The organism is Leisingera sp. McT4-56 (genome assembly GCF_020514995.1).
GTDB lineage: Bacteria > Pseudomonadota > Alphaproteobacteria > Rhodobacterales > Rhodobacteraceae > Leisingera > Leisingera aquaemixtae_A.
The window spans coordinates 1-41,556 of record NZ_JAJALF010000031.1; the positions used below are offsets into that span (position 1 = coordinate 1).

The window sequence follows — 41,556 nt, forward strand, 5'->3', positions numbered from 1 at the left end:
GGCCCGATATTGCGCATCGCTGGCGTTATGGAGCATGAAACCCTGATCCGCCTTGCGATCTTTCTGGCCCTGTTTGCGCTGCTCGCCGCGGCAGAGGCCGGGCTGGCCGTCCAGGGTGCGCTGCACCCCGCCCGCCAGCCGGTCCAGGCGCTGGAGGGCGGCACCCTGCTGCTCCTGGGCACGGACAGCAGCTTCTGGCCGCTGCTGAAGGCTGCCCCGGAATACCGCGACGGCGCCCCGGACCCGGTCGACCGCTGGTCAGCGCGGGTGGTCGGGGCGCTGGCAGAAACCCTGGGCGGCAGCGCGTATTTTCCGTTCGGCGGGCCGCCCTACACGCCCTTCATCAACTGGGCGCTGGCGTCGGGCCGGTTTTTCACATCGCCGTCACAGATGATGGTGCATGATCAGGCCGGCATGATGATTTCCTTGCGGGGGGCCATTCATTTTGAACAGGAATTTGACATCCCCCCTCCGCCTTTGGCAAAGTCGCCCTGCCTTAGCTGCCCTTCCCGTCCCTGCCTTGCCGCCTGCCCGGTTTCGGCGCTGTCGGACGGAGCCCCCTACGACCTGGCGGCTTGCCACGGCTATCTCGACACACGCGCAGGTGCCGGCTGCATGACCGGCGGCTGCCTTTCCCGGCTGGCCTGCCCGCTGAGCCGCACCGCCCGCCGGAACCCGGAACAAACCGCACACCATATGAGGCATTTTCACCCGCAATGACTTGTACCCTGATCCTGACCCGCCACGCCAAATCCGCTTGGGACACCAATGTGCCCAGCGACCACGCCCGCCCGCTGAACAAGCGCGGCCGCCGCTCCGCCCCGGCCATTGCCGCCTGGCTGCGCGACAACGGCTACCTGCCGGATCAGGTGATCTCCTCCTCCTCGCAGCGCACCCGCGAAACCTGCGAGCTGATGGAGCTGGGGGTGCCCGCGCGGATCACCGAGCGGCTGTACCATGCCAACTCCGAGATCATCTTCAAGGTGCTGAGCGAGGCGGAGCAGAAGCGGGTCCTGCTGATCGGCCACAACCCCGGCATCGCCGCCTTTGCCCACACCATCGTGTCCAGCCCGCCGGACCATTCGCGTTTCGACGACTACCCGACCGGTGCCACGCTGGTGGTGGAGTTCGACATCGGCAGCTGGAAGGACCTCACCTGGAGCAGCGGCAGGGTGATCGATTTCGCGGTCCCGCGGGAGCTTCTGGGCGAGTAGTGCCTGCGGCAAGGCAGCGCATCCCGCGCAGGAGGCCTCTGGCGCCCGCGCACATGCGTGACTAGATAATCAGCCGGACAGACATTTGCCGGACTGGAGACCGTCATGCACCGCCGTTCCCTGCTGCTGGCCGCAGCCGCCCTCCCCTTCGCCGCCCTGCCGGGGTTCGCCGCGGCAGCGGAGACCATCCGCATCATGAAGTCGCCCACCTGCGGCTGCTGCACCGCCTGGGCCGATCATCTGGCCGCCGCCGGTTTCCAGACCGAGGTGCGCAATGTGGCGGATGCCGACCTGTGGGCGATGAAGGAGCGGCTGGGCGTCAGCGGCGATCTGGCCTCCTGCCACACCGCGATGGCCGGGCCTTACGTGATCGAGGGCCATGTGCCCGCGGCAGACATCCAGCGGCTGCTGGCGGAACAGCCCGCGGCGCTGGGGCTGACGGTGCCGGGAATGCCGATCGGCTCGCCGGGGATGGAGATGGGCGGCGAGCGCGAGGCGTTCGACACCCTGCTGATCCTGGCCGATGGCACGACCGAAGTGTTTGCCAGCCATTCCTGACCCAATCCGGCCTGATCTGGGCTTTTGAAACGAAGAAGGCCGGGCGCATTGCCCGGCCTTTCCGTTTGGTGATGCCGCGTAGGGTGGGCAATTCTGCCCACCGCCATGCGTTGCCTCAGTGGCCCAGGATCTGGCTGAGGAACAGCTTGGTGCGGTCGCTCTTCGGGTTGTTGAAGAACTCTTCCGGCTCGTTCTGTTCCACGATCTGGCCCGCATCCATGAAGATCACCCGGTTCGCCACCTGGCGGGCAAAGCCCATCTCGTGGGTCACGCAGAGCATGGTCATGCCTTCCTCGGCCAGTTCGATCATGGTGTCGAGCACCTCCTTGATCATCTCCGGGTCGAGCGCCGATGTCGGTTCATCGAACAGCATGATGCGCGGCATCATGCAGAGCGAGCGCGCGATCGCCACACGCTGCTGCTGGCCGCCCGACAGCATGCCCGGGTACTTGTGGGCCTGCTCCGGGATCTTCACCTTCTCCAGGAAGTGCATCGCCCGCTCTTCGGCTTCCTTCTTGGGCGTCTTGCGGACCCAGATCGGCGCCAGGGTGCAGTTCTCCAGGATCGTCAGATGCGGGAACAGGTTGAAGTGCTGGAACACCATCCCGACCTCGGAACGGATCTTGTCGATGTTCTTGAGGTCGTTGGACAGCTCGGTGCCATCCACCACGATCTTGCCCTGCTGGTGCTCTTCCAGCGCATTGAGGCAGCGGATCAGGGTGGATTTGCCGGAACCCGACGGGCCCGCGATCACGATCCGCTCGCCCTGGTTGACGGTCAGATTGATGTCGCGCAGCACATGGAAGGACCCGTACCACTTGTTCATGTTGGTGATTTCGATGGCAACCTCGTCGCTCACCTGCATTTTGGAGCGGTCGATTGCGCGGTCAGACATAAGTTCAGACATATGTTGAACTCCTTAACGGTGGTCCGTCTTGAGCTTGCGCTCAAGGTACATGGAATAGCGGGACATGGAGAAGCAGACGACGAAGAACAGCACCGCGATGAACGCGAACAGTTCCCAGTAGATGCCGTTCCATGCGGTGTCTGCGCGGATCGCGCTGGCAAGGCCGATCACATCGAACAGGCCGATGATCGATACCAGGGTCGTATCCTTGAAGATCCCGATGAAGGTGCTCACGATGCCCGGAATGGAGATTTTCAGGGCTTGGGGCATGATGATCAGGCGCTGTGCCTGCCAGTAGTTGAGGCCGAGCGAGTCGGCGCCCTCATACTGGCCTCTGGGCAAGGCAGCCAGACCGCCCCGGATCACTTCAGCCATGTAGGCGGCGGAGAACAGGGTCATCATGATCATCACCCGCAGGATGATGTCAAAGTTGGTTCCCGGCGGCAGGAAGATGTTCAAGAGCAGCGACGCCACGAACAGCAGAGTGATCAGCGGCACGCCGCGGATGAACTCGATGAAGCCGACACAGATGTACTTGACGATGATCAGGTCGGACTGGCGGCCGAGCGCCAGCACGATGCCGATCGGCAGCGAGACACCAATGGCCACGACCCCCAGCATGATCGCCAGCATGAAGCCGCCGAACTGGCGGCTCTGGACCGCTTCGATGCCGATGGGCAGCACCGAGGACAGCGCCCCGGCAACCGGGCCCGCCAGGATAAACCACCAGATCAGCGCGGCTGCAACACCGGCAATCATCGCCCAAAGCTCACCAATCGCCGCGGCGGCGTGTTTGATGATCAGGAAACCGATGACAAAACCCAGCGCGGCGCAGACCGGCCCCCAGATGGTGCCGCCCCACATCAGGAACGGCATGATGAAGGGGTAGGCCGCGGTCAGGATCAGCATCTTGGACGAGACCTTGTCCGAGAACAGGATCGGGCTGAGGGCTGCCAGCAGCAGCACCAGGGCCAGGATCGGGCGCCAGTACAGGTGGTTCGGGTAGAAGCCGAACAGCAGCTGCAGCCAGCGCTCCCGGATCACGCCCCAGCAGGCGTGGCCGTGGGTCGACTCCCAGGTGCCCTTCATGATCTCACGGCACTCGCTCAGCGAATCCGCGTTCCAGACAGACTGGAAGATCCAGGGCAGGACGCCGGACAGCACATAGTAGATGGCGCCGATCGACAGAACCGTCAGGATGGCGTTAAGCCAGCTGGAGAACAGGTTGTGCCGGACCCAGCCGATGACCCCGACCTCGGAGGCCGGCGGGTCCTTCTCAGGAAGCATTTCGGTGCGGACAAATCCAATATCAGACATCTCAGCGCTCCTTCAGCTTCACGGCTTCGTTATACCAGTTCATGATCGCCGAAATGGTCAGCGAGATGCCCAGGTACACCAGCATCAGCATCAGCACGCATTCCAGCTCGCGGCCGGTCTGGTTCATGGTGATGCCGCCAAGGGTGCCGGTGATGTCCATGTAGCCCACGGCAATCGCCAGCGACGAGTTCTTGGTCAGGTTCAGATAGTTGGAGATCAGCGGCGGGATGATCACCCGCAGCGCCTGCGGCAGGATCACCAGCGACATGGTCCGGTTCGGGCGCAGGCCCAGGGCGGATGCCGCCTCGGTCTGGCCCTTGGAGATTGCCAGGATGCCGGCCCGCACGATTTCCGCGATGAAGGCCGCAGTGTACAGCGACAGCGCCAGCCACAGGGCGATCAGCGAGTTGCGCAGATGGGTGCCGCCCTGGAAGTTGAAGCCCTTCAGCTCCGGGTACCCCAGGTGGAAGCCCAGCGCGATCAGCAGAACAAGGATCGGCAGCACGATCACCGCGGTGCGCATATGCCAGGTCTTGGGCCGGTCGCCGGTGGTCTCCTGGATGTGGTCAGCGCGCTGGCGCATCTTGATGGAGGCGAAAATGCTCAGGCCAAGCACCACCAGGATTGCGATCAGATCCAGGGAAACATCGAACCGCAAAGGGGAGCTGCCGAACAGGTGAATGTCACCCAGCGAACGGGAGAACAGGGGTTCCGGAATATAGGTGCCGCGGTTGGTCACCACCATGGCGCCGGTCTCGACACCTCTGTAGACCTTGGGGTGCGGCGTCGCTTCGGTGACGATGGCGAAAATCAGCACGATCCACAACAGCACCGGCACGTTGCGGAACATCTCGACGTAGATCGTCATCAGGCGGGCAACCAGCCAGTTGGACGACAGCCGCAGGACGCCGACCAGCACACCGATGACGGTGGCCGCGATGCAGCCGAGGAAGGCAATCACCAGCGTGTTCAAGAGGCCCAGGAAGGCGGCACGCAGGTGGCTGTCCTGGTTGTTGTAGTCAAGCAGGCGCTGGTTGATGTCGTACCCGGCGGTTTCGCCCAGGAACTTGAAGGCGACCGGTTTGCCCAGCGTGTTGAGGTTGATGATCGTGTTGTTGATCAGCCAGGCTGCCAGAAGCATGAACCCGAACATGGCGATGACCTGGATGGTCGCCGACCGGTAGCGGGTGTCGTAAAGGAGCATGGACAGCCGGAACTGCTCCTTTGGCGGGTCAGTAAGCGTTGACATATATTGTGATCCCCTGACTCCGGTTTCCTGATCCTGGCGGGGTTGTCCCCGCTCCGCAGCTGGCCGGAGCTTTTTTCAGATAGGAAAAGGGCGCAGGAAACTCCTGCGCCCCTCCCGGTGGTGTGTTTAGCGGAACGGCGGAGCGTACAGCAGGCCGCCTTCGGTCCACTGTGCGTTCAGGCCGCGGGCCAGGCCGACCGGAGTGTCTTCGCCGATGTTCTTGGCAAAGATCTCGCCGTAGTTGCCCTGAGCGGCAATCGCGTTCTTGGCCCAGTCAGCCGACAGGCCCAGCATTTCGCCCAGGGTGCCTTCGGTGCCCAGCAGGCGGTTGATTTCCGGGTTCTCGGTGCCGGCTGCCATTTCGCCCAGGTTGGCCGAGGTGATGCCCAGCTCTTCTGCCGCGACCAGCGCGTTCAGGCTCCAGCGGACAACGTCGCCCCACTCGTGGTCGCCATGGCGGACCAGCGGGCCCAGCGGCTCCTTGGAGATGATTTCCGGCAGGATCACGTGGCCCGACGGATCGTCGAAGGTGGCGCGGGTTGCGGCCAAGCCGGAAGCGTCGGTGGTGTAGACGTCACAGGCGCCTGCCAGGTACTGCTGCTGGGCTTCGGCGTTGGTTTCGATCGGAACCGGCTCGTAGCTGATGTTGTTGGAGCGGAAGAAGTCCGCCAGGTTCAGCTCGGTGGTGGTGCCGGTCTGGATGCAGACGGTGGCGCCGTCCAGTTCCTTGGCCGAGGACACGCCCAGCTCTTTCGGGACCATGAAGCCCTGGCCGTCATAGTAGTTGACGCCCACGAATTCGAACTTCAGGTCGACGTCGCGGCTGAAGGTCCAGGTGGTGTTGCGGGCCAGCATGTCGATCTCGCCGGACGCCAGCGCGGTAAAGCGGGTCTTGCCGGTGGTCGGCACGAATTCAACGGCGTTCGAGTCGCCCAGCACGGCTGCAGCCACAGCACGGCACACGGCAACGTCAAAACCTTCCCATTCCCCGTTTGCATTCGGGGCCGCAAAACCGACCAGGCCGGTGGTGACGCCGCAGTTCAGCTTGCCGCGGGCCTTCACGTCGTCCAGCGTGCCGGCAGATGCTGCGCCAGCCGCAAGACCGGCAAAGGTCATTGCGCCCAAAATAACGGATTTTTTCATATTTACCTCTTCCTGATAGCCCGCCATTCGGCGGTTCTTATTTTCCGGCGATCCCCCGCCGGATATGAGACTGAAGAAGGGTTTGCCCCTAATTCGTCGCTGAGTTTGGGCGCATTCATCAGCAAACGTCAAGTGCGCTATCAGGAATTTCGATGTACGAATTCCGCACGCAGGGCCAGCGCACGGAATTTTGTTTCGGGTTCCCCCTGTGGAAAAGTAATTTCTTGTCCTCTCAGGAAAAATCGTAGAATCGCTTGGCGTGCAGGAATTCCAGCCGTTTCACTTCGGCTGCGGCCTGCGCTTCCTCGTCCACGCCCCACAGTTCTTCCTGCCAGCGCTCGTCCAGGCGCGACAGCTGCCAGATCTCCTCGGCGCTGCGGCAGCCCGCAGCAGCCGCAAATCCAAGGATCAAAGAGCCTGAAATGCCTACCAGATCGTGAAATGCGGCCAGTTGGAAGGCGGTCATGGCGCGGACCTTCTCCGCCAGCGCGGCCAGCGCCGCCGCCTCCTGCGGCTGGTGCAGCACCCCGGCGCGCAGCTGCAGGCGCACCCCCAGTTCCGCCTCTGCCCAGTCCAGCAGCGGGTCCCATTCGGCGGCCTGCCGGGCCGCCAGTTCAGCCGGGGAGTCCGCCCGGTAGCACAGCAGATCGGTGTCGCCGTATTCAGCCAGCATCGCCGCAACTTCACTGTGCTGATGTGTCACCTTGTCAATCGCAGCGTTGGCCGACCGGGTGCAGGGCATGGTTTTCGGGTCAACTGATTCGCTTTGGGCGTCCCATTCGGCGGCAATTGCCTCGGCCATGCCCCGGGTCGGCACCATCAGCGGCGCCTTGGCGGGCGTCCGGACCCGGCGGCCGTCCAGCTCCACCGCAAAGCCGTCTTCGGTCTCCGCCACGGTGACCTCTTTCCAAAACCGTTTCTGTGCCCAGCCGCTCATCTCTTAGCCCTTCCAGATTTCTGCCAGCAGCGGGCGCAGTTCCGCGAAATCGCGGATCAGGTAATCGGCGCCCAATGTCTCTGCCGGGTGATAGCCCCAGGGCACGGCGATGGTGGTGACCCCCGCTGCGCGCCCCATTTCGATGTCAAACCGCGTGTCGCCGATCATCACGGTGCTTGCCCGCTCTACCCCGGTCTCCGCCATTGCGGTCAGGATCATCGACGGATGCGGTTTTGACGGGTGGTGATCCGCCACCTGACGGGTCACGAAACAGCTCAGCCCATGCGCCGCGATCAGCGCGTCAACGCCGCGCTGGGATTTGCCGGTGGCAACGCCCAGCAGGTATTCCGGCACCTCGTTCAGCTCTGCCAGCATCTCCCGCGTACCGGGGTAAAGCGGCGAATGCGCCGCGCCCGCCGCCTCGCGCGCCAGCATGTAGGAGGACTTGTAGCCCTCCACCAGCGCGTCCAGCGTTTCCGCGTCCTGCTCCGGTGCCAGCTCCGCCATTGCCAGCGGCAGCGACAGGCCGACGATGGACAGGATCCTCTCGCGCGGCGGCGTTTTCAGCCCGGCGCCCTCGAACGCCTCCGCCATGGCGCCGGTGATCGCGCCCTGGCTGTCGACCAGGGTGCCATCGACGTCGAACAGGATCAGCCGCAGCTCTGCGCTCACTTCAGGTCCTCGAACGGGTCGTCCGCTGCCAGGTCCTCACTCCAGCCGAAAGTGTCCCAGCTTTCCTTCATATGCTCCGGCAGCGGCGCCACCACGGCGATTTCCTTCTTGGTCACCGGGTGCTCGAACACCATCCGGCGCGCGTGCAGGTGCAGCTTCTTGGAGATCACGCCGCCGATCGAGGCCCCCCAGCCGTCGCCCAGGTTCTCCTGCCCGGAACCGCCGTATTTGCCGTCGCCCGCAATCGGATGGCCCATGCCGGACATATGCGCCCGCAGCTGGTGGGTGCGTCCCGTAATGGGCTCCATCGCCACCCAGGCGGCGCGGCTGGCCACGCGGTAGAGCGTGGCATAAAGCGTATGCGCCCGCTTGGCGCCTGGCGTGTCGTCGATGTCGCGCGGATGCACGTTGATCATCTTCTCGCCTTCGCCGGACTTTCCGTGGCCCGGCGCCTTCACCAGCCCGTTCTTGATCTCGCCCAGGTAGGGCGTCGGCACGCCGGCCACCAGCGCCCAGTAGATCTTGCGGGTGTTCTTGTGGCGGAAGGCGGCGGTCAGCGCCTGCGCCGCCTTGCGGTTGCGCGCCAGCACCAAGACGCCGGAGGTGTCCTTGTCGATCCGGTGCACCAGCTTGGGTTTTTCCTCCAGCCCGAACTTCAGCGCCTCGGCCAGCCCGTCCACATGCTTGGTGGTTCCGGAGCCGCCCTGCACCGCCAGCCCCGCGGGCTTGTTCAGCACGATCACATCGTCGTCGCGGTAGATCACGCAGGACTGGATCATCTTGGCATCGGCATCCGAGATTTTCATCTCGCGCGGCGCGGCAGGTTTCAGGTCGCTGTCCGCCAGCGGCGGCACCCGCACCACCTGCCCCGCCTCGACGCGGGTATTGGCCTTCACGCGGGCGCCGTCCAGCCGCAGCTCGCCCTTGCGGCACATCTTCTCGATGCGGCCCTGGTTCACATGCGGAAACAGCCGCCGCAGCCAGCGGTCGATGCGCTGGCCGCTGTCGTCTTCGCTGACGGTAATCATCTGAACGCCGCTCATGCGAACACTCCTCTTGCGGCCATCAGGCCCAGAAACAATCCGCCGACCGACAGGCCCACGGACAAAGCTACATAGAGCGCCGCCTGCCCGAAGGCGCCGCGCTCGATCAGGTTGGCGGTCTCCAGCGAGAACGCCGAGAAGGTGGTGAACCCGCCCATCAGCCCGGTCATCACCAGCGGGCTGAGCCAGGTCAGGTCCCGCAGCGCTGCCGCCACCACGAACATCCCCATCAGGAAGGAACCGAGGATGTTTACTGTCAGGATCGCCACCGGGAAGTCGTGATGGCCCAGCAGCCGGATGATGCCCAGGCCGGACAGATAGCGGCACACCGCTCCGATTGCGCCGCCAAGGGCCACCATGGAAACCGAAGAAATCATCCCCGTCCTGTCGCCGGCGCAGGCAGGGATGTCAAGTTTTGCCCGTATTGCACGGCGTGCAGGGCTGACGCAGGCACACGCCCTTCCCTTTCAGCTTTCCCCAAATACTCCCGCCGGAGGCAGCGGCTTTCCCGCAGGAAAGCCGCTTCACTTGTTCCGCTTCAGCCTAAGGTTCGCGAAGTAATCCGTGCGCCGCTTCAGCTCGCGCTCGAATCCGCGCTCCACCGGCTGATAGAGCACCGGCCGCTTCACCCCGTCGGGGAAGTAGTTCTGGCCGGAGAACCCGTCCTCGGCGTCGTGGTCGTAGGCATAGCCCTCTCCGAAGCCCTGCTCCGCCATCAGCTTGGTCGGAGCGTTCAGGATGTGCTTGGGCGGCGGTGCGCTGCCGGTCTGCTTGGCCAGCCGCCGGGCGGCCTTGATGCCGACATAGACCGCGTTGGATTTCGGCGCCAGCGCCAGGTAGACCGCGGCATTCGCGAGCGCCAGCTCGCCCTCCGGGCTGCCAAGCCGCTCATAGGTCTGCCAGGCGTTGAGGCAGACGGTATTGGCCTGCGGGTCGGCCATGCCGATGTCCTCGGTCGACATCATCGTCAGGCGCCGGGCCAGGAACCGCGGGTCCTCGCCGCCCTCCAGCATCCGCGCCAGCCAATAGAGCGCCGCATCCGGGTCGGAGCCGCGGATCGATTTGTGCAGGGCGGAAATCAGGTTGTAGTGCTCGTCGCCGGACTTGTCGAACTTGGCCGCGCGCCGCATCAGCCGTGCCGACAGCGCCTCCCGCCCCAGCGGCGCCTCCACCTTCCAGGCGGCGACTTGTTCAATAAGGTTCAGGAGCGCCCGCCCGTCGCCATCGGCCATCTCGTGCAGCGCATCGCGGGCATCGCCCGACAGCGGCAGGGCGCGGCCCAGCTCCTTCTCGGCGCGCTGGGTCAGGCGTTCGAGGTCCGCCAGCGACAGCCGCTCCAGCACCAGCACCTGCGAACGGCTCAGCACAGCGGCGTTCAGCTCGAACGAGGGGTTCTCCGTCGTCGCCCCCACCAGGAGGATGGTGCCATCCTCCATATGCGGCAGGAAACCGTCCTGCTGGGCCTTGTTGAAACGGTGGATCTCATCCACGAACAACAGTGTGCCCTGGCCGTTCTGGCGGCGGATCTTGGCGGCCTCAAAGACCTTGCGCAGCTCCGGCACGCCGGTGAAAATCGCCGAGATCTGCACGAAATGAAGGTCGGTCTCCTGCGCCAAAAGCCGCGCGATGGTGGTTTTGCCCACGCCCGGCGGTCCCCAGAAGATCAGCGAGGACAAGGAGCCAGAGGCCAGCATCACCCCCAAGGGCGCCTCCGGCCCCAGCACCTGTTGCTGGCCGATCACCTCCGCCAGCGACTGCGGCCGCAGCCGGTCTGCCAGCGGCCGGTTCACGCCGGCCTGCTGCGCGCCGCCGTCCGCGGGCGCGGGGCTGCCGAACAGGTCCGCCATCAGGTGCGGAACCGCAGGGTGACATGCTGGCCGCGGCGGTTCAGGTCCAGCTGAATCCAGCGGCCGCCGTTTGCCAGGATGGCATAGACATCATCAGTGCTGGTCACCGGCTTGCCATTGACCGCCAGCAGCGCATCGCCCGGCTGCACCCCGCCGCGCCCGGCATAGGGGCCGGGATCGGTGACCACCACGCCCTCCGCCGACAAGGGCAGGCCGAGGCGGGCAATCACCTGGGGATTGATCTGCGCCACGGTCAGGCCGGGCAGCGCGGTCTTTTCATCCAGCTGCACCGGGTTGGCGGGCGGCTGGTCCGGCGCGGTGATCATCGGCACTGCGACCACGTCGCGCTCTGCCCCGCGCAGGCGGGTGATTTCAGCCGTGCCGCCAAAGCCCGAGACAGACATGCGGAACACCATCTCGGAGGGCGAATTCACCACCTCGCCGTCCACATGGGTGATCACGTCGCCCACCTTGAACCCCGCCTTGGCAAAGGGACTTTCCCGGTGCAGGTCGGAGACCACCATGCCCTCCGGCAGTTCCATCCCCATCGAGGCAGCCAGATCCGCATCCACCGGCTGCCCGGCCATGCCGGCCCAGGGGCGCTGGAACTCCTCAGCGCCGTTTTGCGCCTGCTCCACGAACTCCCGCACCAGGTTCGCCGGGATCGCAAAGCCGATGCCGTTGGAACCGCCGGAGCGCGACAGGATGCGGGTGTTGATGCCGATCAGATCGCCGTTGACGTCGATCAGCGCGCCGCCTGAGTTGCCCGGGTTGATCGGCGCGTCGGTTTGGATGTAGTAGCCAAAGCCGTCGCCCGCCCCCATGCCGGTGCGCGCCAAGCCGGAGATGATGCCGCTGCTGACGGTCTGCCCCACCCCGAACGGGTTGCCGATTGCCAGCGCCAGCTCGCCCACCTCAACCTCATCGCTGTCGCGCAGCTCCAGATACGGCAGGTCCGCAGCCTCTTCCAGCTGCAGGATCGCCAGATCGCTGGCCTTATCGCCCAGGATCACCCGCGCATTGTATTCGCGCCGGTCATTGGTCACCACGCGGATTTCGGTGGCGCTGCCGACGACGTGGTAGTTGGAGACCACGATGCCGTCCGCCGACAGGATCACCCCGGAGCCGAGCGAGTTTTCCACCCGCGGCTGCGGCTGGGAAAAACCGCGGAAGAAATCATCGAAGAACGGGTCGTTCATGAACGGCGAGCGGCGGCGCTGCTGCACCTGGCGCACCACCTTGGCATAGATGTTGACCACCGCCGGAGACGCTTCCTTGACCAGCGGCGCAAACCCCAGCGCGATCTCCGCCTGGCTCTGCGGCACCTTTGTTTCCGCGGCGGCGGGCAGGACCATCGCAGGCAGGGCAAGACACAGGGCAAGGGCGGTCAGGGTTGGGCGGATCATGCGGACTCCGTTGGTTGCTGCCCGAAGGATATGCGGAGCGCGCGCCCGGATTGCAAGGCTGGAGGCAAGCCTCATCCCTGCGGGGCGGAGGGGCGCTGCCCCTCTTGGCCTGACGGCCAATTCACCCCGGGATATTTTCAGCCAGATGAATAAAGGATCAGACCGCGCAATTCAGCGGCCTGTCCCCCTGGCAAACCTCAGGCCTCCGCCAGTTCTGCCTGCGGGGCCGCCGCGCGGCGCTTGGCAACCGCGGCGGCCAGATGCTCCAGCTCTGCCACGGTGTCCTCCCAGCCGAGGCAGCCGTCGGTGATCGACTGGCCGTAGGTCAGCTCCCCCTTGCCCAGGTCCTGGCGGCCCGCCACCAGATGGCTTTCGATCATCACGCCGGTGATGCGGCTGTCGCCGCCGGCGATCTGCGCCGCCACATCGCGCAGCACCGCGGGCTGCTGCATCGGATCCTTGCCGCTGTTGGCGTGGCTGGCGTCAATCATCACATGGCCGCGGATGCCGTCTTTTTCCGCCAGCTGGCAGGCCGCATCGACGGAAGCCGCATCATAGTTTGTGCCGCCGCCGCCGCGCAGGATCAGGTGGCAATCCGGGTTGCCGCTGGTGGCCGCAATTGCCGCACGGCCCGATTTGGCCAGCGCCATGAAATGATGCGGATGCGCGGCAGAGCGCACCGCATCCACCGCGATCTGCACATTGCCGCGGGTGCCGTTCTTGAAGCCCACCGGGCAGCTGAGACCCGACGCCATCTCGCGGTGGATCTGGCTTTCGGTGGTGCGGGCGCCGATGGCGGCCCAAGCGACCAGATCGGAGATGTATTGCGGCACCGCGGTATCCAGGAACTCTGTCCCGACCGGCAGGCCCAGGGCGTTGATGTCCAGGCACAGGCGGCGCGCCAGCCCCAGGCCCTCGTTGATGCGGAAGGAGTTGTCGAGGCCGGGATCGTTGATCAGCCCCTTCCAGCCCGAGATGGTGCGGGGTTTCTCGAAGTAGACCCGCATCACGATCTCCAGTTCGCCCGCCAGCCGCGCGCGCAGCGGCGCCAGGCGGCGGGCATAGTCCATCGCCGCCGCGGGATCGTGGATCGAACAGGGGCCGACCACCGCAATAACGCGGCCGTCGCGGTCGTGCAGCACGTCCTGAATGGCGGTGCGGCTGGCCAGCACGGTATCGGTGGCCGCCGCCGTCGAGGGCAGCTGCGACGCGAGGTCCTCGGGGGAGATCAGTTCCTGCATGCCGGTGATGCGGAGGTTTTCGGTCTGGGGTGTCATGTTTCAGCTTCCTTGGCGGGAGGCCCTTGGCGCTGCGGCGGATACAAAAAAACCGCCTGCGGGCTGCGGGCGGTTGGTGGTATCCTGGTGCGTTCCGGTCTCTTAACTCAGAATGCGCTGACCCCTCCGTCCGCCATGTGGCGCGGATAAAAGAAATACCAGAATGCGGCATAGGTACGGGTCATGGGCCGGACGCTAGCGGAGATTCGCGGGGCTGTCACCCCTGAATTTCCCCGGCAGAATGCAGAAGGCCCTCCGCGCGGGAGGGCCCTGTGCTTAACCTTTCAGGCGGGCCTCAGAAGTCCTGCCACAGATCGCGGGCGGCGTTGCCGTCTGCCGGGGCCATGGCCACCGGCGCCGGGCTGGCCTCGATCTCCCAGTCCTCGCCGCCATGGGCGGTGGGCAGGGCGTCTGCCGCCGCCGGAGCCATGGGGGCAGCCGGGGCCGCAGGCGCAGCCGCGCTGGCGTCCACCTGGAACCGCGCCACCAGGTCGGCAAGCTTCATCGCGTCGCTGTTCAGCAGATGGCCTGCGGCGGTGGCTTCCTCCACCATTGCGGCGTTCTGCTGGGTCACCTGATCGAGCTGGGTGACACCGGTGTTGATCTCATGCAGGCCGGTGGACTGCTCCGCCGCGCCTTCGGCGATTTCCGAGACCAGCTGCGAGATATGGCTGACGCGGCCGACGATCGACTGCAGCGCCTGCCCTGCCCGGCCGACCAGATCGACACCCTGGTCCACCTGGCGGGAACTGTCGGAGATCAGCGTCTTGATCTCCATCGCCGCGTCCGAGGAGCGCTGCGCCAGCGCCCGCACCTCAGAGGCGACCACCGCAAAGCCGCGGCCCGCCTCGCCTGCGCGGGCGGCCTCAACGCCGGCATTCAGTGCCAAGAGGTTGGTCTGGAAGGCGATGTCGTCGATCACGCTGATGATCTGGGAGATCTTGTTGGAGCTGTCCTCGATCCCGCTCATCGCGGCAACCGCTTCCTGCACCACCTCGCCGCTGCTTTCGGCCTCCTGGCGGGCTTCGCGCACGGTGGTTTCCACGTTGCGGGCGCCCTCCGCCGCGGACTTCACCGAGGCCGTCAGCTCATCAATCGCCGCGGCGGTTTCCTCCAGCGTCGCCGCCTGGCTTTCGGTGCGGTGCGACAGGTCGTCGGAGGCCTGGCTGATCTCGGCAGCGCCGCTGCGGATGCTGGCGGCGGCCGCGATCACCTGCTGCACGGTGGCGTTCAGATTGTCGACCGAGCCGTTGAAGTCGGCGCGCAGCTGTTCGTATTCCTCGGGGAACTCCTCAGCTATGCGAATGGTCAGATCGCCATGGGCCAGCCGTGACAGACGCTCGCTCAGCTCGCGCACAACGCCCGCCAGTTCGGCGTCCTTGCTCTCCGCCTTCTGCGCTTCCGCTTCCTGCATCCGCACCAGCTCATCGCGGAATTTCTCCAGCGCGCGGGCCATGTCGCCGACCTCGTCGCCGCGGTTCTGACCGCGGATCTCTACCGCGTTGTTGCCCTCGGCCAGGCCGCGCATCGACACCACGATGCGGCGGATGCCGGAGGCGATGCCGGAGGCGATCAGGAAGGCCATCACCGCACCGATCAGGATGGCGCCGCCGATGGCGGCGGGGATCATGGTCCGGGTCTGGGCGCCAAGCGCCTCATTGGCGGCGCGGCGTTCGGCCATGGCTTCCGCACCTGCGGCCTGCAGGGCAGTCATGGTGCCGCGGAAGCGGTCGAAATATTCCTTGCCCTTACCCTCGGCCACCAGGTCTGCCATGTCGTCCATGGTTGCGGCGCTGCCGATCACCCGGCGCAGCTGCAGCATCGGCACAACCACGTCATTGCGCCAGTTGCCGATGATCTCCGCCACCGCATTCAGCCGGTTGGTCTGCATCAGCTTGTCCGTGAACGCCTCGCGCAGGCTGGCCATAACCTCGTTGAAGCGTTCGTTGCCTTCCATGTAGGGATCGAGAAACGCCCGGTCGCCTGCCAGAAGGAAGCCGCGCACGCCGGTTTCCATGTCAACGGCGGCAGCCAGCAGGTCCTTGGCGGTGCTGATCACCTCGTGGGCCCGCTCCACTTCCTCCAGCGAGGTGCTCAGATAGTCGGGATCGGCAATACCGGCATTCACCAGCGAGGAGAAGATATTGCGGCGGTTGGCAAGCTCCACCTCCTCATCCTCGATGATCTTGCCGACTTCGGAACGGAATTCCTCAAACAGGACCCGGCCCTTGGACTCCTTCACCGCGTCCGCCATGTCGTTCATGCTCATGGCGTCGCCGATCTCGCGGCGCAGTTCGATGGCGCCGGCGGCCACGTTCTCCTGCCAGCCGGTCAGGATCTGCTCCGCCTCGTCCAGCGTGGCGAGCATCTCCGCATCATCCCCCGCCAGGCCGCGCAGGCTTGTCAGGGTTTCGGCCACACGGGTTTTGCCATCCTCAAACGGCACCAGGTATTCCTCGCGGCCCGCCAGCAGATAGCCGCGCAGCCCCGCCTCCATCTGCGAGGCGGCCTCGGCCAGGGACTGCGAGCCGGTCAGGATTTCCTGGGTGTGGTCCACCGCCTTGGCCGATTGGTCCATCCGGCCCAGGTTGAAGACCGCCAGCACGCCCACCCCGAGCACCAGCAGCAGCGGCAGCACCGCAACGGAGACGATTTTCACCCTGGTGCTGAGGTTTGCCAGTGAGAACCGCCTGGCTGCGGAAGTCTTCTTTTTTGCCATCACATCTGTCCCGGAGGTTTCGGATGGCAAAGTTAAGTCAGAATAAAATTACGATTCCCTTTCTGCAAAGAGCGCCGGCCGCAGGCAGCGCCGGATGCCGTGGCGTAAAGAAAAACCCCCGCTCCGGGCGGAGCGGGGGCCAGACAGTGAACCCGAAAGGTTCAGCGCGTCTTATTCGTCTGCTTCAGCAGCTGCTTCTTCTGCTTCCAGGCGGGCCTTGTCGGCGGCGCCTTTGGCGGAAACGTCGCGGTCGACGAACTCGATGATTGCCATCGGAGCCATGTCGCCATAGCGGAAGCCGGCCTTCAGAACACGGACATAGCCGCCCTGACGGTCCTTGTAGCGCGGGCCCAGAACCTCGAACAGTTTCGCGACGTCCTTGTCCTCTTTCAGCTTGGAAGCTGCCTGACGGCGGGCGTGCAGGTCGCCGCGTTTCGCCAGGGTGATCAGTTTTTCAACGATCGGGCGCAGTTCTTTTGCCTTGGGCAGGGTGGTCTTGATTTGCTCGTGCTCGATCAGCGAGCCGGCCATGTTGGAGAACAGGGCCTTGCGGTGCTCATGAGTACGGTTCAGGCGGCGGTAACCACGTGCGTGACGCATTTTTCAATTCCTTATCTTGCGTTTTGCTTTGTCAGGCGGCTGATGCGTGTCAGCCGCTCTCCTTGGGGCGGATGCCCAGATTGTCCCCGGCAGTCCCGGGCATTGAAGAGGAGGGCCGGAGCCCTCCTCGAAAACCTTAGAAGCTGTCTTCGAACTTCTTGGCCAGATCTTCGATGTTGTCCGGCGGCCAGTCCTCGACGTCCATGCCGAGGTGCAGGCCCATGCCCGACAGAACTTCCTTGATCTCGTTCAGCGACTTGCGGCCGAAGTTCGGGGTGCGCAGCATCTCCGCTTCGGTCTTCTGGATCAGGTCGCCGATATAGACGATGTTGTCGTTCTTCAGGCAGTTTGCCGAACGGACAGACAGTTCCAGCTCGTCCACTTTCTTGAGCAGAAGCGGGTTGAACTCCAGACCATCGTCCTCGTCCTGGCGGCCGGCCGATTCCGGCTCGTCGAAGTTGACGAAGATCGACAGCTGGTCCTGCAGGATGCGGGCGGCATAGGCCACGGCATCGTCAGGAGAGATGGAGCCGTCGGTTTCCACCTTCATGGTCAGCTTGTCATAGTCCAGCACTTGGCCCTCGCGGGTCGGCTGAACGTCATAGGAGACCTTCTTGACCGGCGAGTAGATCGCGTCGATCGGGATCAGGCCGATCGGTGCGTCTTCCGGCTTGTTCTTGTCTGCCGAGACATAGCCCTTGCCGGTGTTCACGGTCAGTTCCATGAACAGGTCGGCGCCGTCGTCCAGGTGGCAGATCACGTGGTCGCGGTTCAGAACCTCGATGCCTGCGGTCTCGGCAATGTCGCCAGCGGTGACAACTGCCGGGCCCTTGGCATTGATCGACAGGCGCTTGGGGCCTTCGACTTCCATGCGCAGGGACACGCCCTTGAGGTTCAGGATGATGTCGGTGACGTCTTCACGGACACCGGCCACGGACGAAAACTCGTGCAGGACGTTGTCGATCTGCACGCTGGTGATGGCGGCGCCTTGCAGCGAGCTCATCAGGACGCGGCGCAGCGCGTTGCCCAGGGTCAGGCCGAAACCGCGTTCCAGCGGCTCTGCGACGACAGTTGCCTGGCGTGCAGGATCGTTGCCCGGCTTCACTTCCAGCTGTGCCGGTTTGATCAGCTCTGCCCAGTTCTTATGGATCATGCGTTCCCTCCATTCCTGTCCTTGCCCCATGTCCGAAAGGCCAAGGACGCCCGAGGTTTAAATGACGCACTGGGGCCCTGCGAATCAAGCGGGGCCCCAGCAAAAAATTCGAATTAGACGCGGCGGCGCTTCGGCGGGCGGCAGCCGTTGTGCGCGATCGGGGTCACATCACGGATCGAGGTGATGTTGAAGCCGACAGCGGCCAGTGCGCGCAGAGCCGATTCACGGCCAGAGCCGGGGCCCTGAACTTCGACTTCCAGAGTCTTCACACCGTGTTCCTGGGCTTTCTTGCCCGCGTCCTCAGCAGCCATCTGAGCCGCGTAAGGAGTGGATTTCCGCGAGCCTTTGAAGCCCATGGTGCCGGCGGACGACCAGGAGATCGCGTTGCCCTGCACGTCGGAGATCAGGATCTTGGTGTTGTTGAACGAAGAGTTCACGTGAGCAACGCCGGAGGCGATGTTCTTGCGCTCTTTACGCTTAATGCGGGTTTTATCGCGTGCCATTGATCAAGCCCCCCTTACTTCTTCTTGCCGGCGATCGGCTTTGCCGGGCCCTTGCGGGTGCGGGCGTTGGTGTGGGTACGCTGACCGCGGACCGGCAGGTTGCGGCGGTGGCGCAGGCCACGGTAGCAGCCCAGGTCCATCAGACGCTTGATGTTCATGGTCACTTCACGGCGCAAGTCGCCTTCGACGGTGTAGTTGGCGTCGATGTGCTCGCGCACGGCCAGGACTTCTGCGTCGGACAGTTCGTTCACACGGCGGGTCTGGTCGATGCCCACGGCTTCGCAGATTGCTTTCGCCGAGGTGTTGCCGATACCGGTGATATAGGTGAGGGCGATGGGAACCCGCTTTGCAGTCGGGATGTTAACGCCGGCAATACGTGCCACGTGTCACTTTCCTTTTCGTTGCGGTTCCGTAACGCCGGAACCTTTTTTCACAACACTTGACCGTGGCAGTGTGGCCAGAGGGTCCAGCATTTCGAGGTGGTAAGGCAGACAGACGAATCCATCCGCCGGGAATCATTCCCAGAAGGGATGGGGTTGCCTATGTGGAATTGCCGCGGGGGTCAACCCGTGATCTGCGAAAACCCGGGGGCCGCCCCCTGCCCCGTCAGCTGCTGCAGGCAAAGAACTGCAGCGGCTCGGCTTCGCCCATCCAGACGGATACCGTGCCAGGCTCCTCCGGGTCCAGAACTACCGTGAACAGCTGCGGGAAATACTGCGGCCCAGGCAGCTCGCAGCGGCCCGTGTGGTCGCTGACCCGGTAGCTGCCCCATTCCAGGCTGAGCGCAGGCTGGAAGTTGCAGAAATACTCCATCGAGCTGAAGCCGTTTTCATGCAGGATCAGCCCGCCCTCATTGGCATAATCCGCAACCCCGTCCTGGCTGATCAGCACCCGGTCGCAGGCGGCGGCATCGTCAAGGTACAGCTGGTCCGCCAAAAGCGGGCCGGACAGGGCAGCCGCCGCGGCCAGAACGGCCGGGGCTTTCAGAAAATGGGCGGTCATCGGAACCTCCGGAAATGAAAATGCCCCGCAGCTTTGCAGCACGGGGCACTTCTATCCGGTAAACGGGGCGGCTTATTCGCCCATGATCCACGCCATGCTCTTGCGGACGTCCTCGATCGAGGCGAGGCCGTCGACGCGCTGCAGGTTGCCCTTGGCATAGTAGTAGCCGATCAGCGGCGAGGTCTTCTTGTAGTATTCCATCAGGCGGGTCTTGAGGCTGTCCTCATTGTCATCCGCCCGGCGCTGCACGTCGGTGCTGCCGCAGTTGGCGCATTTGCCGTCTGCCGGCCAGGGCTTGGTCTGGTCGTGGTAGACCTCGCCGCAGCCGCCGCAGGTGGAGCGGCCGGTGATGCGGGCGACCAGCGCCTCGTCGTCGACCTGCATCTCGATCACGGCGTCGAGTTTCAGATCCATCTCGTCCAGCAGTTTGGCCAGCGCGTCGGCCTGGGCCAGGGTGCGCGGGAAGCCGTCGAAAATGAAGCCGCCGGCGGCGCCCTCCTGCAGCTTCTCGCGGATCAGGCCGATCACGATCTGATCGGTGACCAGCTTGCCCTCGGCCATGATGGCGGCAACCTTCTTGCCCATCTCGGTGCCGGAGGTCTGGGCGTCCCGCAGCATGTCGCCGGTGCTGAGCTGCACCATGCCGCGGGATTCAACCAGGTAACGCGCTTGGGTGCCTTTGCCCGCACCAGGCGGGCCAAGGAGAATAATGTTGGTCATCGGCGAGAGGGTCCCCGTTTTGTCCGTTTCTTGTTGCGCCCGCGCAGCTGGCTCTTCTCGATAAGGCCCTCATACTGATGCGCGAGGAGGTGGCTTTGCACCTGCTGGATGGTGTCCATGGTGACGGATACCACAATCAGAACGGACGTGCCGCCAAAATATACCGGGATGGCGAATTGGCCGCGGAGCACCTCTGGCAGCAGGCAGACCAGCGCCAGATAGCCGGAGCCCAGAACCAGGATGCGGTTGACCACGTACTCAATATACTCGGCGGTCTTCTTGCCCGGGCGGATGCCGGGAACAAAGCCGTTCTGGTTCTTCAGGTTGTTCGCCACGTCGTCCGGTTTGAAGGAGACGTTGAAGGTGTAGAAATAGGCAAAGAACACGATCATCGCGACGAAGAACAACAGGTACAGCGGCTGGCCGGGGCCGAAGTTCGCCAAGAGCCAGGACATCACCGGACCGGTGGCCGCGCCCGAGGAGAACGCCGAGATGGTGGTCGGCAGCAGCAGCAGCGAGGAGGCGAAGATCGCCGGGATAACGCCCGCCGGGTTCACCTTGACCGGCAGGTGCGAGGAGCCGCCGTCATAGACCTTCATGCCGACCTGGCGGCGCGGGTACTGGATGTGGATCTTGCGCAGCGCGCGCTCCATGAACACCACGAACATGATCACCGCAACCACCATCACCATCACGCCGATGATCACGGCGGGGCTGATCGCGCCGGAGCGGCCGGAGGCGAAGAACTGGGCAATCGCTGCCGGAACCTCGGCGATGATGCCGACGAAGATGATCAGCGAGATGCCGTTGCCGATGCCGCGCTGGGTGATCTGCTCGCCCAGCCACATCAGGAACATGGTGCCGCCGACCAGGGTGATCATGCAGGCCATGCGGAAATACATGCCCGGATCGGTCGCCAGGTCGCCCTGCTCCAGCGACACGGCAAGGCCGTAGGCCTGCGCGGTCGCCAGCGCCACGGTGCCGTAGCGGGTGTACTGGTTGATCTTCTTGCGGCCCTGCTCGCCCTCTTTCTTGAGCTGCTCAAGCGAGGGAACCATAGACGTCAGAAGCTGAACGATAATGGAGGCGGAGATATAGGGCATGATGCCAAGGGCAAAGATCCCCATGCGGCCAAGCGCGCCGCCGGTGAACATCGACACCATGCCGCCGATGCCCTGGCCCGCCTGCTCCATGAACTGGCGGAGGGCGGCTGCGTCAATGCCGGGAACCGGAATAAAGGTGCCCAGGCGGTAGACAATCAAAAGGCCGATGGTGAACAGGATGCGGTTGCGCAGATCCGTAGCCTTGCCAAGGGCAGCCCAGCTGGTGTTTGCCGCCATTTGTTCTGCTGCTGATACCATGAAAAGGTCTCTTCTTTAGCGAAAACGCCGCCCGGAACCGTTTTCCGGCTCGGGCGGCGTTCTAGGAAAACTGAGGACTATGTAAGCGGCATTTGCGCCGCTCACAAGCCGTTACTCTGCGGCGGCGGGGGCTGCCACAGTCAGAGTGCCGCCGGCTTTCGCAACAGCATCAACAGCAGCAGCGGATGCGCCGGTGACGGAGATGGTCGCTTTGGCGGTGATTTCGCCTTTGGCCAGGACGCGGACGCCGTCCAGCTTGCGGCGGACCAGGCCGGAGGCAACCAGCGAATCCTCGGTGATGGAGGCCGCGTCCAGCTTGCCTGCGTCGATGAACTTCTGGATCAGGCCCAGGTTCACAACGGCGTATGCCTTGCGGTTCGGCTTGTTGAAGCCGCGCTTGGGCAGACGCTGGTACAGCGGCATCTGGCCGCCTTCGTAGCCGTTGATGGCCACGCCCGAACGGGATTTCTGACCCTTGATACCGCGGCCGCCCATTTTGCCTTTGCCGGAACCCGGGCCACGGGCCACACGGGTGCGTTTCTTGGCAGCGCCGGGATTGTCGCGCAGTTCGTGAAGTTTCATGTCGCTTCTCCTTGCCGGATGTGGCCCCCGAAGCGTGATGGGCCAAACACGGCGTTTCTTGATTGGTGATTCCGTGGCGCGGAACGCCACCGGGTGCCTATAGACGGGATGGGGAATGGGATCAAGCCCTGCGGGCCAGGCAGGGCTGAAGGAATGCAGCAAAGGCCGCCAAGGCCCCTGCCCTGCCGGTTGCGCATCCTGCCGTCTGTCTCTCTGTTCCGTTCCGTCTAGGGCCGTCCGGTAAAGGGTGGCGGCGCCGCCGGGGTGGAGATGGGATGGGGATGACCCCATGCGAAAACGCGTCTGCGCGCTCCGGGTGCCAGACCGGAGCCCAGTTCCATGTGCCGGGGGTGTCAGGCCCGGCGGGTGATCATGACCGGGGATGATCCTGCCAGAGCCGGGTTAAAACCCCGTAGGCGGTGCGTACGGTGGGTGCGCAACAGGTGCTTTGGTCTTTTACTACTCGGCTTCAGTTGCGGAAACCCTGAGGGCAGCGCCCGGCCCGGCGGGGCGGGAAGAGAAGCGCCCGCCCCGTGGGGGGCGGGACGGGCGCTGTCCGGCCTTGCGGCCGGACGAGAACGTTCAAGTTGGGTGCCGCCCAACTAGCAGAACGGAAACAAAAAACGCCCCCGCCGGATGGCGGGGGCGCTTTGGGGCCGGGCTGTTGGAGAGGGAGGAGGATCCGCCAGCCGGCCGGGGAGATCACTTGCCGTAGACGTGCTCGCGGGCGGCGCCGGGGATGGCGCAGCGGCTGAGGCCGATGTCGGCCAGGTCGCGGGCCGAGAGCGCGCGCAGCGCGTGGACGGTCTGCCGGTATTCGCGGCGCATCCGCCAGTTCCGGAACAGCCCGGACAGGATGCCTGCCAGCCGGGCGGGGATGCCGGCGGAAACCGGCGCGGTGAGAGTCGAATAAGCCATTGTTCTTGTTCCTTCGCGCCCGCCCGGAACGTGCATCCGGCGCGCCGCTTGATCTGTTCGTCTGAAGTGAAAGGGAAATAGGGACGGCCCGGCGGGGCCGCAACGGCTGCTTTGGTCTGGCAGCTATGCAGCACCCGCATAACACCTTCGCGTGAGGGATCTTGAACCCCGCCAAAAGAAAACGCCCCCGCCCCGGAGGGGCAGAGGCGCTTTGGCCCGGGCATGAAGAGGAGGAGGAGAGGAGCGCCCGGGAGGAAGGGAATTCTCAGCCGTAGACGTGCTGGCGCGCGATGTCGGCGATATCGCTGCGGCGCACGCCGATGTCGGAGAGCTCATGATCGCTCAGCGCGTCCAGCTCGTTGAAGGTGCGCTGGAATTCGCGGGCTTTGGTCCAGGAGTCCACCAGGCCTTCGACGGTCGCGCGGAGGCGGGCGGTGAGGCTGTGGCCGGAGTGTGCAGCGGAAATAACATGTGCCATCGTTCAGGTCCTTGTCTCTGAAGCCGGGCCTATTCCCGGCGGTCTCTGTATGGTCGTTTGCTGTGACACCGAGATAGGACCGGGGAATGAGTCGAACAACTGACGGATCGGACTGCCCGCTATGCAGGCATTGCAAGGGGCCCTGCCAGCCAATCACCCGTCCTGCCACTGGCGCAGGCCTTCGCTCCATTTGGAAATCTCCGCAAAGAATGCCGGCCGCCAACCGGGAAAGGCATCACCTGCGCGGCGGTGCGTTCAGGGCGTCATCCGCCGGCCCCCGGGCGCTGAACGGCCCGGAGCAGCGACAGCGCCCCCCAAAGCAGGAAAACCGGCAGCACGAGCATCCGCAGCGTGAAAATGCCGATCAGTGTCAGGGATGAGCGCAGGATAGTGTCGGCTTCCTCGACAAAGACCTGCGCCGCCTCGAGATAGCGGCCGCTCTGCTCAAAGACGCCGCTGATGCCATTGCTGACGCCGGCGACCTGGCTGCCCAGCCACTCCAAAACCCCCGCATCCCCTTCCGCTTCCGGGCCTGTCTCAGGCGCCGCATCCTCCTCCGCCCCGATGAGAATTTTCGCTTGCTGCGCGACTGCATCAAGCTCGGCCATTGCCGCGCTCATCTGGGCTTCGGTGGCACGCTCTCCGGCCCAGACGCCGAAGGAAAAGACCAGGGGCACGGCAAGGCCAACGGCAAAGCCAATTGCGATCCCCCGGTTGCAAAGCGCTGTCACCGGTCTCGCGGCGGCGGGATAGAGGCCCGCGGCAACCCGGCCCAGCAGCCCGGCGCCGAGAACGGCAAGACCGACGGAAACCACAGGCGCGAGGCCAACCGTGGCCAGTGCAGCCCCTGCCGCAACGAGAAAGACGGCATCGGCAACGCGCTCCACCGTATCGTCAACCGGTTCCAGCACCTTCAGCGGCTGGAGGCTCGCCTGGCCGACAACGGAGGCGCCCACCTCGATCTCCTGCGCGGTGGAAAGCGCGGCATTGATCACGCGCAACGAGACATACACGGCCACTGAGGAGGTTGCGATATCCTCCGCCGTGTGTTCCGCCGCCGAGACAAGCGGGTTCCAGTCGCTGCGCCCAAACAGGCCGAAGATCCCGGCGCAGAGAAGGAACAGGCCGGCAGCCGCACAGGCAGCCGCCTTGGCGCTTTTTCTCACTGAATTGCGGGCCGGGTTGGTCATTGCTGGGTCACTGATGCGTTCTGAAAGGCTTCAAACACGCATACCACGCAAGAGCCGCGGCACAACACCTGTGCTCTTCCCCGGACCCGGACCGGCACGATCTGCGGGCGCTTCCTGCCGAAACGAAAAACGCCCCCGGCGGACCGGAGGCGTTTTCCAAAGTCAGTGCGAAAAGGGGCCTAGCCGCGCTCTTCGATGATCTGAACCAGGTGCGGGATCGAGTTGACCATGCCGCGCACGGAGGGGGTATCCTCCAGCTCGCGGGTCTTGTGCATCTTGTTCAGGCCCAGGCCAACCAGGGTTGCGCGCTGTTTGGCGGGGCGGCGGATCGGCGAGCCGATCTGCTTGACGACGATGGTTTTTGCCATGTCTCTCTACTCCTTACGCTTCAGCTTCGGCAGCTGCCGGTGCGTCGTCCCGCTTGGGCAGGATGTCGGCGACCTTTTTGCCGCGGCGCTGAGCCACCGAACGCGGGCTCTGCTCTTTGGACAGGCCGTTCAGGGTGGCGCGGATCATGTTGTAGGGGTTCTGCGAGCCGATCGACTTCGAAACGACGTCCTTGACGCCCAGCATTTCGAAGACAGCGCGCATCGGACCACCTGCGATGATACCGGTACCTTCCGGAGCGGTGCGCATCACAACTTTGCCTGCGCCGTGACGGCCGGACATGTCGTGGTGCAGGGTGCGGCCCTCTTTCAGCGGCACGCGGACCATCTGGCGCTTGGCCTGCTCGGTCGCCTTGCGGATCGCCTCGGGCACTTCTTTCGCCTTGCCCTTGCCAAAGCCCACGCGGCCTTTCTGGTCGCCAACGACAACCAGGGCTGCGAAGCCAAAGCGCTTACCGCCTTTTACGGTTTTCGACACGCGGTTGATCGCAACCAGGCGATCTGCAAATTCCGGTGCCTCTTCACGCTCACGGCGGGGGCCGCGGCGGTTTTCACGTTCTGCCATCAGGCATTCCTTTCATAGGGCGCTAGGCGCCTGTTTATCCGATCCTTGGTGAACCCGGCGGAAACCGGGCTCCCGGATCATCGGGGCGGCCCCGAGAGGCCGCCCGCATGGGATTAGATCTTCAGGCCGCCTTCACGCGCAGCGTCGGCCAGAGCCTTCACCTTGCCGTGGAACAGGAAGCCGCCGCGGTCGAAGTAAGCTTCGGTCACGCCAGCCGCTTTTGCGCGCTCGGCGATCGCTGCGCCCACTTTGGTCGCTGCTTCGATGTTGTTCTTGCCAACAACACCCAGATCTTTTTCCAGGGTCGAAGCGGCTGCCAGGGTCACACCGCGCAGGTCGTCGATCAGCTGAACAGAGATGTTCTTGTTCGAACGGTGCACGGACAGACGCGGACGGCCTGCGTTCACTTTGCGAAGCTTGTTCCGGACGCGCAGCCGGCGCTTCAGAAACAGGGTACGTTTGCTGTTTGCCATTTTGCTGGTCCTTACTTCTTCTTGCCTTCCTTGCGGAAGATGAACTCGCCCTTGTAGCGGATGCCCTTGCCTTTGTACGGCTCGGGACGGCGCCAGTCGCGGATTTTCGCCGCCACTTCGCCCACCTGCTGCTGGTCGATGCCTTCCACAACGATTTCGGTCTGCTTCGGTGCGGTGATGGTGATGCCATCGGGTGCAACGAAGTCGACGTCGTGGCTGTAGCCCAGGTTCAGCTTCAGGGTGTTGCCCTGCATCTGCGCCCGGTAACCCACACCCTGGATCTCCAGCTCTTTCTTGAAGCCCTGGGTCACGCCGGTCACGAGGTTGGCCACCTGAGTGCGGGACATGCCCCACTGCTGACGGGCACGCTTGGACTTGCCGCGCGGCTCGATGGTGACAACGTTGTCGTTCACGGAGAGGGTGACGTCGTCGGTTGCGGTGAAGGTGCGGGCGCCTTTCGGGCCTTTCACTTCAATGGTCTGGCCGGACACAGAGGCGGAAACGCCGCTGGGCAGTTCGACCGGTTTCTTACCAATACGGGACATTGCGAGGCCTCCTTAGAAGACGGTGCAAAGCACTTCGCCGCCAACGTTGGCTGCGCGTGCGTTTGCGTCCGACATCACACCCTTGGGGGTGGAGACAATCGACACGCCCAGGCCCTGGCGGACCGACGGGATGTCATTGACGCCCATGTAAACGCGGCGGCCGGGCTTGGAGACCCGCTTGAGCTCGCGAATGACAGGTTCGCCGTCGAAGTACTTGAGGCTGATTTCGATGGCCGGGTGGCCATTTTCACCAGTGGTTTTCTCATAACCGCGGATGTAGCCCTCGTCCGCCAGCACATCCAGCACCCATGCCCGCAGCTTGGACGCCGGGGTCATGACGGTGGATTTGCCGCGCATCTGAGAGTTACGGATACGGGTGAGCATATCGCCGATAGGATCGTTCATATCAGTCTCTCCCTTACCAGCTCGATTTCACCAGGCCGGGGATCTGACCAGCAGAGCCCAGCTCGCGCAGCGCGATACGGCTGATCTTCAGCTTACGGTAGTAAGCGTGCGGACGGCCGGTCAGCTGGCAACGGTTGTGCAGACGGGTTGCCGACGAGTTGCGCGGCAGTTTCGCCAGTTTCAGACGCGCCTTGAAGCGCTCTTCCATCGGGCGAGATTCGTCGTTTGCGATTTCTTTCAGCTCGGCACGCTTTGCGGCGTATTTTGCCACCAGGCGCTCGCGCTTCTTCTCGCGTTCGATCATGCTTTTCTTAGCCATGGTCTCTATCCTTCCCGCGCTTAGCTGTTGAAGGGCATGTTGAAAGCTTTCAACAGCGCCTTTGCTTCCGCGTCGGTTTTCGCGGTGGTGGCGATCACGATGTCCATGCCCCAGGCTTCGTCGATCTTGTCGAAGTCGATTTCCGGGAACACGATGTGCTCTTTCAGGCCCATGGCATAGTTGCCGCGGCCGTCGAAGGAGGTGCCCGAAACACCGCGGAAGTCGCGGATACGGGGCATCGCGATGGTGATCAGACGGTCGAGGAATTCGTACATCCGGTCACCGCGCAGGGTCACCTTGGCGCCCATCGGCATGCCTTCGCGAACGCGGAAGCCGGCGATGGAGTTCTTTGCCACGGTGGTCAGAGCCTTCTGGCCCGCGATCGCGGTCAGGTCGGCCTGGGCGGATTTGGCTTTCTTGCTGTCTTTGACAGCAGCGCGGCCGCAGCCGATGTTCAGAACGATCTTGTCCAGCTTGGGGATCATCATCTCGTTCTTGTAGGCGAACTCTTCTTTCAGGGCGCCACGGATGGTGTCCTTGTAGAGAGTCTTCAGGCGCGGGGTGTAAGTTGCAGCGTCAAGCATCAGACGGTCTCCCCGGTGGTCTTGGCGAAGCGCACCTTCTTGCCGTCTTCCTCGCGGAAGCCGACGCGGGTTGCTTTGCCGTTGCTGTCCAGCAGTGCCAGGTTCGACAGGTCGATCGGCAGTGCCTTGGGCAGACGGCCGCCCTGGCTGTTCTGGGTCTGGCGGGTGTGGCGGATTGCCATGTTCACGCCTTCGACGACGGCTTTGCCGGCTTTCGGGTCAACGGAGGCGATGGTGCCTTCCTTGCCCTTGTCGCGGCCTGCCAGCACGACGACCTTGTCGCCTTTACGGAGTTTAGCAGCCATGATTACAGCACCTCCGGAGCCAGCGAGATGATCTTCATGAAGTTCTTCGCGCGCAGTTCACGAACAACCGGGCCAAAGATACGGGTACCGACCGGCTCGTTGTTGTTGTTCAGGATGACAGCTGCGTTCCGGTCAAAACGGATCGCGGTGCCGTCTTCGCGGCGGACTTCTTTGGCGGTGCGCACGACAACGGCCTTGCGGACGTCGCCTTTTTTCACGCGGCCGCGCGGGATGGCTTCCTTGACCGAGACGACGATAATGTCGCCAACGGATGCGTATTTACGCTTGGAGCCACCCAGAACCTTGATGCACTGAACCCGGCGGGCGCCGGAGTTGTCAGCTACATCCAGATTTGTTTGCATCTGGATCATGTGGTTTCTCCCGACCTATGGGGCAGCGATGCGTGCTGTTATCCCCCAGGGTTTCGACTGACTGTTAAGTCTGTCGCCAGGAGTCTCTTGCGAGACTCTTAGGCTTCCAGAACTTCCCAGCGTTTCGTTTTCGATTTCGGCGCGCATTCGATGATGCGTACGGTGTCGCCGACCTTGAAAGCGTTCTTTTCATCGTGAGCCCGGTATTTCTTGGACTTACGGATGGTTTTCTTCAGAACCGGGTGCGTGAAGCGGCGTTCAACCGAGACGGTGATGGTCTGGGCGTTTGCGTCGCTGGTCACAACGCCTTGCAGGATACGTTTGGGCATTGTGTCGCTCCTTATTCGGCCGCTGCTGCGGCTTTTTCGTTCAGGATGGTCTTGACGCGTGCAGCATTGCGGCGGGCCGCCTTGATGCCTGCGGTCGATTCCAGCTGACCGGTTGCCTGCTGAAAGCGCAGGTTGAAGCTCTCTTTTTTCAGGGATGCGAGCATATCGCGGAGTTCATCCACGGTCTTCTCGCGCAGATCATTGGCGTTCATCGCCTTTGTTCCTTGTCCAAAGCACCAGAAGGCCCCTGACGGGTCACCTTTGAACCTGGTGGGTTATGTCAACCGCCCGGAACGGGCAGCAAAAAAGAATCACTTGCCCCTGATCCATGCCGGACCGGGCACAAGCGATGGGTCCCTATAGAGGAGAAGGGTGTGATGGGCAAGGGAAAGATTGGCGGGCCGCCGGGGGCGGTCAGATGATCTCGTCCTCGTCGAACATCGCCGCCCCGTCCAGCTGGGCGTTCAGACTTTCGATGCGGGTTTCGGCCTCCTCCGGCGCCGACACCTTGGCGATGTGGAACAGGGCGTCGCCCTCGTTGACGATGGGCATGTTGGCGCGGCCGATGATCAGGCCGGGCTGGCTGGCGGTCAGCTCCACCTCCTCCTCGCCGAAGGGGTCGGCGACGATGCCCAGCACGTCGCCCTCCTCCACCATCTCGCCAGTGGTCTTGTAGGCGCGCAACAGGCCGCCTGCCGGCGCGCGTTCCCAGCTGCTGTCGGAGGCGCGCACGGGCACCGCCTCAGCCAGCGGCACGCCGTCGTCGGGGATCATGCCGAGCGCGTGCATCACCCGCAGGATGCCCGCCACGCCAACGCGGGCGGACTGTTCGTCGAACCGAAGCCCCTCCCCCGCCTCATAGAGCAGGATATCGACGCCCGCCTTCTGCGCCTCCTTGCGCAAGCTGCCGTCGCGCAGGGAAGAGCGGATCACCACCGGCGCGCCGAAGGCATCGGCATAGCCCAGCGTCTCCTGCGACTTGGGCGACACCCGGATCTGCGGCATGTTGGTGCGGTGGATGGCGGCGGAATGCAGGTCGATGCCCAGATCGCAGCGCGCCACCACCTCAGTCATGAACAGATGCGCCAGGCGGCTGGCCAAGGAGCCGCCCTCGCTGCCCGGGAAGGAGCGGTTCAGGTCGCGCCGGTCCGGCAGGTAGCGGGAGTGGTTGAGAAAGCCGAAGGTGTTGACGATCGGCACCACGATCAGCGTGCCCTTGAGGCGCGAGAACTGGCGGCTGCGCAACAGGCGGCGGGCGATCTCGACCCCGATCACCTCGTCGCCGTGGATGGCGGCGGAGACAAACAGCGCAGGCCCCTCCTCCGCGCCGTGGATCACATGGGCGGACATGGTGACCGGCGTGTGGTCCGACAGCACGCTGACCGGCAGGTCCACCGTGCGGCGGGTGCCGGGCGGGATGTGGAAGCCGCCGATTTCAAAAGGAGAACGCCGCGCCATCTAAACCTCCCGCAGTGCCGTTCCGGGAGGCTAAGCAGCTTTGCGGGCTTTTACAATTGCGGTGCTCAGTCCCAGCGGTAGTTGAAGCTGACGCTGATCCGCTCGTCCTCGGCCATGTTCATCGGCACCTCGTGGCGCAGCCAGCTTTCCCACAACAGCACGTCGCCCACGTCCGGCTTCATGTAGATGAAGGGCTGCAGCTCGCGCCGGGCCTGTTTGGTGCGGGTGGGCGCGGCCATCATCCGGGCCGAACGCGGGTCCTCCAGCTTGAGCGCGCTGGCGCCTTCGGGCATCGACACATAGGTGGTGCCGGAGATCACCGAATGCGGGTGCAGGTGGCTGGAATGGGTGCCGCCTTCCGGCAGGATGTTGATCCAGAGATCCTCCAGCTTCAGCTCGCGCCCGTCCAGGTCGAACTCCAGATCCTTGGCAAAGGCGGCGACGTGCTGGTCCAGCGATTTCACCAGGTCCGCAAAGATCGGGAAGCGCCAGGGCAGATCGGTCAGCGAGGCATAAGAGGTATAGCCGGGATAGCCGTTCTCCTCGCACCAGTCCTGGCCGGCATCGTCGTCGCCGGCGATGACAAGGCAGGAGTTTTCCAGTTCCTGCGCATCAACCTTGGGTCCGAATTCGGACAGCTGCGCGCGGTAGAGACGGGTCACGAAGAGCGATTCAATCTGGGCCATGGCGCCGTCTTAGCGCAGACCGCCGGCAAGCGCGAGACCCTCTCGGATCGCTGATCCGGCGAAGCATCCCCGCCTCCCCGCAGGCCAGAGCTGCTGCCGCGCGGAAAAGTTCAATTTTCAATCCTAAAGCTCACGCTGCTTTAACGATTGCGCACCATCTTGGGTCAAAAAACACCAACAAACCTCACTCAGGAATGGCCCGGTCACATGAAGATAAAACTTGCTGTCAGTACTGCTATCCTCTCCATCATTGTCCTGGCCGGCGGCCTGATGGCCGCCCTGGCCGGCCTGCTGCTCTATTCGCATGGCGTGCGCGACGACATGCAGCACCGCGTCGCCGAAATCGAAGAAATCTACCTCAGCCTCGATGAAATCGAGCTTGAGTTCCTGATGGCACGGCGCGCCGAGAAGGATTTCCTGCTGCGCCGCGACGAGAAATACACCGCCCGCCACGCGGAAACGATGGCCCGGATCAAGGCGGCTTATGACTCTCTCCGCCGGCAATTGCCGCAGGTGGCGGAACTGTCCGGATCAGCCCGGCAGCTTAAAGATATCGGCACGTCGATAGACGCCTACGAAGCCAGCTTTGCCGCGCTGGCCGGCAGCAACAAGCGGCTGGGGCTCGATGAGAACAGCGGCCTGGAAGGCCAGCTGCGCACGGCGGTGAAGAACGCCGAGGGGACGCTGAAGACGCTGGACCAGCCGGTCATGCAGGTGAAAATGCTGATGATGCGGCGGCACGAAAAGGACTTCATCATGCGCCAGGCCCCGAAATACCTGGACCGGCTGAACGCCCGGGTGGAAGAATTCCGCGCCTTCCCGGCCAGCCTGTACAGCAGCGCCGCCCAGCAGAAGGAGATCCTGGGGCTGATGGATACCTACCAGAAGTCGTTCTCCGCCTATGTTGAGGAGTCGCTGAAGGAGCAGCAGCTGCGCAAGGAGGTGTCCAGCCATTACGCCGATGCCGAGCCGCTGCTGGCCGCGGTCCACGAGGAGGTGCGGGCATTGCTGGACCAGGTTCGGAACCAGGGCAAGACCATCAGCGCAGAGGCCCAGACCAACGCGCTGCGGGCAGCCATCGGCGGTTCGCTGCTGTTCGTTGCCGTCGCCCTGCTTCTGGCGCGCAGCATCGCCCGGCCGCTCAAGCGCGTGGATATTGCTTTGAAGAAAATGATGCAGAACGACTTCAGCGCCGAAATTCCCAAGACAGGCATTCGCGAGATTTCGGCGATTGCAACCGCGGTTGGCGAATTCCGCGATGCGGAAGCCGCCAAGCAGCAGCTGACTGAGGAGATATCGGGTGTGATCGCCGCCTGCGGCCGGGGCGACTTCTCGCGCCGCATCGCGGGTGGCGGCAGCACCCGGGACGGCGGGCTGAGCAACGGCGTCAATATGATCGGCGAAGTCGCGGAGAAAGGCCTGGGCGATGTTCTGACCGTGCTGGACGCGCTGGCCGAGGGCGACCTGACCCGGCGCATGCCGGCCGGCCAGCAGGGCGTGTTCAAGGATATCTCCGCTGCCATCGACAACCTTGCCGGCAGCCTTGATGCCATTGTCCGGCAGCTGGCAGGCAGCAGCGAGACGCTGAACGACACCTCGCAGGAAATCGCCTCTTCGGTCGCCGATGCCTCGCAGCGCGGCGAATCCTCTGCCGCGGCGCTGGAGGAAACCGCGGCGGCGCTGCAGACGGTGCGCGATACCGTCCAGGACACCGCCAGCAGCGCGCAGGAGGCCCGCCAGTTCGTCAACGGCGCCCAGACCAAGGCCGAAGCCACCCGCGAGGTTGCCGAGCAGACCGTCGCCGCCATGCAGCGCATCAAGGACTCCTCCGATGCGATTTCGAAGATCACCAGCCTGATCGACGACGTCGCCTTCCAGACCAACCTCCTGGCGCTCAACGCGGGGGTGGAGGCTGCCCGGGCGGGCGAAGCCGGACGCGGATTTGCGGTTGTCGCCTCGGAAGTGCGGGCGCTGGCGCAGCGGTCCTCGGACGCGGCCAAGGAAATCAGCGCGCTGATCACCAGCAGCCAGGCTGAAGTGACCGGCGGGGTGGAACTGGTGGATGCCGCGGGCGAGGCGCTGGCGGCCATCCTTCAGACCGTCACCCAGGCGGCGGAAAAGGTGAACGAAATCGCCGAGAACACCACCGAGCAGGCCAACAGCATTTCCGAGGTGAATGTGGCGCTGGAAGCGCTGGACAAGGATTCCCAGCGCAGCGCCGCAATGCTGGAGGAAACCGCGGCAGCGGGCCAGATGCTGCGGGACGAGGCCGCCAGCCTGACCCGGGCGATCTCCGGCTTCCGCATCGATCCTGACAGGCCGGCGGCTGCGGGTGCGGCGGCCCCCGGCGCCGAAGCAGCCTGAGCGCTGCCACGTTGCGGCGGTTGCGCGGCGCGCGACCGCCCGTTTCTTGACATTGCTGCGCGACTTGCCGGAAACTGGCCGCAAGCACCGCGCACGGGATGAGCGTACGACCGAAACTGCACCTCTCGACCGAGTGGGTGACCCGTGCCCCCGAGGGATCCACCCGGGCCATGGCACGCGGTTACGGCCTCGCCCGCATCGGCTATCCTCTGGGGCTGTTTTCCCATGCCTGCTATCTCGTCCTGTTCTGGCACCTCGGCCAGACGGAGATGGCGATCTTCAACATCGCATCGGTGCTGCTGATCGGCTGGGGCCTTGTTGCGGCCTGGACGCTGCGGGACATCAAATGGCCGACCCTGCTGACCTTTGTGGCGGAGATCCCGCTGCATGCGGCGCTGTGCACCTATTTCATGGGACTCGCTCCGTTCTTCCTTGGCTATATCCTGTTTCCGGTCCTGCTGTTTCCCCTGCTTCCCTACTACCAGCCCCGGACGCGCCTGTTCTGGAGCCTTGGCATCGGGGCCACCTTTGTCGCGATCGGCGCATGGGCGATCGCCTATGGTCCGGCACGCCCGCTGCCGGACGGCTGGACCCTGTTCTTCTTTCTTTTCAACGCAGGGCCGATCGTTCCCTTCCTCGGCATTTTCACCGCGATTTACGCGACGGCCGCAGAAACCGCCGAGGACCGGCTGGAGCACGAATTCGAGCGCGCCGAAGGGCTGCTGCTCAACATCCTGCCCCAGCCCATCGCCGAACGCCTGAAGGAAGATCCGCACCTGATTGCCGACGAGTATCCAAGCGTGTCCGTGCTGTTCGCCGACATCGTCAATTTCACTGAAACCGCTGGCCGGCTGACGCCCCCGGAACTTGTCCGGACCCTGAACACGGCGTTTTCCCGCTTCGACGCGCTGGTCGAAAAGCACGGCTGCGAAAAGATCAAGACGATCGGCGATGCCTATATGGTTGTCTCCGGCCTGCCGGAGCCGCGCCGGGACCACGCCGAGGCGATGGTCGCGCTGGCCCTGGACATGATCGATGCGGCCAAGGACATAAATGACTCGGGCGCATTTCCCTTCAGCATGCGGATCGGCATCAGCTCCGGCCCGGTGGTGGCCGGCGTGATCGGGGAACGCAAGTTCGCCTATGACTTGTGGGGGGACACGGTGAACGTCGCCTCCCGCATGGAATCGCACGGGCAGCCAGGAATTATCCAGATCACCGAAGCAACACGCGCCTGCCTGGGCAAGGACCTGAAGATCAATCCGCTCGGCAACGTCGAGGTGAAGGGCAAAGGCAGCATGCCCACCTACTCGGTTTCCCGGCGGAACTGACGCGGCCCTCCCCTGCCCAACAGAAAAGCCCCCGCCGGTTTCCCGGCAGGGGCTGCAGTATTCAGAAGAATGGGAGTGTTCCCGTTCTTACCAGTCTTCGCGGACCACGACGCGGGTCTTCACCGGCAGCTTCATCGCGGCCAGGCGCAGGGCCTCGCGTGCGATTTCATCGCTGACGCCGTCGATCTCGAACATCACGCGGCCAGGCTTAACCTTGGCTGCCCAGTAGTCCACGGAGCCTTTACCTTTACCCATACGGACTTCGGTCGGCTTCGAGGTCACCGGAGTGTCCGGGAAGATACGGATCCAGACACGGCCCTGACGCTTCATGTGGCGGGTCATGGCGCGGCGGGCAGCCTCGATCTGGCGTGCAGTCACACGCTCAGGCTGGGTTGCCTTCAGGCCATAGGTGCCGAAGTTCAGGTCGGAACCGCCTTTTGCCAGGCCGTGGATCCGGCCCTTGTGCATTTTGCGGAATTTAGTGCGCTTTGGCTGAAGCATCTCAAATCCTCCTTAGCGACGGCCGCCACCAGCACCACGGGGTGCAGGGCCGTCCTGGATTTCTTGTGCTTTACGGTCACGCGCCGAAGGATCGTGCTCCATGATCTCGCCTTTGAAGATCCAGACCTTGATCCCGATGATCCCGTAGGGGGTCATCGCTTCGGAGTGTGCGTAATCGATGTCGGCACGCAGGGTGTGCAGCGGCACGCGGCCTTCACGGTACCATTCGGTACGCGCGATTTCCGCACCGCCCAGACGGCCGGCGACGTTCACCCGGATGCCCAGGGCGCCCATGCGCATGGCGTTCTGCACGGCCCGCTTCATGGCGCGGCGGAAGGACACACGGCGCTCCAGCTGCTGAGCGATCGACTCGCCGACCAGCTGGGCGTCCAGTTCCGGCTTGCGCACTTCAACGATGTTGAGGTGCAGCTCGGAGTCGGTCATCTTGGCCAGCTTCTTGCGCAGGACTTCGATGTCCGCGCCTTTCTTGCCGATGATGACGCCCGGACGGGCGGTGTGAATGGTCACGCGGCATTTCTTGTGCGGGCGCTCGATGATCACGCGCGCAACGCCTGCCTGCTTGCATTCTTCCTTGATGAACTCGCGGATTTTCAGGTCCTCGAGCAGCAGATCACCGTAGTCTTTGGTGTCGGCGTACCAGCGGCTGTCCCAGGTGCGGTTCACCTGCAGGCGCATGCCGATCGGATTGACTTTCTGACCCATTAGGCTTGCTCCTCAACTTGACGCACCTTGATGGTGATCTCCGCGAACGGCTTCAGGATTTTGCCGAACCGGCCACGGGCACGCGGGCGGCCGCGCTTCATGGTCAGGTTCTTGCCAACCCATGCCTCGGCGACGATCAGTTCATCGACGTCCAGGTTGTGGTTGTTTTCCGCATTCGCGATGGCGGACTGAAGGCATTTCTTCACGTCCTGCGCGATCCGCTTGTTGGAGAAAGTCAGGTCGGTCAGCGCCTTCTCGACTTTCTTGCCGCGGATCATCTGAGCCACCAGGTTCAGTTTCTGCGGGGAGGTACGGAGCATGCGCAGTTTTGCCATTGCTTCGTTGTCTGCCACGCGGCGGGGGTTCTTTTCCTTGCCCATGACTTACTTCCGCTTCGCTTTTTTGTCTGCGGCGTGGCCATAATAGGTGCGGGTCGGCGAGTATTCACCGAACTTCTGACCGATCATGTCTTCCGAGACGTTGACGGGGATATGCTTCTGGCCGTTGTACACACCGAAGGTCAGGCCGACGAACTGCGGCAGGATGGTGGAACGGCGCGACCAGATCTTGATCACTTCATTGCGGCCCGATTCACGCGCTGCTTCGGCCTTCTTCAGGACGTAAGCATCAACGAAGGGGCCCTTCCATACGGAACGTGCCATGGATTAGCGGCCTTTCTTCTTGGCGTGGCGCGAGCGGATGATGAGCTTCTGCGACGCCTTGTTTTTGTTGCGGGTCCGTTTGCCCTTGGTCGGCTTGCCCCACGGGGTCACCGGGTGGCGGCCACCGGAGGTCCGGCCTTCACCACCGCCGTGGGGGTGGTCGATCGGGTTCATGACGACACCACGCACGGAAGGACGCTTTCCCTTGTGGCGCATACGGCCGGCTTTACCGAAGTTCTGGTTCGAGTTGTCCGGGTTCGACACGGCACCGACGGTGGCCATGCATTCCTGGCGGACCAGGCGCAGTTCGCCCGAGGACAGGCGGATCTGGGCGTAACCGCCGTCACGGCCAACGAACTGAGCATAGGTACCGGCTGCACGGGCGATCTGGCCGCCTTTGCCGGGCTTCATTTCGATGTTGTGAACGATTGTACCGATCGGCATGCCCGAGAACGGCATTGCGTTGCCCGGCTTGATGTCGGCTTTTGCAGACGCGACAACCTTGTCGCCAACAGCCAGACGCTGCGGCGCCAGGATGTAGGCTTGTTCGCCGTCTTCGTATTTGATCAGCGCGATGAATGCGGTCCGGTTCGGGTCGTATTCGATCCGCTCAACGGTGGCCGCTACATCAAATTTGTTCCGTTTGAAGTCAACGATCCGGTAGAGGCGCTTTGCGCCGCCGCCACGGCGGCGTGCAGTGATCCGTCCGGTGTTGTTCCGGCCGCCCGATTTGGTCAGGCCCTCAGTGAGGGATTTGACCGGACGCCCTTTCCAAAGCTCCGAACGGTCGATCAGAACCAGCCCACGCTGGCCCGGCGTCGTCGGTTTATACGACTTGAGTGCCATGCTTTCTGTCTTCCGTTTAGCGTGCCAGGCCTTAGGTTCTTGTCTTTGGCCCGGCTATGTTGAAGGCCCCCGTAGGTGCCTGAGATATAGGGCCCCGAAGGTCCCCGAGTTCGAACATCCTGACAAACGTAACGACCCCGGAACGAATCCGGGGCCTTCAGGATGGGTGGCGTGTAGCAGAGAGTCGGGAGGCTGGCAATGGGTGACTGTTCCCCGCCTTCACCTTCTTCAGAAAAGGAACTTCTGAACCAATTGGGTAGAGCCGCTCAGCGTTTAATCCGCTGTTTCCTGAGCAATGAGCCGCACATGCTTCTTGAGTTGACCAATTGCCTTTTCCATAAAGAAGTGGAACCGAACTTCACGCTTTTCTTCTGTCGAATAGCTTTCAAATTCCCACAGCATTGCCTTGATCTTCAGATACTTTTCGTCTCCTTCGGCTGTGCGTTTTGTGAACGAATATGGAACTGACCCGAGAACAGCCAATGTCACCCCAGCTAAACTGGTAGTGAACGGGTCAACAATCAGGCCCCTGTTCTCCAAAAGACGAAGCTCATACGAGAGTTTCTTCTCAGCGTCAGGAATCTTGAGGTTCTTCGCCGGTGTCCCGAAACTCTTCCTCAGAGCCTGAAACGACCCGGGCTTTGAGCGCACATATTGGCTCCCTGCATTCGTGAAGTCGACAGGGTTTTCGCGCAGGAATTCCTTGAAGTGGCGCTCGATGTATACATCAATCCGCTCAAGGTCCCTATCAAAAGTAAGCCCTTTGCGCTCTTCTAGGTGCCAAACATACGCGGCAAAGACCAATGGCCAAACATAGACCGACTTACCAGTAATAAGATGGCTAAACGTTTCACATTCAGCTTGGTTGGGCCATTCGTGAGGGTTCGTTAACGCCAGAATTCCGTAAGAAAAGGGACTGATATTGAAGGTTTCCATCTTGAATCCACTTAGTATCCACTAGGTACCGATACCTACTTGAAGGAGCCACCTCCAGAACTTAGTTGGCCGCGCCAGCGCCGCCCCGCGGGGTGGTGCTCTCGACGTGGCGTTTGGCAGTTTATCCCGGCCAAATCCGTACGACCTCGCCGACACCCTCCACACCGGCCAAAGCGCCGCCGCATGGGGGCGGGTCATGCCGGAGGCATGCTTTCAGCATGACGCTGGCGCGGCGGCCTGCGGCCTTGATCCCGCGCCTGGGTCTGCCGCCACCGTCGCGCTGCCCGAGGGCAGGTGCTACCGGAGCCATGCCTTCGGCATGACGCTGGCGCGGCGGGGCTTCACGCCCCCGCCCCAACGAAAAAAGGCCCCCGCTTGCGCGAGGGCCTTCCAATAGTCAGAGAGGCAAATCTCAGAGTCCGGTGGACACGTCGATGGTGTTGCCTTCTTCCAGGGTCACATAGGCTTTTTTCACGTCTTTGCGCTTGCCCATCTGGCCGCGGAAACGCTTGACCTTGCCCTTGGTGACGGTGGTGTTGACCGCTTTCACCTTGACGCCAAAGAGAGCCTCGACGGCTTCCTTGATCATCGGCTTGTTGGAGTCGATTGCCACCTCGAACACCACTGCGCCGTTCTCGGACGCCATGGTGGATTTCTCGGTGATGATCGGCTTGCGGATCACGTCGTAGTGTTCTGCCTTCACGCTCATTTCAGACGAGCCTCCAGTGCTTCGACACCCGCCTTGGTGATCACCAGGGTGTCACGCTTCAGGATGTCATAGACGTTGGCACCGATGGTCGGCAGGATGTCCAGACCTTCGATGTTGCGCGACGCTTGCAGGAAGCCTTCGTTGACCGATGCGCCGTCGATGATCAGCGCGCGCTTCCAGCCCAGGTTCTTCACCTGCTTGGCCAGAGCTGCGGTCTTGCCTTCGGCAGCAGCGTCTTCGATGATGACCAGCTCGCCCGCTTTCGCCTTGGCGGACAGCGCGTGGCGCAGGCCCAGCTTGCGGAACTTCTTGGTCAGCTCGTGGCCGTGCGAACGCGGAGTCGGACCCTTGTAGATACCACCCTTGCGGAAGATCGGCGCGTTGCGGTCGCCGTGGCGTGCGCCGCCGGTGCCCTTCTGGCGGTAGATCTTCTTGGTCGAGTAGGAGGTCTCGGAACGGGTCTTCACCTTGTGGGTGCCGGCCTGCGCGTTGTTGCGCTGCCAGCGGACCACGCGGTGCAGGATGTCCGCACGCGGCTCCAGGCCGAACAGGTCTTCGGACAGTTCGATGTCGCCCGCTTTGCCGCCGTCCAGTTTGATCACGTCAAGTTTCATGCTTCACCACCTTCCGCGGGGGCTTCTTCAGCCGGTGCTTCGGTTGCTGCGCCTTTCAGGGCGGCCGGGAACGGCAGGCCTTCGGGTGCTTTCTTCTTCACGGCATCCTTGACGGTAACCCAGCCGGATTTCGGGCCCGGAACGGCGCCCTTGATGAAGACCAGGCCGCGCTCGGCGTCGGTTTTCACCACTTCCAGGTTCTGAGTGGTCACGCGGGCTGCGCCCATGTGGCCGGCCATTTTCTTGCCTTTGAAGACCTTGCCCGGGTCCTGACACTGACCGGTCGAACCGTGCGAACGGTGCGAGATCGACACACCGTGCGAGGCGCGCAGGCCGCCGAAGTTGTGCCGCTTCATGGCACCGGCGAAACCTTTACCGATCGAGGTGCCGGTGACGTCCACTTTCTGGCCAGCCAGGAAGTGTTCGGCCGAGATTTCGGCGCCGACTTCGATCAGGCCGTCCGCGGGGACGCGGAATTCGACCAGCTTGCGCTTGGGTTCAACCTTGGCAGCTGCAAAGTGGCCGCGCATGGCTTGGCTGGTGCGCTTTGCCTTGGCGGAGCCTGCACCCAGCTGAACAGCGGTGTAGCCGTCTTTTTCCTCGGTGCGCTGTGCAACAACCTGCAGGCCGTCCAGGTGGAGAACGGTCACAGGGATCTGCTTGCCGTCTTCCATGAACAGCCGGGTCATGCCGACTTTCTTGGCGATAATACCGGAACGCATAATCTATACCCTCCGATCTTACGACTGCAGCTTGATTTCGACGTCAACGCCGGCGGCTAGGTCGAGCTTCATCAGCGCGTCCACGGTCTGCGGGGTCGGGTCGACGATGTCGAGAAGGCGCTTGTGGGTGCGGATCTCGAACTGGTCGCGGGATTTCTTGTCCACGTGGGGGCCACGCAGAACAGTGAATTTCTCGATCTTGTTCGGCATCGGGATCGGGCCGCGCACTTGCGCGCCGGTCCGCTTGGCAGTGTTGACGATCTCTTGCGTGGACGCATCCAGCACGCGATAGTCAAATGCCTTCAGCCGGATACGGATGTTTTGGCTTTGCATCGTACAGCCTTATTTTCAGGCGTTGGGGTTGAGAGGAGGGCCTGCGACCACCGCAACCCCTCATCGAACCCAAAAGGCGGGAATCATCCCGCCCCTATTCGCACTCGGCGAACCCGCGCCCTATACGCCCTATGGCCCCATGTGGCAAGGGGGTTTGCCGCGAAACCGCTGCGTTTGTGGCGCACGGAGGGATTGCCCCCCGGCAAAACGGGCAGGCGCGGTTGCATCGCACCCGGAGCTATCGCTGCCTGCGGCCTCAAAAGCTCCACTAGAGCTTTTGCAAGACGGCCCCCGGTCCCGGGGCCGGTCCCTGCCCTGTTCAAACGTTTGGGCATAGAAAAAGGGCCTCCCGGAGGAGGCCCTTTCTACCAAGTATCAGGAGACCTGACAACTCGATGATTTTGGACACAGTCTTAGTGCGCGCGTCTCAGGATCATCGCGTTCAAACAAAAAGGGCGCCGCAGGGGCGCCCTTTCCGTTCGAACATTCGCTGGCGCGAATTACTCGATGATCTTCGACACGACGCCGGCGCCGACGGTGCGGCCGCCTTCGCGGATGGCGAAGCGCAGGCCGTCTTCCATCGCGATCGGCGC

General features: G+C 63.5%; 52 protein-coding genes. 5 read left to right on the forward strand and 47 right to left on the reverse strand.

Features of this window, described 5'->3' with window-relative positions; translation table 11 throughout:
- The first annotated feature begins 27 nt into the window (after positions 1-27).
- From LHL23_RS21620 to LHL23_RS21630, 3 genes are all read left to right on the forward strand, one after another.
- Complete coding sequence (locus tag LHL23_RS21620; protein WP_226431535.1) at positions 28-720, forward strand: ferredoxin; 693 nt, start codon at positions 28-30, stop codon at positions 718-720.
- Entirely contained in the window at positions 717-1,214 is a 498-nt protein-coding gene (locus LHL23_RS21625; protein ID WP_226431518.1) for a SixA phosphatase family protein, read from the forward strand. The genes LHL23_RS21620 and LHL23_RS21625 overlap by 4 nt, the downstream gene beginning before the upstream one ends.
- Before the next feature lie 105 nt (positions 1,215-1,319).
- On the forward strand, positions 1,320-1,772 hold the full coding sequence (locus tag LHL23_RS21630; RefSeq protein WP_226431519.1) for a DUF411 domain-containing protein: 453 nt from the start codon (positions 1,320-1,322) through the stop codon (positions 1,770-1,772).
- 115 nt (positions 1,773-1,887) lie between these two features.
- Here the strand turns inward: LHL23_RS21630 and LHL23_RS21635 are convergent, their stop codons facing one another.
- The 36 genes from LHL23_RS21635 to LHL23_RS21810 form a co-directional block, all read right to left on the reverse strand.
- A complete protein-coding gene (locus tag LHL23_RS21635) occupies positions 1,888-2,679 on the reverse strand; it encodes an amino acid ABC transporter ATP-binding protein (RefSeq protein ID WP_039173494.1) in 792 nt (263 codons plus the stop codon).
- 12 nt (positions 2,680-2,691) lie between these two features.
- Positions 2,692-3,996 (reverse strand): amino acid ABC transporter permease, encoded by a 1,305-nt coding sequence (locus tag LHL23_RS21640; protein ID WP_226431520.1) that lies wholly within the window; start codon positions 3,994-3,996, stop codon positions 2,692-2,694.
- Between the two features lies 1 nt (position 3,997).
- Positions 3,998-5,245 (reverse strand): amino acid ABC transporter permease, encoded by a 1,248-nt coding sequence (locus LHL23_RS21645; protein WP_222480436.1) that lies wholly within the window; start codon positions 5,243-5,245, stop codon positions 3,998-4,000.
- A 126-nt stretch (positions 5,246-5,371) separates the two neighbouring features.
- A complete protein-coding gene (locus LHL23_RS21650; RefSeq protein ID WP_222480438.1) occupies positions 5,372-6,388 on the reverse strand; it encodes an amino acid ABC transporter substrate-binding protein in 1,017 nt (338 codons plus the stop codon).
- Between the two features lie 232 nt (positions 6,389-6,620).
- Positions 6,621-7,325, reverse strand: a complete 705-nt coding sequence (locus tag LHL23_RS21655; RefSeq protein WP_222480440.1) for an ATP12 family chaperone protein — start codon at positions 7,323-7,325, stop codon at positions 6,621-6,623.
- A 3-nt stretch (positions 7,326-7,328) separates the two neighbouring features.
- On the reverse strand, positions 7,329-7,997 hold the full coding sequence (locus LHL23_RS21660; RefSeq protein ID WP_222480442.1) for an HAD family hydrolase: 669 nt from the start codon (positions 7,995-7,997) through the stop codon (positions 7,329-7,331).
- A complete protein-coding gene (locus tag LHL23_RS21665; RefSeq protein WP_222480443.1) occupies positions 7,994-9,040 on the reverse strand; it encodes an RluA family pseudouridine synthase in 1,047 nt (348 codons plus the stop codon). Before LHL23_RS21665 ends, LHL23_RS21660 begins: the two co-directional genes overlap by 4 nt.
- A complete protein-coding gene (gene crcB, locus LHL23_RS21670) occupies positions 9,037-9,417 on the reverse strand; it encodes a fluoride efflux transporter CrcB (RefSeq protein WP_222480445.1) in 381 nt (126 codons plus the stop codon). The genes LHL23_RS21665 and crcB overlap by 4 nt, the downstream gene beginning before the upstream one ends.
- A 147-nt stretch (positions 9,418-9,564) precedes the next feature.
- Complete coding sequence (locus tag LHL23_RS21675) at positions 9,565-10,887, reverse strand: replication-associated recombination protein A (protein WP_226431521.1); 1,323 nt, start codon at positions 10,885-10,887, stop codon at positions 9,565-9,567.
- Positions 10,887-12,293, reverse strand: coding sequence for a trypsin-like peptidase domain-containing protein (locus tag LHL23_RS21680; RefSeq protein WP_226431522.1), 1,407 nt, complete (start codon positions 12,291-12,293; stop codon positions 10,887-10,889). The genes LHL23_RS21675 and LHL23_RS21680 overlap by 1 nt, the downstream gene beginning before the upstream one ends.
- Before the next feature lie 197 nt (positions 12,294-12,490).
- Positions 12,491-13,570, reverse strand: coding sequence for a 3-deoxy-7-phosphoheptulonate synthase (locus LHL23_RS21685; protein ID WP_226431523.1), 1,080 nt, complete (start codon positions 13,568-13,570; stop codon positions 12,491-12,493).
- A gap of 295 nt (positions 13,571-13,865) precedes the next feature.
- Entirely contained in the window at positions 13,866-16,289 is a 2,424-nt protein-coding gene (locus LHL23_RS21690; protein ID WP_226431524.1) for a CHASE3 domain-containing protein, read from the reverse strand.
- A 171-nt stretch (positions 16,290-16,460) separates the two neighbouring features.
- On the reverse strand, positions 16,461-16,889 hold the full coding sequence (gene rplQ / locus LHL23_RS21695; RefSeq protein ID WP_222480455.1) for a 50S ribosomal protein L17: 429 nt from the start codon (positions 16,887-16,889) through the stop codon (positions 16,461-16,463).
- A gap of 136 nt (positions 16,890-17,025) precedes the next feature.
- Positions 17,026-18,042 (reverse strand): DNA-directed RNA polymerase subunit alpha, encoded by a 1,017-nt coding sequence (locus tag LHL23_RS21700; protein WP_019298014.1) that lies wholly within the window; start codon positions 18,040-18,042, stop codon positions 17,026-17,028.
- A 113-nt stretch (positions 18,043-18,155) separates the two neighbouring features.
- The gene (gene rpsK, locus LHL23_RS21705) at positions 18,156-18,545 is read right to left on the reverse strand and encodes a 30S ribosomal protein S11 (RefSeq protein WP_019298013.1); all 390 of its coding nucleotides are present in this window, start codon (positions 18,543-18,545) and stop codon (positions 18,156-18,158) included.
- Between the two features lie 14 nt (positions 18,546-18,559).
- Positions 18,560-18,928 carry a 30S ribosomal protein S13 gene (rpsM, locus tag LHL23_RS21710; protein WP_222480457.1) on the reverse strand — a complete coding sequence of 123 codons (369 nt, stop codon included), beginning with the start codon at positions 18,926-18,928 and terminating at the stop codon, positions 18,560-18,562.
- 223 nt (positions 18,929-19,151) lie between these two features.
- The gene (locus tag LHL23_RS21715; protein ID WP_222480459.1) at positions 19,152-19,547 is read right to left on the reverse strand and encodes a hypothetical protein; all 396 of its coding nucleotides are present in this window, start codon (positions 19,545-19,547) and stop codon (positions 19,152-19,154) included.
- Positions 19,548-19,619: 72 nt separating this feature from the next.
- On the reverse strand, positions 19,620-20,267 hold the full coding sequence (locus LHL23_RS21720) for an adenylate kinase (protein WP_226431525.1): 648 nt from the start codon (positions 20,265-20,267) through the stop codon (positions 19,620-19,622).
- Positions 20,264-21,628 (reverse strand): preprotein translocase subunit SecY, encoded by a 1,365-nt coding sequence (gene secY / locus LHL23_RS21725; protein ID WP_222480462.1) that lies wholly within the window; start codon positions 21,626-21,628, stop codon positions 20,264-20,266. Before secY ends, LHL23_RS21720 begins: the two co-directional genes overlap by 4 nt.
- A 111-nt stretch (positions 21,629-21,739) precedes the next feature.
- A complete protein-coding gene (gene rplO / locus LHL23_RS21730; protein ID WP_226431526.1) occupies positions 21,740-22,210 on the reverse strand; it encodes a 50S ribosomal protein L15 in 471 nt (156 codons plus the stop codon).
- A 702-nt stretch (positions 22,211-22,912) separates the two neighbouring features.
- Positions 22,913-23,128 (reverse strand): DUF1127 domain-containing protein, encoded by a 216-nt coding sequence (locus tag LHL23_RS21735; protein WP_222480466.1) that lies wholly within the window; start codon positions 23,126-23,128, stop codon positions 22,913-22,915.
- A 265-nt stretch (positions 23,129-23,393) separates the two neighbouring features.
- Positions 23,394-23,606: a DUF1127 domain-containing protein gene (locus LHL23_RS21740; protein WP_226431527.1), complete on the reverse strand. Its 213-nt coding sequence runs from the start codon at positions 23,604-23,606 to the stop codon at positions 23,394-23,396.
- 263 nt (positions 23,607-23,869) lie between these two features.
- Positions 23,870-24,796: a hypothetical protein gene (locus tag LHL23_RS21745; protein WP_226431528.1), complete on the reverse strand. Its 927-nt coding sequence runs from the start codon at positions 24,794-24,796 to the stop codon at positions 23,870-23,872.
- A gap of 179 nt (positions 24,797-24,975) precedes the next feature.
- Positions 24,976-25,164 (reverse strand): 50S ribosomal protein L30, encoded by a 189-nt coding sequence (rpmD, locus tag LHL23_RS21750; RefSeq protein WP_019298002.1) that lies wholly within the window; start codon positions 25,162-25,164, stop codon positions 24,976-24,978.
- Positions 25,165-25,177: 13 nt separating this feature from the next.
- Entirely contained in the window at positions 25,178-25,747 is a 570-nt protein-coding gene (rpsE, locus tag LHL23_RS21755) for a 30S ribosomal protein S5 (RefSeq protein ID WP_222480472.1), read from the reverse strand.
- Between the two features lie 113 nt (positions 25,748-25,860).
- Positions 25,861-26,220: a 50S ribosomal protein L18 gene (gene rplR / locus LHL23_RS21760; RefSeq protein WP_222480474.1), complete on the reverse strand. Its 360-nt coding sequence runs from the start codon at positions 26,218-26,220 to the stop codon at positions 25,861-25,863.
- An 11-nt stretch (positions 26,221-26,231) separates the two neighbouring features.
- Positions 26,232-26,765 (reverse strand): 50S ribosomal protein L6, encoded by a 534-nt coding sequence (rplF, locus tag LHL23_RS21765; RefSeq protein ID WP_039191295.1) that lies wholly within the window; start codon positions 26,763-26,765, stop codon positions 26,232-26,234.
- Between the two features lie 12 nt (positions 26,766-26,777).
- Complete coding sequence (rpsH, locus tag LHL23_RS21770; RefSeq protein WP_008554600.1) at positions 26,778-27,170, reverse strand: 30S ribosomal protein S8; 393 nt, start codon at positions 27,168-27,170, stop codon at positions 26,778-26,780.
- A gap of 13 nt (positions 27,171-27,183) precedes the next feature.
- A complete protein-coding gene (gene rpsN, locus LHL23_RS21775; protein WP_222480476.1) occupies positions 27,184-27,489 on the reverse strand; it encodes a 30S ribosomal protein S14 in 306 nt (101 codons plus the stop codon).
- A gap of 20 nt (positions 27,490-27,509) precedes the next feature.
- Positions 27,510-28,073 (reverse strand): 50S ribosomal protein L5, encoded by a 564-nt coding sequence (gene rplE, locus LHL23_RS21780; RefSeq protein ID WP_222480479.1) that lies wholly within the window; start codon positions 28,071-28,073, stop codon positions 27,510-27,512.
- Complete coding sequence (rplX, locus tag LHL23_RS21785; protein ID WP_019297995.1) at positions 28,073-28,378, reverse strand: 50S ribosomal protein L24; 306 nt, start codon at positions 28,376-28,378, stop codon at positions 28,073-28,075. The genes rplE and rplX overlap by 1 nt, the downstream gene beginning before the upstream one ends.
- Before the next feature lie 2 nt (positions 28,379-28,380).
- Positions 28,381-28,749, reverse strand: coding sequence for a 50S ribosomal protein L14 (gene rplN, locus LHL23_RS21790; protein WP_005621870.1), 369 nt, complete (start codon positions 28,747-28,749; stop codon positions 28,381-28,383).
- Between the two features lie 98 nt (positions 28,750-28,847).
- Positions 28,848-29,078, reverse strand: a complete 231-nt coding sequence (gene rpsQ, locus LHL23_RS21795) for a 30S ribosomal protein S17 (protein WP_174148064.1) — start codon at positions 29,076-29,078, stop codon at positions 28,848-28,850.
- A gap of 11 nt (positions 29,079-29,089) precedes the next feature.
- Positions 29,090-29,290 (reverse strand): 50S ribosomal protein L29, encoded by a 201-nt coding sequence (gene rpmC, locus LHL23_RS21800; protein WP_039125973.1) that lies wholly within the window; start codon positions 29,288-29,290, stop codon positions 29,090-29,092.
- Positions 29,291-29,492: 202 nt separating this feature from the next.
- On the reverse strand, positions 29,493-30,536 hold the full coding sequence (locus tag LHL23_RS21805; protein WP_222480481.1) for a succinylglutamate desuccinylase/aspartoacylase family protein: 1,044 nt from the start codon (positions 30,534-30,536) through the stop codon (positions 29,493-29,495).
- Between the two features lie 65 nt (positions 30,537-30,601).
- Positions 30,602-31,222 (reverse strand): 2OG-Fe(II) oxygenase family protein, encoded by a 621-nt coding sequence (locus LHL23_RS21810; RefSeq protein ID WP_226431529.1) that lies wholly within the window; start codon positions 31,220-31,222, stop codon positions 30,602-30,604.
- Between the two features lie 207 nt (positions 31,223-31,429).
- Here LHL23_RS21810 and LHL23_RS21815 point away from each other — a divergent pair, with 207 nt between their 5' ends.
- Entirely contained in the window at positions 31,430-33,586 is a 2,157-nt protein-coding gene (locus LHL23_RS21815; RefSeq protein WP_226431530.1) for a methyl-accepting chemotaxis protein, read from the forward strand.
- Positions 33,587-33,684: 98 nt separating this feature from the next.
- Positions 33,685-34,917: an adenylate/guanylate cyclase domain-containing protein gene (locus tag LHL23_RS21820; RefSeq protein ID WP_226431531.1), complete on the forward strand. Its 1,233-nt coding sequence runs from the start codon at positions 33,685-33,687 to the stop codon at positions 34,915-34,917.
- A gap of 87 nt (positions 34,918-35,004) precedes the next feature.
- Here LHL23_RS21820 and rplP read toward each other — a convergent pair whose 3' ends face one another.
- From rplP to LHL23_RS21875, 11 genes are all read right to left on the reverse strand, one after another.
- The gene (gene rplP, locus LHL23_RS21825; protein WP_019297988.1) at positions 35,005-35,418 is read right to left on the reverse strand and encodes a 50S ribosomal protein L16; all 414 of its coding nucleotides are present in this window, start codon (positions 35,416-35,418) and stop codon (positions 35,005-35,007) included.
- 12 nt (positions 35,419-35,430) lie between these two features.
- Positions 35,431-36,141 (reverse strand): 30S ribosomal protein S3, encoded by a 711-nt coding sequence (rpsC, locus tag LHL23_RS21830; protein WP_222480490.1) that lies wholly within the window; start codon positions 36,139-36,141, stop codon positions 35,431-35,433.
- Positions 36,141-36,521, reverse strand: coding sequence for a 50S ribosomal protein L22 (gene rplV / locus LHL23_RS21835; protein WP_008557868.1), 381 nt, complete (start codon positions 36,519-36,521; stop codon positions 36,141-36,143). The genes rpsC and rplV overlap by 1 nt, the downstream gene beginning before the upstream one ends.
- A gap of 3 nt (positions 36,522-36,524) precedes the next feature.
- A complete protein-coding gene (gene rpsS, locus LHL23_RS21840) occupies positions 36,525-36,803 on the reverse strand; it encodes a 30S ribosomal protein S19 (RefSeq protein ID WP_008554066.1) in 279 nt (92 codons plus the stop codon).
- Positions 36,804-36,806: 3 nt separating this feature from the next.
- Positions 36,807-37,649: a 50S ribosomal protein L2 gene (gene rplB / locus LHL23_RS21845; RefSeq protein WP_058285584.1), complete on the reverse strand. Its 843-nt coding sequence runs from the start codon at positions 37,647-37,649 to the stop codon at positions 36,807-36,809.
- 273 nt (positions 37,650-37,922) lie between these two features.
- Positions 37,923-38,585 (reverse strand): hypothetical protein, encoded by a 663-nt coding sequence (locus LHL23_RS21850; RefSeq protein ID WP_226431532.1) that lies wholly within the window; start codon positions 38,583-38,585, stop codon positions 37,923-37,925.
- A gap of 412 nt (positions 38,586-38,997) precedes the next feature.
- Positions 38,998-39,294, reverse strand: coding sequence for a 50S ribosomal protein L23 (locus LHL23_RS21855; RefSeq protein WP_039188990.1), 297 nt, complete (start codon positions 39,292-39,294; stop codon positions 38,998-39,000).
- Positions 39,291-39,908, reverse strand: a complete 618-nt coding sequence (rplD, locus tag LHL23_RS21860; protein ID WP_226431533.1) for a 50S ribosomal protein L4 — start codon at positions 39,906-39,908, stop codon at positions 39,291-39,293. The genes LHL23_RS21855 and rplD overlap by 4 nt, the downstream gene beginning before the upstream one ends.
- Positions 39,905-40,630 carry a 50S ribosomal protein L3 gene (rplC, locus tag LHL23_RS21865; protein ID WP_226431534.1) on the reverse strand — a complete coding sequence of 242 codons (726 nt, stop codon included), beginning with the start codon at positions 40,628-40,630 and terminating at the stop codon, positions 39,905-39,907. The genes rplD and rplC overlap by 4 nt, the downstream gene beginning before the upstream one ends.
- Before the next feature lie 18 nt (positions 40,631-40,648).
- The gene (gene rpsJ, locus LHL23_RS21870; RefSeq protein ID WP_019298501.1) at positions 40,649-40,963 is read right to left on the reverse strand and encodes a 30S ribosomal protein S10; all 315 of its coding nucleotides are present in this window, start codon (positions 40,961-40,963) and stop codon (positions 40,649-40,651) included.
- Positions 40,964-41,463: 500 nt separating this feature from the next.
- Positions 41,464-41,556, reverse strand: a 93-nt coding sequence (locus tag LHL23_RS21875) for a hypothetical protein (protein ID WP_207545791.1), incomplete at its 5' end; no start/stop codon positions are given.

What these genes read in the sequence shown, in the direction of transcription:
- rplO (WP_226431526.1), bottom strand. Translation starts at nt 22,210, where the DNA reads ATGAAACTTCACGAACTGCGCGACAATCCCGGCGCTGCCAAGAAACGC.
- secY (WP_222480462.1), bottom strand. Translation starts at nt 21,628, where the DNA reads ATGGTATCAGCAGCAGAACAAATGGCGGCAAACACCAGCTGGGCTGCC.
- rplF (WP_039191295.1), bottom strand. Translation starts at nt 26,765, where the DNA reads ATGTCCCGTATTGGTAAGAAACCGGTCGAACTGCCCAGCGGCGTTTCC.
- LHL23_RS21630 (WP_226431519.1), top strand. Translation starts at nt 1,320, where the DNA reads ATGCACCGCCGTTCCCTGCTGCTGGCCGCAGCCGCCCTCCCCTTCGCC.
- rplD (WP_226431533.1), bottom strand. Translation starts at nt 39,908, where the DNA reads ATGAAACTTGACGTGATCAAACTGGACGGCGGCAAAGCGGGCGACATC.
- LHL23_RS21855 (WP_039188990.1), bottom strand. Translation starts at nt 39,294, where the DNA reads ATGAGCGTGAAGGCAGAACACTACGACGTGATCCGCAAGCCGATCATC.
- LHL23_RS21685 (WP_226431523.1), bottom strand. Translation starts at nt 13,570, where the DNA reads ATGACACCCCAGACCGAAAACCTCCGCATCACCGGCATGCAGGAACTG.
- rpsJ (WP_019298501.1), bottom strand. Translation starts at nt 40,963, where the DNA reads ATGCAAAGCCAAAACATCCGTATCCGGCTGAAGGCATTTGACTATCGC.
- LHL23_RS21655 (WP_222480440.1), bottom strand. Translation starts at nt 7,325, where the DNA reads ATGAGCGGCTGGGCACAGAAACGGTTTTGGAAAGAGGTCACCGTGGCG.
- LHL23_RS21810 (WP_226431529.1), bottom strand. Translation starts at nt 31,222, where the DNA reads ATGGCCCAGATTGAATCGCTCTTCGTGACCCGTCTCTACCGCGCGCAG.
- rpsS (WP_008554066.1), bottom strand. Translation starts at nt 36,803, where the DNA reads ATGGCACGTTCCGTATGGAAGGGCCCCTTCGTTGATGCTTACGTCCTG.
- LHL23_RS21735 (WP_222480466.1), bottom strand. Translation starts at nt 23,128, where the DNA reads ATGGCTTATTCGACTCTCACCGCGCCGGTTTCCGCCGGCATCCCCGCC.
- LHL23_RS21650 (WP_222480438.1), bottom strand. Translation starts at nt 6,388, where the DNA reads ATGAAAAAATCCGTTATTTTGGGCGCAATGACCTTTGCCGGTCTTGCG.
- rpsN (WP_222480476.1), bottom strand. Translation starts at nt 27,489, where the DNA reads ATGGCTAAGAAAAGCATGATCGAACGCGAGAAGAAGCGCGAGCGCCTG.
- LHL23_RS21805 (WP_222480481.1), bottom strand. Translation starts at nt 30,536, where the DNA reads ATGGCGCGGCGTTCTCCTTTTGAAATCGGCGGCTTCCACATCCCGCCC.
- LHL23_RS21715 (WP_222480459.1), bottom strand. Translation starts at nt 19,547, where the DNA reads ATGACCGCCCATTTTCTGAAAGCCCCGGCCGTTCTGGCCGCGGCGGCT.
- LHL23_RS21700 (WP_019298014.1), bottom strand. Translation starts at nt 18,042, where the DNA reads ATGATCCATAAGAACTGGGCAGAGCTGATCAAACCGGCACAGCTGGAA.
- rpmD (WP_019298002.1), bottom strand. Translation starts at nt 25,164, where the DNA reads ATGGCAAAAACCATCGTCGTCAAGCAGATCGGCTCGCCGATCCGCCGC.
- rpsQ (WP_174148064.1), bottom strand. Translation starts at nt 29,078, where the DNA reads ATGCCCAAACGTATCCTGCAAGGCGTTGTGACCAGCGACGCAAACGCC.
- LHL23_RS21820 (WP_226431531.1), top strand. Translation starts at nt 33,685, where the DNA reads ATGAGCGTACGACCGAAACTGCACCTCTCGACCGAGTGGGTGACCCGT.
- rpmC (WP_039125973.1), bottom strand. Translation starts at nt 29,290, where the DNA reads ATGAACGCCAATGATCTGCGCGAGAAGACCGTGGATGAACTCCGCGAT.
- rplX (WP_019297995.1), bottom strand. Translation starts at nt 28,378, where the DNA reads ATGGCTGCTAAACTCCGTAAAGGCGACAAGGTCGTCGTGCTGGCAGGC.
- LHL23_RS21745 (WP_226431528.1), bottom strand. Translation starts at nt 24,796, where the DNA reads ATGACCAACCCGGCCCGCAATTCAGTGAGAAAAAGCGCCAAGGCGGCT.
- rplE (WP_222480479.1), bottom strand. Translation starts at nt 28,073, where the DNA reads ATGCTTGACGCTGCAACTTACACCCCGCGCCTGAAGACTCTCTACAAG.
- rplR (WP_222480474.1), bottom strand. Translation starts at nt 26,220, where the DNA reads ATGGCAAACAGCAAACGTACCCTGTTTCTGAAGCGCCGGCTGCGCGTC.
- crcB (WP_222480445.1), bottom strand. Translation starts at nt 9,417, where the DNA reads ATGATTTCTTCGGTTTCCATGGTGGCCCTTGGCGGCGCAATCGGAGCG.
- LHL23_RS21665 (WP_222480443.1), bottom strand. Translation starts at nt 9,040, where the DNA reads ATGAGCGGCGTTCAGATGATTACCGTCAGCGAAGACGACAGCGGCCAG.
- rpsE (WP_222480472.1), bottom strand. Translation starts at nt 25,747, where the DNA reads ATGGCAGAACGTGAAAACCGCCGCGGCCCCCGCCGTGAGCGTGAAGAG.
- LHL23_RS21645 (WP_222480436.1), bottom strand. Translation starts at nt 5,245, where the DNA reads ATGTCAACGCTTACTGACCCGCCAAAGGAGCAGTTCCGGCTGTCCATG.
- LHL23_RS21680 (WP_226431522.1), bottom strand. Translation starts at nt 12,293, where the DNA reads ATGATCCGCCCAACCCTGACCGCCCTTGCCCTGTGTCTTGCCCTGCCT.
- LHL23_RS21720 (WP_226431525.1), bottom strand. Translation starts at nt 20,267, where the DNA reads ATGACCAACATTATTCTCCTTGGCCCGCCTGGTGCGGGCAAAGGCACC.
- LHL23_RS21690 (WP_226431524.1), bottom strand. Translation starts at nt 16,289, where the DNA reads ATGGCAAAAAAGAAGACTTCCGCAGCCAGGCGGTTCTCACTGGCAAAC.
- rpsC (WP_222480490.1), bottom strand. Translation starts at nt 36,141, where the DNA reads ATGGGTCAGAAAGTCAATCCGATCGGCATGCGCCTGCAGGTGAACCGC.
- rpsH (WP_008554600.1), bottom strand. Translation starts at nt 27,170, where the DNA reads ATGAACGATCCTATCGGCGATATGCTCACCCGTATCCGTAACTCTCAG.
- LHL23_RS21675 (WP_226431521.1), bottom strand. Translation starts at nt 10,887, where the DNA reads ATGGCGGACCTGTTCGGCAGCCCCGCGCCCGCGGACGGCGGCGCGCAG.
- rpsK (WP_019298013.1), bottom strand. Translation starts at nt 18,545, where the DNA reads ATGGCACGCGATAAAACCCGCATTAAGCGTAAAGAGCGCAAGAACATC.
- rplC (WP_226431534.1), bottom strand. Translation starts at nt 40,630, where the DNA reads ATGCGTTCCGGTATTATCGCCAAGAAAGTCGGCATGACCCGGCTGTTC.
- LHL23_RS21740 (WP_226431527.1), bottom strand. Translation starts at nt 23,606, where the DNA reads ATGGCACATGTTATTTCCGCTGCACACTCCGGCCACAGCCTCACCGCC.
- LHL23_RS21635 (WP_039173494.1), bottom strand. Translation starts at nt 2,679, where the DNA reads ATGTCTGAACTTATGTCTGACCGCGCAATCGACCGCTCCAAAATGCAG.
- LHL23_RS21620 (WP_226431535.1), top strand. Translation starts at nt 28, where the DNA reads ATGGAGCATGAAACCCTGATCCGCCTTGCGATCTTTCTGGCCCTGTTT.
- LHL23_RS21850 (WP_226431532.1), bottom strand. Translation starts at nt 38,585, where the DNA reads ATGGAAACCTTCAATATCAGTCCCTTTTCTTACGGAATTCTGGCGTTA.
- rplQ (WP_222480455.1), bottom strand. Translation starts at nt 16,889, where the DNA reads ATGCGTCACGCACGTGGTTACCGCCGCCTGAACCGTACTCATGAGCAC.
- LHL23_RS21815 (WP_226431530.1), top strand. Translation starts at nt 31,430, where the DNA reads ATGAAGATAAAACTTGCTGTCAGTACTGCTATCCTCTCCATCATTGTC.
- LHL23_RS21640 (WP_226431520.1), bottom strand. Translation starts at nt 3,996, where the DNA reads ATGTCTGATATTGGATTTGTCCGCACCGAAATGCTTCCTGAGAAGGAC.
- LHL23_RS21625 (WP_226431518.1), top strand. Translation starts at nt 717, where the DNA reads ATGACTTGTACCCTGATCCTGACCCGCCACGCCAAATCCGCTTGGGAC.
- rplB (WP_058285584.1), bottom strand. Translation starts at nt 37,649, where the DNA reads ATGGCACTCAAGTCGTATAAACCGACGACGCCGGGCCAGCGTGGGCTG.
- rplN (WP_005621870.1), bottom strand. Translation starts at nt 28,749, where the DNA reads ATGATCCAGATGCAAACAAATCTGGATGTAGCTGACAACTCCGGCGCC.
- rplP (WP_019297988.1), bottom strand. Translation starts at nt 35,418, where the DNA reads ATGCTTCAGCCAAAGCGCACTAAATTCCGCAAAATGCACAAGGGCCGG.
- rplV (WP_008557868.1), bottom strand. Translation starts at nt 36,521, where the DNA reads ATGGGCAAGGAAAAGAACCCCCGCCGCGTGGCAGACAACGAAGCAATG.